Annotated in this window: 44 protein-coding genes, 3 tRNA genes and 2 pseudogenes (1 of these 49 running past the window's edge); 28 read left to right on the forward strand and 21 right to left on the reverse strand. The window is 72.4% G+C overall.

Annotated elements, in window-relative coordinates; all coding sequences use genetic code 11:
- Positions 1-133: 133 nt before the first annotated feature.
- Positions 134-1,183: a tryptophan--tRNA ligase gene (trpS, locus tag ACFV4P_RS25860; protein ID WP_380474961.1), complete on the reverse strand. Its 1,050-nt coding sequence runs from the start codon at positions 1,181-1,183 to the stop codon at positions 134-136.
- A gap of 787 nt (positions 1,184-1,970) precedes the next feature.
- Here trpS and ACFV4P_RS25865 point away from each other — a divergent pair.
- Complete coding sequence (locus ACFV4P_RS25865; protein ID WP_158071941.1) at positions 1,971-2,390, forward strand: hypothetical protein; 420 nt, start codon at positions 1,971-1,973, stop codon at positions 2,388-2,390.
- 136 nt (positions 2,391-2,526) lie between these two features.
- On the opposite strand, the gene ACFV4P_RS25870 is transcribed toward ACFV4P_RS25865, so the two are convergent.
- Complete coding sequence (locus ACFV4P_RS25870; protein ID WP_380474963.1) at positions 2,527-3,000, reverse strand: NUDIX hydrolase; 474 nt, start codon at positions 2,998-3,000, stop codon at positions 2,527-2,529.
- A 214-nt stretch (positions 3,001-3,214) separates the two neighbouring features.
- On the opposite strand from ACFV4P_RS25870, the gene ACFV4P_RS25875 reads away from it, so the two are divergent.
- On the forward strand, positions 3,215-4,159 hold the full coding sequence (locus tag ACFV4P_RS25875) for an ATP-grasp domain-containing protein (protein ID WP_380474965.1): 945 nt from the start codon (positions 3,215-3,217) through the stop codon (positions 4,157-4,159).
- Positions 4,160-4,219: 60 nt separating this feature from the next.
- On the opposite strand, the gene ACFV4P_RS25880 is transcribed toward ACFV4P_RS25875, so the two are convergent.
- Both ACFV4P_RS25880 and ACFV4P_RS25885 read right to left on the reverse strand, forming a co-directional pair.
- Positions 4,220-7,936, reverse strand: coding sequence for an ABC transporter ATP-binding protein (locus ACFV4P_RS25880; RefSeq protein WP_380474967.1), 3,717 nt, complete (start codon positions 7,934-7,936; stop codon positions 4,220-4,222).
- A gap of 223 nt (positions 7,937-8,159) precedes the next feature.
- On the reverse strand, positions 8,160-8,822 hold the full coding sequence (locus tag ACFV4P_RS25885; protein WP_380474969.1) for a TetR/AcrR family transcriptional regulator: 663 nt from the start codon (positions 8,820-8,822) through the stop codon (positions 8,160-8,162).
- A gap of 129 nt (positions 8,823-8,951) precedes the next feature.
- Here ACFV4P_RS25885 and ACFV4P_RS25890 point away from each other — a divergent pair, with 129 nt between their 5' ends.
- From ACFV4P_RS25890 to ACFV4P_RS25905, 4 genes are all read left to right on the forward strand, one after another.
- Entirely contained in the window at positions 8,952-10,664 is a 1,713-nt protein-coding gene (locus tag ACFV4P_RS25890) for a carboxyl transferase domain-containing protein (RefSeq protein ID WP_380474971.1), read from the forward strand.
- Between the two features lie 93 nt (positions 10,665-10,757).
- On the forward strand, positions 10,758-12,959 hold the full coding sequence (locus tag ACFV4P_RS25895; RefSeq protein ID WP_380474973.1) for an acetyl/propionyl/methylcrotonyl-CoA carboxylase subunit alpha: 2,202 nt from the start codon (positions 10,758-10,760) through the stop codon (positions 12,957-12,959).
- Positions 12,956-13,951, forward strand: a complete 996-nt coding sequence (locus ACFV4P_RS25900; RefSeq protein WP_380474975.1) for a hydroxymethylglutaryl-CoA lyase — start codon at positions 12,956-12,958, stop codon at positions 13,949-13,951. Before ACFV4P_RS25895 ends, ACFV4P_RS25900 begins: the two co-directional genes overlap by 4 nt.
- A 57-nt stretch (positions 13,952-14,008) precedes the next feature.
- On the forward strand, positions 14,009-15,199 hold the full coding sequence (locus ACFV4P_RS25905; RefSeq protein WP_380474977.1) for an acyl-CoA dehydrogenase family protein: 1,191 nt from the start codon (positions 14,009-14,011) through the stop codon (positions 15,197-15,199).
- A 96-nt stretch (positions 15,200-15,295) separates the two neighbouring features.
- On the opposite strand, the gene ACFV4P_RS25910 is transcribed toward ACFV4P_RS25905, so the two are convergent.
- The 3 genes and pseudogenes from ACFV4P_RS25910 to ACFV4P_RS25920 form a co-directional block, all read right to left on the reverse strand.
- On the reverse strand, positions 15,296-16,096 hold the full coding sequence (locus ACFV4P_RS25910; RefSeq protein WP_380474979.1) for a hypothetical protein: 801 nt from the start codon (positions 16,094-16,096) through the stop codon (positions 15,296-15,298).
- A gap of 208 nt (positions 16,097-16,304) precedes the next feature.
- On the reverse strand, positions 16,305-17,915 hold the full coding sequence (locus ACFV4P_RS25915; RefSeq protein ID WP_380474981.1) for a hypothetical protein: 1,611 nt from the start codon (positions 17,913-17,915) through the stop codon (positions 16,305-16,307).
- Between the two features lie 426 nt (positions 17,916-18,341).
- Positions 18,342-18,779 (reverse strand): annotated as a pseudogene (locus ACFV4P_RS25920) (universal stress protein); the annotation flags it as partial.
- Between the two features lie 1,028 nt (positions 18,780-19,807).
- Here ACFV4P_RS25920 and ACFV4P_RS25925 point away from each other — a divergent pair.
- From ACFV4P_RS25925 to ACFV4P_RS25945, 5 genes and pseudogenes are all read left to right on the forward strand, one after another.
- Positions 19,808-20,755 (forward strand): HAD family hydrolase, encoded by a 948-nt coding sequence (locus tag ACFV4P_RS25925; RefSeq protein ID WP_380474983.1) that lies wholly within the window; start codon positions 19,808-19,810, stop codon positions 20,753-20,755.
- Positions 20,756-21,849: 1,094 nt separating this feature from the next.
- Positions 21,850-23,094 (forward strand): annotated as a pseudogene (locus tag ACFV4P_RS25930) (helix-turn-helix domain-containing protein); the annotation flags it as partial.
- Between the two features lie 608 nt (positions 23,095-23,702).
- On the forward strand, positions 23,703-24,305 hold the full coding sequence (gene orn, locus ACFV4P_RS25935) for an oligoribonuclease (protein WP_380474984.1): 603 nt from the start codon (positions 23,703-23,705) through the stop codon (positions 24,303-24,305).
- Between the two features lie 114 nt (positions 24,306-24,419).
- Positions 24,420-24,495 (forward strand) — tRNA-His (locus ACFV4P_RS25940).
- Between the two features lie 249 nt (positions 24,496-24,744).
- On the forward strand, positions 24,745-25,191 hold the full coding sequence (locus ACFV4P_RS25945) for a DUF4442 domain-containing protein (RefSeq protein WP_380474986.1): 447 nt from the start codon (positions 24,745-24,747) through the stop codon (positions 25,189-25,191).
- Positions 25,192-25,409: 218 nt separating this feature from the next.
- Here the strand turns inward: ACFV4P_RS25945 and ACFV4P_RS25950 are convergent, their stop codons facing one another.
- Positions 25,410-26,474, reverse strand: a complete 1,065-nt coding sequence (locus ACFV4P_RS25950; protein WP_380474988.1) for a LacI family DNA-binding transcriptional regulator — start codon at positions 26,472-26,474, stop codon at positions 25,410-25,412.
- Between the two features lie 435 nt (positions 26,475-26,909).
- On the opposite strand from ACFV4P_RS25950, the gene ACFV4P_RS25955 reads away from it, so the two are divergent.
- The 5 genes from ACFV4P_RS25955 (at position 26,910) to ACFV4P_RS25975 (ending at position 32,478) form a co-directional block, all read left to right on the forward strand.
- Positions 26,910-28,232: an ABC transporter substrate-binding protein gene (locus tag ACFV4P_RS25955; protein ID WP_380474990.1), complete on the forward strand. Its 1,323-nt coding sequence runs from the start codon at positions 26,910-26,912 to the stop codon at positions 28,230-28,232.
- A 108-nt stretch (positions 28,233-28,340) separates the two neighbouring features.
- Positions 28,341-29,300, forward strand: coding sequence for a carbohydrate ABC transporter permease (locus tag ACFV4P_RS25960; RefSeq protein WP_380474992.1), 960 nt, complete (start codon positions 28,341-28,343; stop codon positions 29,298-29,300).
- A 1-nt stretch (position 29,301) separates the two neighbouring features.
- On the forward strand, positions 29,302-30,216 hold the full coding sequence (locus ACFV4P_RS25965; RefSeq protein WP_380474994.1) for a carbohydrate ABC transporter permease: 915 nt from the start codon (positions 29,302-29,304) through the stop codon (positions 30,214-30,216).
- A 62-nt stretch (positions 30,217-30,278) separates the two neighbouring features.
- Positions 30,279-31,724 carry a glycoside hydrolase family 1 protein gene (locus tag ACFV4P_RS25970; protein ID WP_380474996.1) on the forward strand — a complete coding sequence of 482 codons (1,446 nt, stop codon included), beginning with the start codon at positions 30,279-30,281 and terminating at the stop codon, positions 31,722-31,724.
- 76 nt (positions 31,725-31,800) lie between these two features.
- Complete coding sequence (locus tag ACFV4P_RS25975; protein ID WP_380474998.1) at positions 31,801-32,478, forward strand: hypothetical protein; 678 nt, start codon at positions 31,801-31,803, stop codon at positions 32,476-32,478.
- Between the two features lie 113 nt (positions 32,479-32,591).
- Here the strand turns inward: ACFV4P_RS25975 and ACFV4P_RS25980 are convergent, their stop codons facing one another.
- The 4 genes from ACFV4P_RS25980 to ACFV4P_RS25995 form a co-directional block, all read right to left on the reverse strand.
- Entirely contained in the window at positions 32,592-33,476 is an 885-nt protein-coding gene (locus ACFV4P_RS25980; RefSeq protein WP_380475000.1) for a spermidine synthase, read from the reverse strand.
- 115 nt (positions 33,477-33,591) lie between these two features.
- Positions 33,592-33,951, reverse strand: a complete 360-nt coding sequence (locus ACFV4P_RS25985; RefSeq protein ID WP_380475002.1) for a hypothetical protein — start codon at positions 33,949-33,951, stop codon at positions 33,592-33,594.
- Positions 33,948-34,517, reverse strand: coding sequence for a DUF6232 family protein (locus ACFV4P_RS25990; RefSeq protein ID WP_380475004.1), 570 nt, complete (start codon positions 34,515-34,517; stop codon positions 33,948-33,950). The genes ACFV4P_RS25985 and ACFV4P_RS25990 overlap by 4 nt, the downstream gene beginning before the upstream one ends.
- Positions 34,518-34,674: 157 nt before the next feature.
- Positions 34,675-35,205, reverse strand: a complete 531-nt coding sequence (locus ACFV4P_RS25995; protein ID WP_380475006.1) for a hypothetical protein — start codon at positions 35,203-35,205, stop codon at positions 34,675-34,677.
- A gap of 335 nt (positions 35,206-35,540) precedes the next feature.
- On the opposite strand from ACFV4P_RS25995, the gene ACFV4P_RS26000 reads away from it, so the two are divergent.
- Complete coding sequence (locus ACFV4P_RS26000) at positions 35,541-37,082, forward strand: tetratricopeptide repeat protein (protein ID WP_380475008.1); 1,542 nt, start codon at positions 35,541-35,543, stop codon at positions 37,080-37,082.
- Positions 37,083-37,105: 23 nt separating this feature from the next.
- Here the strand turns inward: ACFV4P_RS26000 and ACFV4P_RS26005 are convergent, their stop codons facing one another.
- Positions 37,106-37,750 (reverse strand): histidine phosphatase family protein, encoded by a 645-nt coding sequence (locus tag ACFV4P_RS26005; RefSeq protein WP_073815198.1) that lies wholly within the window; start codon positions 37,748-37,750, stop codon positions 37,106-37,108.
- A gap of 192 nt (positions 37,751-37,942) precedes the next feature.
- Here ACFV4P_RS26005 and ACFV4P_RS26010 point away from each other — a divergent pair, with 192 nt between their 5' ends.
- From ACFV4P_RS26010 to ACFV4P_RS26040, 7 genes are all read left to right on the forward strand, one after another.
- Positions 37,943-39,160, forward strand: coding sequence for a hypothetical protein (locus ACFV4P_RS26010; RefSeq protein ID WP_380475010.1), 1,218 nt, complete (start codon positions 37,943-37,945; stop codon positions 39,158-39,160).
- On the forward strand, positions 39,157-40,755 hold the full coding sequence (locus ACFV4P_RS26015) for a hypothetical protein (protein WP_380475012.1): 1,599 nt from the start codon (positions 39,157-39,159) through the stop codon (positions 40,753-40,755). Before ACFV4P_RS26010 ends, ACFV4P_RS26015 begins: the two co-directional genes overlap by 4 nt.
- Positions 40,756-40,762: 7 nt before the next feature.
- The gene (locus ACFV4P_RS26020; protein ID WP_380475014.1) at positions 40,763-42,154 is read left to right on the forward strand and encodes an AAA domain-containing protein; all 1,392 of its coding nucleotides are present in this window, start codon (positions 40,763-40,765) and stop codon (positions 42,152-42,154) included.
- A 140-nt stretch (positions 42,155-42,294) separates the two neighbouring features.
- Positions 42,295-42,702, forward strand: coding sequence for a hypothetical protein (locus tag ACFV4P_RS26025; RefSeq protein ID WP_241844552.1), 408 nt, complete (start codon positions 42,295-42,297; stop codon positions 42,700-42,702).
- Between the two features lie 126 nt (positions 42,703-42,828).
- Positions 42,829-43,374 carry a bifunctional DNA primase/polymerase gene (locus ACFV4P_RS26030; RefSeq protein ID WP_380475016.1) on the forward strand — a complete coding sequence of 182 codons (546 nt, stop codon included), beginning with the start codon at positions 42,829-42,831 and terminating at the stop codon, positions 43,372-43,374.
- 87 nt (positions 43,375-43,461) lie between these two features.
- A tRNA-Lys gene (locus ACFV4P_RS26035) sits at positions 43,462-43,535 on the forward strand.
- A 105-nt stretch (positions 43,536-43,640) separates the two neighbouring features.
- The gene (locus tag ACFV4P_RS26040) at positions 43,641-43,937 is read left to right on the forward strand and encodes a hypothetical protein (RefSeq protein WP_380475018.1); all 297 of its coding nucleotides are present in this window, start codon (positions 43,641-43,643) and stop codon (positions 43,935-43,937) included.
- On the opposite strand, the gene ACFV4P_RS26045 is transcribed toward ACFV4P_RS26040, so the two are convergent.
- The 3 genes from ACFV4P_RS26045 to ACFV4P_RS26055 are packed head-to-tail and all read right to left on the reverse strand — an operon-like array spanning position 43,938 to position 46,764.
- A complete protein-coding gene (locus ACFV4P_RS26045; protein WP_380475020.1) occupies positions 43,938-44,555 on the reverse strand; it encodes a lactate utilization protein C in 618 nt (205 codons plus the stop codon).
- Complete coding sequence (locus ACFV4P_RS26050) at positions 44,552-45,985, reverse strand: lactate utilization protein B (RefSeq protein WP_380475022.1); 1,434 nt, start codon at positions 45,983-45,985, stop codon at positions 44,552-44,554. The genes ACFV4P_RS26045 and ACFV4P_RS26050 overlap by 4 nt, the downstream gene beginning before the upstream one ends.
- Positions 45,982-46,764 carry a (Fe-S)-binding protein gene (locus tag ACFV4P_RS26055; protein ID WP_380475024.1) on the reverse strand — a complete coding sequence of 261 codons (783 nt, stop codon included), beginning with the start codon at positions 46,762-46,764 and terminating at the stop codon, positions 45,982-45,984. The genes ACFV4P_RS26050 and ACFV4P_RS26055 overlap by 4 nt, the downstream gene beginning before the upstream one ends.
- A 59-nt stretch (positions 46,765-46,823) precedes the next feature.
- On the opposite strand from ACFV4P_RS26055, the gene ACFV4P_RS26060 reads away from it, so the two are divergent.
- Entirely contained in the window at positions 46,824-47,492 is a 669-nt protein-coding gene (locus ACFV4P_RS26060) for a GntR family transcriptional regulator (protein ID WP_380475026.1), read from the forward strand.
- Between the two features lie 58 nt (positions 47,493-47,550).
- Here the strand turns inward: ACFV4P_RS26060 and pgi are convergent, their stop codons facing one another.
- Complete coding sequence (gene pgi, locus ACFV4P_RS26065; protein ID WP_380475028.1) at positions 47,551-49,215, reverse strand: glucose-6-phosphate isomerase; 1,665 nt, start codon at positions 49,213-49,215, stop codon at positions 47,551-47,553.
- A 172-nt stretch (positions 49,216-49,387) separates the two neighbouring features.
- A complete protein-coding gene (locus ACFV4P_RS26070) occupies positions 49,388-50,968 on the reverse strand; it encodes a Na+/H+ antiporter (protein WP_380475030.1) in 1,581 nt (526 codons plus the stop codon).
- Positions 50,969-51,079: 111 nt separating this feature from the next.
- Here ACFV4P_RS26070 and ACFV4P_RS26075 point away from each other — a divergent pair.
- A tRNA-Lys gene (locus ACFV4P_RS26075) sits at positions 51,080-51,153 on the forward strand.
- 65 nt (positions 51,154-51,218) lie between these two features.
- On the opposite strand, the gene ACFV4P_RS26080 is transcribed toward ACFV4P_RS26075, so the two are convergent.
- Entirely contained in the window at positions 51,219-51,599 is a 381-nt protein-coding gene (locus tag ACFV4P_RS26080; protein ID WP_380475032.1) for a VOC family protein, read from the reverse strand.
- Positions 51,600-51,725: 126 nt separating this feature from the next.
- Positions 51,726-53,393 (reverse strand): chitinase, encoded by a 1,668-nt coding sequence (locus tag ACFV4P_RS26085; RefSeq protein ID WP_380475034.1) that lies wholly within the window; start codon positions 53,391-53,393, stop codon positions 51,726-51,728.
- 245 nt (positions 53,394-53,638) lie between these two features.
- Between ACFV4P_RS26085 and ACFV4P_RS26090 the strand changes: the two genes are divergently transcribed.
- Positions 53,639-56,851 carry a S41 family peptidase gene (locus ACFV4P_RS26090; protein WP_380475036.1) on the forward strand — a complete coding sequence of 1,071 codons (3,213 nt, stop codon included), beginning with the start codon at positions 53,639-53,641 and terminating at the stop codon, positions 56,849-56,851.
- A 61-nt stretch (positions 56,852-56,912) separates the two neighbouring features.
- Here ACFV4P_RS26090 and ACFV4P_RS26095 read toward each other — a convergent pair whose 3' ends face one another.
- Positions 56,913-57,122, reverse strand: a complete 210-nt coding sequence (locus tag ACFV4P_RS26095; RefSeq protein ID WP_073815222.1) for a hypothetical protein — start codon at positions 57,120-57,122, stop codon at positions 56,913-56,915.
- 325 nt (positions 57,123-57,447) lie between these two features.
- Between ACFV4P_RS26095 and adhE the strand changes: the two genes are divergently transcribed.
- Positions 57,448-57,671, forward strand: partial view of a bifunctional acetaldehyde-CoA/alcohol dehydrogenase gene (gene adhE / locus ACFV4P_RS26100; RefSeq protein WP_380475038.1) — the beginning only. It continues 2,335 nt past the right edge of the window; the window shows 224 of its 2,559 coding nt (coding positions 1-224); its start codon is at positions 57,448-57,450; the stop codon falls past the right edge of the window.

A 57,671-nucleotide genomic window follows, 5' to 3' on the forward strand; every position in this document is an offset into this window, starting at 1 on the left:
GGGGGGTATCTCCCTCTCCGGGGGGGCTTGCGGGGGGGGGTGCGGCTTGGGGGCGGACGGGTTTTAGGGGGGGGGGGGGGCCCGGGGGGGGGGGGGGGGGGGGGGGGGGCCCCCCCCCCACACCACCCCGAGGTCAGAACGTGCCCATGGCGGTGCGGACTTCGGTGAGGGTGCGGTCGGCGATGGCGTTGGCGCGGGCGTTGCCGGTGTGCAGGACTTCACGCAGCAGCGCACGGTCGGCAGCCAGTTCGGCTCGACGGGTGCGCAGGGGGCGGAGGTGCTCGTTGACCGCCTCGGTGGCAGTGCGCTTGAGGTGGGCGGCTCCGCCGGAACCGATCTCCTCGGCAACGGCGTGCGGGTCGCGGTCCTGGCAGAGGGCGATCAGCAGCACCAGGTTGGAGACGCCCGGGCGGGTGTCGGGGTCGTAGCTGATGTGCCGGTCGTTGTCGGTGACCGCGCCGCGCAGCAGCCGCGCTGTCTCGTCCTCACCGGCGCCGAGGGTGATGGCGTTGCCCCGGCTCTTGCTCATCTTGCCGGCGTCGGTGCCGAGCAGCAGCGGTGCCTCGGACAGCAGGGCCTGGGGCTCGGGGAACAGAGGAGTGTAGCGGTCGTTGAAGCGGCGGGCGATGGTGCGGGTGGTCTCCAGGTGCGGCAGTTGGTCCTGGCCGACGGGGACCAGGTCCGCCTTGCAGAACAGCAGGTCGGCGGCCTGGTGGACGGGGTAGGTGAACATCAGTCCGCTGACGGCGGCCTGTCGGGAGTGGGCGATCTCGTCCTTGACGGTGGGGTTGCGGGAGAGTTCGGCGACGCTGATCAGGCTGAGGAAGGGCAGCATCAGCTGGTTGAGGGCGGGGACGGCACTGTGGGTGAAGATCGTGGCCTGTTCCGGGTCGACTCCGGCGGCCAGGTAGTCGAGGACCAGCCTCTCGGCGTGCTCGGCGACCCGGTCGGCCCGGTCCCGGTCGGTGATCACCTGGTAGTCGGCGATCACGATCAGCAACTCGATTCCCAGGGCTTGGAGTTGGACCCGGTTTCGGAGTGTGCCGAAGTAGTGGCCGAGGTGCAGCGGCCCGGTCGGGCGGTCGCCGGTCAGGATCCGGCGGTGGCCTTCGACGGTCGGGGCGATCAGCGGGGTGGCGGTGCCCGGCGTGGTGGTCGTCGTGGTGTCTGCGGTGGCGGTCATGGCGGGGTTCTCCTCGGTTGCGGTGGTGGCCGCCCGCCGGGGTGGGCCCGGGTCCGTCGGAGATGATCGCGCCGGGGCCGCCCGTACGGACGGCCCTGGAGTCATGTATGGGGATCGGCCGTCCTAGGACGGCCACCAGCGCAGGCATGACGTGAGAGACATGCGCTCACGATAACGCGGCCGCAGGATCGGCGGGCCGACTTCCGGCCGGACGGCACGGAACCGGCAGGCTGTGCACACACGTCCCTTGGCCCGGCACGCACTCGTGGTGCAGGATCGGGCGAGCCGAGAATCCGGAGGGTGTCCAGCCATGACCTCGCTCGACCAGAACGCGCCGACCCGGCCGGACGCGGACGCCAATTCCCCTGCGGCAAGCGCGAATTCGGCGGCACCCGGCTCGGCTCCCGACTTGGGGAGCGGTTCGGGGCCTGGTTCCGGGCACGGCTCGGCGCCGTCCGGGTCTGGCTCGGACGGAGGCTCGGATGCCGAGGCGGGCGGTCACAGAGTCCCGGACAGCCGTGACGAGGTCCCCGACTGGTCGTCGGCGGTGGCCGAGCCGTCGCTGCCTGGGGCGCCGGCGGTGCCCGGGGCTGCTCGGGAGGCCGATGGCCTCGGGGCTGCGGGTGCCGAGGGCTTGGTGAGGGGTGGGGCTACGGGCTCTCCTGGGTCGCTCGGTTGGTCGTCGGGGGTCTGGGGCACGGGCATGGTGACGGGACGGGTGCGGCCACCGCGGCGGCCGACTCCTTCGCGGCGGCTGAGCCAGGTGCGGGCCGTTCCGTCCGCTCCGGTGCCGCCCGGGGGCGCACTGGCGAACGGGCTGGTCGCCGCCGAGGTGGAGAGCGCCCCGGCCGCCCCGGTGGGTGTGCCGATGGGTGTGCTGATCGGTGGGTCCCCCGGGTTGGTCGACGCTGCCGGCCCCGGCGTGGCCCGGGTCACGGAGCGCCGGGTGTCCGCCCAACTGCTGCGGTTCGGCTCCGGGACCTGCCAGGTGGTGCTACCGGAGTGGCGGCCTGCCATCGCGGTATCGGTTCCCACCGAGCAACTGCAGCGCTCGACCGGGATGACTCCCGAGGAGCTGCGCTCCGCCCTGCTGTCGGTGGTGATCAACCCGGAGGCGGTGCACGACCGTGAGCTGGGGCTGCGCGACTGGCAGGCCGAGGTTCCGGTGGCTCGCGGACGCCGGAGGGGTCGGCGTCAGGTCCGCTGACCGTCGGGCCCGGTCGGCTGCGAGCGCGGTTGCGGTGGTGACTGTGGGGTCCGTGGGTGCTGGAACGGGCGGCTCCTCTCTTCGTGCTGCCGAGGTTCGGTCCGGGCCGGGGTGTTGCGGCTTGCCGTACCTGCTGTCAGCCGGGCTGGTTCGTGATGGTGTTGGGCACGTAGCCGAGGTGGACGGGGACGATCGAGCCGTCTTCCGCGGTGCGGAGTCCGGTGAGCAGGGCCGACAGGTCCGGCGGCCAGAGCGGATCGGCGTCCGGTGCCGCCAGTTCGGTGGATGTCCACCAACGCCAGCCGAGGATGCCGTCGGTGCGGTGGACCGCTGCCACGTCTCCGGGCTCACGCCGCGGACCGTGGCTCAGGAATATGTGCTCGTGTTGACGCACGGGCGTGCCGTGCCAGGTGAAGTCGTGCTCCCAGGTGCAGAGGAGTTCGCCGGGCTGGAGGTCGGTCCAGCCGGTTTCCTCGCGCAGTTCGCGGAGCGCCCCCTCGGCCGGGGTCTCACCTGGCTCCAGGCCGCCACCTGGAGCGTTCCAGTGCACCCCGACTTCGGAGTTGTCCGACCGGAACAGGAACACCTCGCCCTCCGGCGAGAGCACCACCGTTCGCGCCGCTCGGCGGGGTAGCCGTTCACGTTCGGGCTTCTGACGTCCTGTGATCCATCGCACACGGAGAGCCTGACAGTGCAGCTGCCGGACTGTCGATCGAGTTTTCGGCCACCATGGCGGGTCGGCGCGGGCCTGCGGAACAGAATGCCTGGTCAACGCCGGGTCAAGGACAGCTCCTCAACCGATCGGTGGACCTAATCTGAGCCTCATGGTCGACCCCACCGTCATCCTTCCCTCCGACCCGCTCCTGCCTCGCCGGGCGGACCCGCACTTCGCCTGGGAGGCCGGACTGATCCGGGCCGCCGGCGGTAGCCCCGCGCTGCTCGACCACGATGCGCTGCTGACCGGGGATGTCGAGGCCGCCGTCCGACGTGTCCCCACCGGGTCGGGGCCGCTCTGGTACCGCGGCTGGATGATCCCCGTCGCCCGGTACGCCGCGCTGGCCGGGGCTCTCGCCGACCGGGGCTGCACCTTGCTGACCGGGCCGGACGAGTACGCCACCGCCCATGAGCTGCCGGGCTGGTACCGGACGTTCGAGCCCGTGACACCCGCCAGCGCCTGGCTCCCCGGCCCCTCCTGGGACCGCACCGTCCTGGCCACGGCCGCTTCTGCCCTGGGCGGGCGCGGCCCTGCGGTCGTGAAGGACTACGTCAAGTCCCGCAAGCACGAGTGGCACGAGGCCTGCTACGTCCCCGAGTTGGCCGACCTCGATGCGCTGGAGCGCGTGGCGGCGCGTTTCACCGAGCTGCAGGGCGAGTTCCTGGCGGGCGGGTTGGTGCTTCGCCGCTTCGAGTCCTTCGCGCGGACGGCGGACGGCCGGGCGGAGGAGGCCAGGATCTGGTGGGTGGACGGCGAACCCGTGCTGATCGGGCCGCACCCCGACTGCCCGGCCAGCCGGGTCGAGCCCGATCTGTCGGCCGTCCGCCCGCTGGTGCGGAAGTTGGGGTGCCGCTTCGTCACCACGGACCTGGCGCGGCTGGCCGAGGGCAACGCTGACGGCCGCGACGCCGTCGGTCCGAACGACCGGGGTGCCGGGAGCGGTTGGCGGGTGGTGGAGGTCGGGGACGGCCAGGTCAGTGAGCTGCCGTCCGGGGTGGATGCCGAGGTGCTGTTCCGGGTGCTGCTGGATGCCGCACGACCCGGGCGAGCTTGAGCCTGCGAAAAAACGCCCCGGGCCCGGCAGTCTGCCGGGCCCGGGGCGTCGATGAACTGATCAGCCGAGCACCGGCGCGGGGTGCCCGTCCGCGATGAAGGCGTTCCACAGCTTGGCGTAGGTGCCGTCGCGGTCGAGCAGTTCGGTGTGGGTGCCGTCCTCCACTATGCGCCCGTGGTCGAGGACGACGATCCGGTCGGCGCGTTCCGCGGTGGTGAGCCGGTGGGCGATGACCAGGGTGGTGCGCCCGCCGCTGAGTCGGTCCGCCGCGTGGTTGACGGCGGCTTCGGTGGCGAGGTCGAGGGCGGCGGTGGCCTCGTCGAGAAGCAGGATGTCGGGGTCGACCAGCTCGGCCCGGGCGAGGGCGATGAGTTGACGCTGACCGGCAGAAAGGTTTCGGCCACGGGCGGCGACGGTGTGCTGGTAGCCGCCGGCGAGTCGGGTGATCATGTCGTGCGCACCGACCGCCTTGGCCGCGGCCTCGACCTCAGTGTCACTCGCCCCCGGGCGCCCGTACGCGATGGCGTCGCGGACCGTCCCGGCGAACAGGTAGGCCTCCTGCGGGACGACGCCGAGCCGATGCCGGTATCCCTCCAGGTCGTAGCTGGTCAGGTCGGTGCCGTCGACCCGGACGGTGCCACCGGTGGCGTCGTAGAACCGGGCGACCAGTTTGACCAGGGTGGACTTGCCCGCGCCGGTCTCGCCGACCAGCGCGACGGTCTGGCCTGCCGGTATGTGCAGGTCGATTCCGGAGAGGACCTCGGGCTTGCCCTCACCTCCGCCGTTGTAGGCGAAGCTGACGTTCTCGAAGGCGATCTCACCGCGCAGCGCCCCGACCGGAACGGGCTGTTCGGCCTGCGGCGTACTGGTCGGGGTACGCAGGAGTTCGCGGATGCGGCCGAGGCCGACGGCCGCCTGCTGGTAGCCGTCGAAGATCTGCGAGAGCTGGCTGACCGGTGCGAAGAACAGGTCGATGTACAGCAGGTAGGCGACCAGTGCACCGATGGTCAGCGTGCCGTGGTCGACGCGGGAGGCGCCGACGATCAGGACCATGGTGGAGGCGACGCTGGACAGGAACTGCACGAACGGGAAGTACACCGAGATGTACAGCTGGGCCTTGACCCGGGCGTGCCGGTAGGCGAGGCCCCGCTCGACGAACCGGTCGATGTTGGCGTCCTGGCGGCGGAAGGCCTGGACGATCCGCATGCCCGCGACGTTCTCCTGCAGATCGGCGTTGACGGTGCTGATCAGGTCGCGGGAGATCTGGTACTGCTGGGCGGACTTCTTGCGGAACACCAGGGTGCCGATGATCAGCGGCGGCAGCACCATGAGCACCACCAGCGCCAGGCCGGCGTCGATCACGACGAGGGCCACGAAGATGCCGAAGAAGGTGAACAGACTGACCACGGCGGTGACCACGCCGGTCTGCAGGAACGAGGATATGGAGTCCACATCCGTCGTCATGCGGGTCATGATCCGGCCGGTCAGCTCACGCTCGTAGTAGTCGAGGCCGAGTCGGTTGAGGTGGGCGAAGATCTTCAGCCGCAGCGTGTAGAGGACGCGTTCGCCGGTACGCCCGGAGACCTTGCTCTCGGTGGCCTGAACCAGCCAGTCGAGCATGACGACGACGAGTGCCAGCAGGGCGGCGACCGCGACGCCGCCGATGGCGGCCTTGCTGACACCGTCGTCGATGCCGTGCCGGATCAGCACCGGCAGGGCCAGGCCGGCGGCGGTGTCCAGCGCGACCAGCAGCAGCGCGAGCAGCAGGGGACGACGGAACGGGGCGAGCAGCCGGGCCAGGTTGAACCTGGGGTCCGCGATCTCGGCCTGCTCGACCGGGATGTCGGGGGTGTCGGTCGCGGGCGGCAGGGCGGCGACCTTGGCGAGCAGTTCGGCGTCGGCTGCGGACTTCTCGGCGGCCGGTGCGGCGTTCGTGCTCTCCGCGGCTTCGGTGCCCTGCTCGGGCTCGGTGGGTGCCGGGGCCGCCAGTGCGTCCGGGTCGGTGATCAGCGACCGGTAGCGCGGACATCGGGCGGTGAGTTCGTCGTGGGTGCCGATGTCGACCAGCCGACCGGCGTCCAGGACGGCGATGCGGTCGGCGAGTTGCAGGGTGGAGCGGCGGTGCGCGATCAGCAGGGTGGTGCGGCCGGCCATCACGCTGTCCAGCGCGTCATGGATCTCCGCCTCGACCTGCGGGTCGACGGCGGAGGTGGCGTCGTCGAGCAGCAGGATCCGGGGGTCGGTGAGGATGGCGCGGGCCAGAGCGATGCGCTGGCGCTGGCCACCGGAGAGGGTGAGGCCCTGCTCGCCGACCTTGGTGTCGTAGCCGTCCGAAAGCTCCCGGATGAAGCCGTCGGCCTGGGCGATCCGGGCGGCGGCGAGGATCTGCTCCTCGGTGGCCTCGGGGTGGCCGTAGGCGATGTTGGTGCGGACCGTGTCGGAGAACAGGAAGCTCTCCTCCGGCACGATGCCGATGGCAGCGCGCACCGAGTCGAGGGTGACTTCGCGGATGTCCTGTCCGAACAGGCGGACGCTGCCGGAGGTCGGATCGTAGAAGCGGGGCACCAGCTGGGCGACGGTCGACTTGCCGGAGCCGGATGCGCCGACCAGTGCCAGCGTCTCCCCCGGTGCGATCCGCAGGCTGAGGCCGTCCAGTACCGGAACGCCGTCGGGGGCGCTGCCCGGCTCGGGGTGTTCCTCGGCCCGGTAGTGGAAGTCGACCTGGTCGAGTTCGAGCGCGGGCGTGCCGGCCGGCGCCGCCGCGTCCGGGTCGAGGGGTCGGGCGTCCGGGGCCTCGGTGACCAGCGGGCGCTGGTCGATCAGCTGCATGACTCGTTCGACACCGGCGCGGGTCTGCTGGGCGACGGTGATCACCATGGCGAGGAACCGGACCGGGCCGGTCATCTGTGCCAGATAGGTGGAGAAGGCGACGAAGGTGCCGAGGGTGACATCGCCCCGGACGGCCAGCCAGCCGCCGACGGCAAGCACCGCGACCTGCCCGAGTGCGGGGACGGCCTGCATCGCCGGGGTGTAGCGGGCGTTCAACCGGATCGAGCGGAGCCGGGCCGCGAACAGTTCGCGCGAGACCCGCTCCAACTTGCCGCGTTCCTGGGCCTCCTGCCCGAAGCCCTTGACCACCCGGACGCCGCCGACGGCGGCATCCACCACGCCCGCGACCTCGGCCGCCTGCTGCTGGGCCGCCCAGGAGGCGGGGAAGAGGCGCTTGCGGCTGAGTGTGGACAGCCACCACAGGACCGGGGCCATCACCAGCGCGATCAGGGTGAGCGGCGGCGACAGCCAGAGCATGACCACCACAGACATGCCGAACATCAGGGCGTAGCCCGTCATCATCGGCATCATCGACAGCAGCCCGTTGACCAGTTGCAGGTCGGAGGTGGCGCGGCCGACCACCTGCCCGATGTCCAACCGGTCCTGGCGGTGACCGTCGAGTCTGGTCAGCGTGCGGAACAGGTCGGCACGCATGTCGTTCTGGACGTCCACCGCGAGCTGCCCGCCGTAGTAGCGGCGCATCTGCGTGCACAGGAACACCGCAGCAGCCGCGACCAGCAGCAGCACCGCCCACGGGGTGAGCGAGCGACGGTGCGTGGTGATCACGTCGTCGATGATCAGCTTGGTGATGAGCGGGATGATCGCGGTGATCGCCATGCCGACGAGCGAAGACCCGAAGGACAGCAACAGGTTGCGACGGTAGCGCCAGCAGTAGCCGCCGAGCCGGCGGAGCCAGCCTTGCTCTGGGAAACCATGAGTCTCGGGCATATTTAGTGATGCTAACCATTCGGCCGATTGAGCGTCCACCGGATTGGACGGGCGCACAGGAGGCTGAACGGCCGGGGGCCGAGCTTCCTTCCCGTCTTCAGCCTGCCCACGGCACGCGGTGGTGCGCCTCCTACGGTCGGCTACATCCGGATCGTCCGATCGTCCTAGGCGGGGGTGTAGCCAGCTACAGCCCGGGCCCTGGCTCCACCTGGAAACCCGCAGGTCAGACGGTCGGGTTCGACTCCACGGCGGCTGCGGCAGCGGCTACGAACGCGCCCTGGGCCAGCGCGCGCAGCAGTGTGGCCATCGCATCCCGGGTCAAGCCGGCCCGCTCGACGGCGAGGTCCGCCGGGGCAGCCTGTGGTGCGGCACTGTGCGGGGTGGAGTTCAGCAGGCCGAAGACCGCGTGCACGGCAGCACGGGCGACCGGCTCCGCTTCGGCGGCGGCCAGCGGGGCGAAGGCCTCGCGCACCATGGTGACCCACAGCTCGACATAGCCACGCTGCAGTCGGCGGACCCGACGGCGGTCCTCCTCCTTGAGATGGAGCAGTTCGCGGTCGTGCAGGATGATCAGGTCCCGGTCGTCCAAGGCGAAGTCGATGTGCCCGTCGATCAGGGAGTCCAGCGCGGCCGGCGGCCCCGCGGCCGCGCCGACCCGACGGCGCCCCTCGTCCAGCAGGCGCTCGCTGATGCCGACCAGGAGGTCGGCGAGCATCGCGTCCTTGCCCGCGAAGTGCCGGTAGAGGCCCGGACCGCTGATGCCTACCGCCTTGCCGATCTCGTCCACCCCGACTCCGAGGAAACCGCGGGCGGCGAACAGCCTGGCGGCCTCCTTCCGGATCTGGTCACGGCGTGGGAGCACAGGGGCGACGGGGCGGTTGGGCATGCTGCCCATCGTAGACAGTCGGGTTATCGCTGGTTAACCTGGCCACAGAGTTAACGCTCATTAACACGGGCTGGCCGGCTCGCCCTTCGGCCTGCCCCGATCCGATCCGAGGGCAAGGGAGCTCTTGGGATGGTCCCCTCTTCGGCACCGACCTCGTCGCTGTCTCCGGCTTCGCCGCGAGACGCCGCCACGCATGCACAGGTACCGCTGTTCGGCGCGGCTGCGGCACCCGCACCTCGTCTGGAGAGCGCGGTCGACCCGGCGTCGCCCACCGGTCTCGCCAACGCACAGGCCCACCGGGCGCTGGTCGCCGAACTGCGCGAGAAGCTCGCGACGGCGGCCCTCGGCGGCGGTGAGAAGGCACGCGCCAAGCACACCGCCCGCGGCAAGCTCCTGCCCCGGGAACGGGTGGACACCCTGCTCGACCCCGGCTCGCCCTTCCTGGAGCTCGCCCCCCTGGCGGCCGACGGCCTGTACGACGGGGCCGCCCCCGCTGCCGGTGTGATCGCCGGCATCGGACGGGTAGCCGGGCGCGAGGTCCTGGTGGTGGCGAACGACGCCACGGTCAAGGGCGGCACCTACTACCCGATGACGGTCAAGAAGCACCTGCGCGCGCAGGAGGTGGCCCTGGAGAACCGGCTGCCCTGCATCTACCTGGTGGACTCGGGCGGCGCATTCCTGCCGATGCAGGACGAGGTGTTCCCCGACCGCGACCACTTCGGCCGGATCTTCTACAACCAGGCGCGCCTGTCCGCCGCCGGGATCCCGCAGATCGCGGCGGTGCTCGGCTCGTGCACCGCGGGTGGCGCCTACGTTCCGGCGATGAGCGACGAGGCGGTGATCGTCCGCAACCAGGGCACCATCTTCCTCGGCGGCCCGCCGCTGGTGAAGGCCGCCACCGGCGAGGTGGTGACCGCCGAGGAACTCGGCGGCGGCGACCTGCACTCGCGCACGTCCGGCGTGACGGACCACCTGGCGGAGGACGACGCGCACGCGCTCTCCATCGTCCGCACCATCGTGGCCGGGCTCGGCCCGCGCGCCGCCAAGCCCTGGCCGCTCGCCCCGGTCGAGCCGCCCGCCGTCGACCCGGCCGGACTGTACGGCGCGGTGCCGGTGGACCCGCGCACTCCTTATGACGTGCGCGAGGTGATCGCCCGGCTGGTCGACGGCAGCCGCTTCGCCGAGTTCAAGGCGGAGTACGGCACCACCCTGGTGACCGGGTTCGCCCGCATTCACGGCCACCCGGTCGGCATCGTCGCCAACAACGGCGTCCTGTTCGCCGAGTCCGCGCTCAAGGGCGCGCACTTCATCGAGTTGTGCGACCAGCGGGGCATCCCCCTCCTCTTCCTGCAGAACATCACGGGCTTCATGGTGGGTCGCCAGTACGAGGCCGGCGGCATCGCCAAGCACGGCGCCAAGATGGTCACCGCGGTGGCCTGTACCCGGGTGCCGAAGCTGACGGTGGTGATCGGCGGTTCCTACGGCGCGGGCAACTACTCGATGTGCGGCCGGGCCTACTCGCCTCGCTTCCTGTGGATGTGGCCGAACGCGAAGATCTCCGTCATGGGCGGGGAGCAGGCTGCCTCGGTGCTGGCCACCGTCCGCCGCGACCAGTTCGAGGCCCGCGGCGAGGACTGGCCGATCGAGGCCGAGGACGAGTTCAAGCGCCCGGTCCGCGAGCAGTACGAGCGGCAGGGCAACGCGTACTACGCCACCGCACGACTGTGGGACGACGGCGTGATCGACCCCATGCAGACCCGTACCGTGCTCGGCCTGGCGCTCACCGCCTGCGCCAACGCCCCGCTCGCCGAACCCCGCCCGTACGGGGTCTTCCGAATGTGACGCCCCACCGGAGGGCCGAGCCACGGACCGGTCACCGCTTCTGAAGCATCGTCATCTCGCTCCCTCGTCCTCTCGCAACGGAGGTACACCTCCATGTTCGACACCGTGCTCGTCGCCAACCGCGGCGAGATCGCGCTACGGGTGACCCGCACCCTGCGGCAGCTGGGCGTGCGCTCGGTCGCCGTGCACAGCGACGCGGACGCGGACGCCCCGCATGTCCGGGCCGCTGATCTGGCAGTCCGGCTCGGGCCCGCCGACCGAAGCGACAGCTCGGCCGCCGAGACGTACCTGCGCACCGACCTGATCCTCGACGCCGCCCGCCGGACCGGAGCGCAGGCCGTCCACCCCGGCTACGGGTTCCTCGCCGAGAACCCCGCCTTCGCCGAGGCCTGCACGCAGGCCGGGCTGGTCTTCATCGGCCCACCGCCGGCTGCGGTGGAGCTGATGGGCGACAAGATCAACGCCAAGGAGGCCGTCCGGGCCGCCGGGGTGCCCGTCGTCCCCGGCAGCGAGGACGGCTCGCCCAGCGACGACCAGTTGATCGCGGCGGCTACCCGAATCGGCTATCCGGTGCTGCTCAAGCCCTCGGCCGGCGGCGGCGGCAAGGGCATGCGCCTGGTCCGGGACCCGGCCGAACTGCCCGCCGAGCTCGCCGCCGCCCGCCGGGTGGCCCGCACCGCGTTCGGCGACGACACCCTGCTGCTGGAGCGCTGGGTGGACCAACCGCGCCACATCGAGGTGCAGGTCCTGGCCGACACCCACGGCCGGACCGTTCACCTCGGCGAGCGGGAGTGCAGTCTCCAGCGCCGCCATCAGAAACTCATCGAAGAGGCTCCTTCCGTCCTGTTGAACGCCCGGACCCGGGCCGCGATGGGCGCGGCCGCGGTGCGTGCCGCCGAGGCCTGTGGCTACACCGGCGCCGGCACGGTCGAGTTCATCGTTCCCGGAGGGGACCCCGCGGGGCCGGACGGGGGCGACGTCCTCGACTTCTTCTTCATGGAGATGAACACCCGCCTCCAGGTGGAACACCCCGTCACGGAACTGGCCGTCTCCGTCGACGGCCCCGAGGGACCGCAGCGGCTCGACCTGGTCGAGTGGCAGCTGCGCGTCGCCGCGGGCGAGAAACTGTCGTTCACACAGTCGGACATCTCCTTCCTGGGCCACGCGATCGAGGCCCGTATCTGCGCCGAGGATCCGGAACGGGACTTCCTCCCCACCGGCGGCGAGGTACTGCTGCTGGACGAACCCTCGGGCGAGGGCATCCGGGTGGACTCCGGAATCGCACCCGGCGACCGGATCGGCAGCCTGTACGACCCGATGCTCGCCAAGGTGATCGCGTACGGGCCCGACCGTCCGACCGCGATCCGTCGGCTGCGGGCCGCACTCGCCGAGACCCGCATCCTGGGCGTCACCACCAACACCGGCTACCTGCGCCGGCTGCTGGCTCAGCCCGAGGTGATGGCAGGTCGGCTCGACACCGGCCTGGTGGAGCGCAGCGCCCAGCAGAACCCCTCCCTGCTGAGCTCTCCGTACACCCGGCCCGAAACGATCGACCTGCTCTACTTCGCCGCCGCGCTGGTGCGACAGCTCGGACTCGGCCACGCCGACGCCTCCGACGGCTGGACCGATCCCTTCTCCCTCCCTTCGGGGTGGCGACTCGGCGGCGAGGCGGCCTGGACCACGCACCGGCTGCGACTCCCCGGACGGGAGCCCGTCGCCGTGCGTTGCCGAATGACTACCAGCGGTGAATTCGAGAGCGCTATCGGTTTTTCCGCCACGGCAACCCCCGGGTGGCAGATCCGCCTCGACGACGGCCCGGTCCGGAAGGCCCGAGCGACCCTGGACGGAAACCTGCTCCGCCTTGCGGTTGACGGCCTGCAGGCCACTTTCACGGTCTCCGAGGAGCGCACCGCGGAGGGCGTCACGCACTGGCTCGGCGTCGACGGAGACGCCTGGCCCGTTCACCCGTTCGACGCAATCGCCGAGCGGGCCGCCGCCGGCACCGCCCACCACGGCACCCTCACGGCACCGATGCCCGGCACCGTCACCGTGGTGAAGGTCGAGGCCGGCGAGCGGGTCCGCCGCGGACAGGCGCTGCTCGTCCTGGAGGCCATGAAGATGGAGCACGTCATCTCCGCACCGCACGACGGCACCGTCGAGGACCTGCGGGTCACCACCGGCGCCACTGTCGCGATGGACGCGCCCCTGGTGACGGTCGCCTCCGACGAGGAGGAAACCGCCGGTTCCGAGGCGGAAGCCGACACCAGCGCGAAACTGCCGGAGGCTGCACGATGACCACCGCTCCCGACCGGGCCGCGCCCGAGCCGACCGTGCTGGCGCTCGGTCTGCCGGACGCCGTGCGCGACCCCGACCTGCCCGCGCGAGTACGAATCCACGAGGTCGGCGCCCGCGACGGGCTGCAGAACGAGAGCAGCTTCGTCCCCGTCGAGGTCAAGACGGAGTTCATCGCCCGACTCGCCGCCGCCGGGCTGCGCACCGTGGAGGCCACCAGCTTCGTCCACCCCAAGTGGGTGCCGCAGCTGGCCGACGCCGAGGAGCTGATGCCTCGGTTGGCCGAGCTGCCTGCACGGTATCCGGGCCTGCGCCTGCCCGTCCTGGTGCCCAACGAGCGCGGCCTGGACCGGGCGCTGACTCACCACGCCGGTGAGATCGCGGTGTTCGCCAGCGCCACCGAGACGTTCGCCCAGCGCAACCTCAACCGCTCGGCGGACGAGGCGATGGCCATGTTCCGGCCGGTGGTCGAACGTGCCACGGCGGCGGGCGTCCCGGTGCGCGGATACCTGTCGATGTGCTTCGGCGACCCGTGGGAGGGCCCCGTCCCGATCGCCCAGGTGGTCCGGCACGGCCTGACTCTGCTGGAGATGGGTTGCACCGAGCTGAGCCTCGGCGACACCATCGGCGTAGCGACGCCCGGCCAGGTCAAGGCGCTGATCGACGAGTTCACTCGATCCGGCGTACCGGTCGACCGAATTGCGGTGCACTTCCACGACACCTACGGGCAGGCACTGGCGAACACCCTGGCCGCGCTCCGCTCCGGCGTGACCATCGTGGACTCCTCCGCCGGCGGACTCGGCGGCTGCCCGTACGCCAAGAGCGCGACCGGCAACCTGGCGACCGAGGACCTGGTCTGGATGCTGCACGGCCTGGGCATCGAGACCGGCATCGATCTGGCGGCGCTCGCCGACACCAGCGGCTGGATGGCGCGCCACCTCGGCCGCCCCAGCCCCTCGCGGACCGTCCGCGCCCTGCTCGGGCCCACGGCCTGACCTCTGACTCCACCACCCCCACCCGGCCCACCAGGCCTCGATCCAGGAGGATCACCCGTGCTCGACCACCGGCTGAGCAGTGACTACGAGGATCTCCGCCGCACCGTCGCGGAGTTTGCCAACGACGTGGTTGCGCCGAAGATCGGCGAATACTACGAGCAGAATGAATTCCCGTACGAAATTATTCGGGAAATGGGGCGGATGGGCCTGTTCGGGCTACCCTTCCCCGAGGAGTACGGTGGCATGGGCGGCGACTATTTCGCGCTCTGCCTGGTCCTGGAGGAACTGGCCCGGGTCGATTCCTCGGTCGCGATCACCCTGGAGGCTGCGGTCTCGCTCGGTGCCATGCCGATCCACCTCTTCGGCACCGAGGAGCAGAAGCGCGAGTGGCTGCCGAAGTTGACGTCCGGGCAGATGCTCGGCGCGTTCGGCCTCACCGAGCCCGAGGGTGGCACGGACGCCGGCGGAACCCGCACCACCGCCCGCTACGACGAGGCCACCGACGAGTGGGTGATCAACGGCAGCAAATGCTTCATCACCAATTCCGGAACCGATATCACCGGGCTGGTGACCGTCACCGCGCTGACCGAACCGATCGCACATTCGAGTGACGAAGGTGTAAACAACTCGCCCACGAGGGAGATCTCCTCCATTATCGTCCCCACTGGAACTCCCGGGTTCCAGGTTTCGAAGAAGTACTCGAAGGTCGGGTGGAACGCCTCCGACACCCGCGAACTGTCCTTCACCGATTGCCGAGTTCCCGCGGCCAACCTGCTCGGCCGCCGGGGCCGCGGCTACGCCCAGTTCCTTCGCATCCTCGACGAGGGCCGCATCGCCATCGCGGCTCTGGCCACCGGCCTGGCCCAGGGGTGCGTCGACCAGTCGCTGTCCTACGCCGCCACTCGCCGCGCCTTCGGCCGGCCGATCGGCGCCAACCAGGTCATCCAGTTCAAGCTCGCCGACATGGAGATGCGCGCACACACCTCCCGCCTGGCCTGGCGGGACGCCGCCTCCCGGCTGCTGCACTCCGAGCCCTTCAAGAAGGAGGCAGCCATTGCCAAGCTCTACGCCTCCGAGGCCGCGGTCGACAACGCGCGCGAGGCGACCCAGATCCACGGTGGCTACGGCTTCATGAACGAGTACCCGGTCGCCAGGTTCTGGCGCGACTGCAAGATCCTGGAGATCGGCGAGGGCACCTCGGAGGTCCAGCGGATGCTGATCGCGCGCGAGCTCGGCGTGAACTCCTGAACTCCACCCGCTGACCGGTCCTCCTGACGGCCCGGCACCTGCAGGCCGGCCCGGACCGCCGCGTCCGGGATCCACCCCGCAGGCCGGTTCGCCGGGTCAGGGCTGGAACAGCAACGGCGGCAGAGCCGACGTCCTGGCGTCGGTGTCGATCTGGTCGAAGCGCTCCAACGCCAGTTGGAACGCGGTCGGCTGGATCCGCACCGCGCCGGAGAACGGCCCGCTCATCACCGCCACCATGCTCACCCCGAACGCCACGGAGGCACCCACGAAGCACATCAGCATCAGATTCCGCGTGGTCGCCATCAGCCCGATCACCGACGGTGTGGCCAGGACGAACACTGCGCCCACCAGCAGCCCACCGATCGCCACCACCGGCACGGAGGCACGAATATCGCCGAGCCGTGCGTTCCGCATGGAGTTGACGTCGGACAGACTGTGCAACACGTCGGTCCGCGCGGTCGTCTCCGCAGCGGTCTGCACCGCGGCGTGATCGACTGCGGCATGCACCTGGTCGACCGCCTGCCAGGCGACCTGACTGCCGGTGTTGTGCTGCATTGCCGCCCACTCGTCGCCGATCACCACCCTGGTGTAGCTCCGCAGCAGGTCCCGCACCTGCGCCCGGTCGGCGGCCGGGAGACCGCCGGCGTTCCAGTACGCCTCCGCGAGAGCCCGTGACTCCTCATAGGTGTGCTGGCGGGCCGAGTTCAGCTGCTGCCAGGTGCCGGCGATGCTGAAACCCAGGAAAAGCGCGAAGAAGCCGAGGATCGCCGCCCCGGCGAAGGACAGCGCCTGCGGTGTCGTGGACCCCTCCCGCGCCCGCTGGGTCCGCCCCAACAGCAGGCCGATCACCAGCGCGAGCACCGCACCCGACACGGCGGCAATGGCAACGATCAGCATCGCCGCCACCGGTCCCCGCTGCCCGGAACACCCGACGCGGCATCGGGCCTGCCGTGGGTCGTCACGGCCGCCGGTCGAACAGCGAACGCGCCCTGGCGTTCTTCCTCGCTCCTTGACTCGACAACAGTTGCGCCATCGACAGCCCAGAGCACGGCCGGATGGACAGTGGGCCCGCCTCGGACCAGTCGGATCACCTCACCGCGCGCGCTCACCGTCGCCACCGGCCCCGAACCGAGAACGCCGCTGCCAGCACACACAACACAGGAAGGAGGATCACCAGCAGCAGCACCATCACCCCGGTGATGTCCCAGGGGTTTTCCTCGCCCTCCTGCGGCGCCCAGTCCTCGTCCCCGTTCGCAAGCGCTTGCCCGCCGGGTGACTGCCCGCCGGCGGACGCGCCCGCTCCAGGGCTCGCCACTGTATTCGTCCCCTCGCTCCGCCCGGAAGTCGCGCCCGGAATCGGACCGGACACCGCTCCGCCTCCCGGCTGTCCCCCGCCCGGGTTCACCGGCCCGACCCCAACGAGGGTGCCGCCGAGCCCAGTTGAGGACCCAAGGGTTCCCGGTGCGGCAAAGGGCGAGGCCGGCAACGCGAACGCCGCGCCACCGGGGATCAGCGCCGGTGCCGCCCCTGGCAGGAACGGCGTCAGCACCTGGGCTGCGGGGGCCACTGCTGCGGGCTGCCCGGGTGCGGCGGCAGCAGCCCCGCCAACCGGGATGGGTACGGGAAGCAGTCCGGCCGGTGCCGCCGCTCCGGCCACTGCGACGGCACCTCCTGCCCCCGGGACGACAGCAGCAGGGGCCCCGACGGCACCCGCACCCGCACCCGCCGCACCAGCGCCCGTGCCGGTGACAGTGCCGGTGCCAGTGCCGCCAACAGCCCCTGGAGCCGCGCCTGCGCCCGCGGCCGCACCGGTGCCCGCACCCGCACCCGCACCCGCACCCGTGCCTGCGCCTGCGCCTGCGCCTGCGCCTGCGCCTGGGACGGTTCCTCCGCCGGGCGCGGTGGGTGCTCCTGTGGGTGCCGTGGCGGGAGGCGCGGGACTGAGCCCGTCATAGGATCCGGGGGCATCGGCGGAGACCCGGCGAGGCCCCTGGAGGGCGCCGTCCGGTCCGACGGTCGCGTCGTCCGCCAGGCCGTCGGCGTGCGCTGTGCCGGTCTGGTGGCCTGGATCGGCGGTACCGCCGGCTTGGCACTCGACGCCCTGTCCGGGGGTGAGGGTGTGGCCGCCGTCGGGGCCCGCGCAGCTCACGGCTCCGACGCCGGGCAGCCCCTCGACCACAGAGACGTCGGTGATCGGGACATCACCGAACGCCTCCAGGAGGTAGCGGAGTTCAACGGTTCCCCCGACCTCGGTCAGTGCTCTCGGCGCGGCACGACGGGTGCCGGCGGCCTGCTCCGGTACCGCCTCCGGCACGGACCTGAGGCTGCGGGCCAGACCTGTGCCAGTCGGCGCTCCCAGTCGGATGAGGCTGAGGCCCGCAGTGATGCCCAGGTAGCCGGCGGGTGCGTCGGCGTGGGCCTGGGGCAACTGATTGGGGGCCTCGGCGGTGGCAGTGACCGGAGCGGCCTGGGCGCCGCCGACGACGGTGAAGGAGGCGGTGCAGTCGAGGCTGCCGCCCGGCGGGATGCTTCGACCGGATTCGCAGGGGGCTTGTCCGCCCGGCAGTTGAGGGTCGTTCAGCACGATGCCGGTCAGCTGGTACTCGGCGTGGTTGGTGAGGTGGTAGGTCCGACTGGCCACCTCGTCGGCGCGGAGCCGCACGTTGAGGTCGGTACTGGTGTTGGTGCTGACGCTGAGGGTCAGGGCGTCGTGCACCTCCCCGCCTCGGGTGGCGCCAGGTTCCGATGTCCAAGCACCGAGGGCGGCCGGCACCAAGAGGGCTGCTCCGAGTAAGGGCGACATGGGACAGCGGGCAGCGCTCGCTGCCGCACGCCATCTGGCGGCCCGTAGACCGATATGACGATGGGTCACCTGCGAATGGTTCACCACGCGCCGGTTCGGCAGCTGATATGACGCACACCGTAGCGCCGGAACGACTCGTTCGGCCGTATCCGAGCGCTGACCGAGCCGATGCTGCGGGCCGCAACGCACGGTGGGTGGCCGGTTCCCTCTACCCGCATCCGGCCATGACCCGACGACTCCGCACGGCATGTATGGGGCCAAAGGGGTCGCGGCCAAAGGGGTCGCAGCCAAAGGGGTCGCAGCCCAAGGGGTCGCAGCCCAAGGGGTCGGCCGGCGCGGTCAGGGAATGACGATGACCGGGCGGTTCGCACGGCGGGCGAGGCGGCCGGAGACCGAGCCGAAGAGCTTCCCGAGCAGACCGTGGGTGCTGCCGACCACGATGGCGTCCGCGGCGTACTCGCGGCCGACCTCTTCGATCTCGTGGCAGATGTCCCCGCCCCGTTCGACCAGGATCCAGGGGACCCCGGAGAGGAAGTCGGCGCAGGCGAGTTCGAGACCGAGGATCTCGGTGCGCTGGTCGGGAAGGTCCACGAACACGGGCGGCTCGCAGCCGGCCCAGACCGTGGCGGGGAGGCGGTTGGCGACGTGGACGATCACCAGTCCGCACTGCGAGCGGCGGGCCATGCCGACGGCGTAGGCGAGGGCGCGCTCGCTGGAGAGCGAGCCGTCGAAGCCGACCACCACCCCGTGCTGGAACTGCGGGTCACAGGCGCGTGAGCCATGTTCCTGGATTTGCGGTTCGCCTTCGCCGCCACGACGCCCGACGGCCGGACGGGAACTGTCGGTCATCGCGTCCTCCGCGGTACCGGGGTGTGCGGCGACGGCAGGATCGGCCGCCGCGCCGGGAGTGACAGGAGTGAAGTGCCCGGGGTTGTCGGACCCTGATCGGTCCGGACGCCGGCGGCGGGCGGGACGTCCGAACACGCCCGCATGCCCGATCCGAGCCGCCCAACTCGCCCAGCCGGAACGGTCGGAGCGGTCGGGCCGGCCGGGCGCGCCCTCGGTGCCACCGCGTCCGCCCGCGCCGTCACTGCCGCCGTCAATGCCGCTGGCTTCGCGAACGGCTTCGACGGGGTCTCCGCCCCCTGGAACATCGGCACCAGGGACAGCGGCGCCGGGGCGGTGTGCCGGGTCAGTCCCGGGCGGGGTGCCGAGACGCTCGGCAGTGGACCTGTCGTCCCTCGAACTGCCGTGGGCAGAACCGGAAAGCTCTCGACCAGCCATGGCTCAAAACTCTTCAACCGGGATGGGCCTGCACAAGGGGACACGATGGCGGACCGCCATGGTCCGGGGGGAGGCACGACCGAGGCGGCGGACCGTTCGGAAACGACTACCACCGTTGGCGACCTGTGCCTTTCAGAGTACGGCGCGGAATGGGCCGCACCGAGCGGCGAAGCCCTCAGTACGACCAGGTTCCCGCTTGTGGGGGAATCACACGCCGGCGCGTGCGCCCCTCCTGCGGCGGGTTCCATGGGAGCTTGACCGACGACCCGCGGTACGCGCAACAGGGCAGGCACACAACGTGATCCGACTGTCATCGCCTGAGATCGTCCCTGCCCGTGGACGGTGCCGGTAAACGATCGTCCGGGCCGCAAAGGGCAGTTGGTGGGGCGCGAAAATGGCATTCGGCCGATCATGGTGCGAGTTGGGTGCGTACCAGCCGGATTCGGCCAATTCAGGGGAATTCGATTCGCCTTTGGCAATTGCCACGTGCATACGAGGCGCCCGCTGGCAGCATGCTCGACATGCCGCTGCTCCTGCTCGACCTCGACAACACCTTGCTGCCCAGGGATGCCGCATTCCGGGCCTGGGCGGAGGACTTCCTCGCCGAGAACGGTCTGCCCGCCGCCGACCTCGACTGGTTGGTCATGCTCGACGGCAGTGGTTACGTGCCGCGAAGCACCGTACTGGGCGCGACAAAGCGTCGCTACGGCATCGATCACTCGGTCGAGTCGATGCTCGGGCACTACCGTCACAGCATCAACTCCCACATTGCCTGCCCGGATTCGCATGCGAGCGCGTTACGCGCGGCCCGGGAGGCGGGCTGGACGCTGGGGATCGTCAGCAACGGAGGAACGCTGCCCCAACTGGAGAAGATCCGGCTCACCGGGCTCGCCGCCATGGTGGACGGCTGGGTCATCTCGGAGGAGGCCCGGTGCGTGAAGCCGGACCCGTTGATCTTCGAAATTGCGGCCCGCCGCTGCGGGTTCCGGCCGACGGGCGACTGGACCGCACGGACCTGGATGGTCGGCGATTACGGCCCGTCCGACATCGCGGGGGCGGAGGCCACCGGGCTCCGCAGTGTCTGGCTGCACCACGGTCGCCCCTGGGCCGAACGCGGTTACCGTCCGACGGTCAGCGCACCGGACCTTCCGGAGGCGGTGCGCCTGGTCCTCGGCGCGGCCGAACAACCCACCGGTGCCCGCACCTTCGCCGCCGGGGTGCCCGGACGCAAGCGCCCGCCCCGCACTCGCATCGCCGTCCCGGCGTCCAGGTTGGCTCCTTCCTCCAACCCGAGCAGGCCGAAGGCGCCCTTCGTTCAGCCTGCACCGTTCACCCGGGCAGTGCCGCTGACGCCCCTCAAACCGGTCGCCAAGCCGGTCGCTTCCCCCACCGCGCCGCCGGTCCGGCCGTCCGTCCTGCCACCGGTCGCCCACGTTCGCTGCAGCGACACCTCGGCAGCCGCCGGCTGATCCCGTCCGGCGCGCGAACTCATGGCAGCCCAGGCCGAGTTGCCCCTCCCGGCTCGACCATGTCCGTGAAGGGCACCTCGCCCGATCCGGCCGCGCCTCCGCTCGCCCGCGCGCCCGCATGCTCGCGCAAACGCTCAACATGCCGACCGGTCAGTGAAGTTGGGCGCGCCGCCCTCTCTCGCCCCCGACCGCCCGGGCGGCGCGACCCCGCGGTCGGGACGCCGAGGGTACGTGAAGCTCCCGTTGCGGGGGGTTGGATTCGGACGAATGTTCAGCCGAAGGCTCGGTGTCGCACGGCCCTCGTGGGGGCTGTTGGTCGATGGGGCCGGTGGGGCAGGTGGGGTTACAGGGGCTGGTGGGGCGGAAGGGAAATGGAGGGTACGAAGTGACGGAGTGTGAGGTGGGAGGCGGTCGGAGGTGGCCAGTTCGGGTTGGGCCAGGGGGCTGACGGGGCGCGGGGATCTTGGCTCAGGTGTGCGCTGCGGCGCTAAGGACGTAGGCTCACGCCCCCGATTTGAACCGTATATTTTCGGCCAACTTACGGTCCCGGGCCGCCGTTCCGGCAAAGCCGCAGCACACAGCGGCCGGCGGGTGCGCCGCTGGTGCGTGAATCACGAACGGGTCGTGCGACAACCAGCCACGGTTGTCCGCGCCCCCTTCACAGCGGGGTCGACGGGTGCCACGCTTCGTGATCGAATGCTTCACGCCAAATTGCCATGTCGACATAGCGTCGGATGGTGAACTTGTCACAACAGCAACGGTCCACCAAGTAGATTCGATCTTGGCTCGCAGAGCGGCAGCCGAGACCACCACACCACCGAGGGGGCTGGAGCGCCTTGAGCAGGGTGAGCAGGAGCGACGCGGGTCCTGAAGGCGGCCGCCAGCCGTCGGGCCTTCCTGGTGGCGGAGCGAGACTCGGCAAGTTCGGTGGTGCGTCGGCCGGTTCGCTCGGCGTCGGACCGAGCACCCATCAACCCTTCGGCGGCAGCGGTGGATTGACTGTCAGTCAGCACACCCAGGCCACAGCCCACCAGGGCTCCTCCACGCTCGCCGGGCACGGCGGTCTCGCCACCGGTCCGGCCAACCCCTCCGCCATGAACGCGGGCCCCGGTTCCGAGGGGCTCGCCGCCACCGGCCCGGGGGTGCTGGGCGCGCCGCGCAAGTTGGCGGGGCGGCGGCGGCGCGAGACGGTCGCGGTGCTGCTGTTCAGTGGGGCGCCGATCTTCGAGAGTTCGATCCCGCTGTCGGTGTTCGGGGTGGACCGCCAGGACGCCGGAGTCCCCCGCTACCGCCTGCTGGTGTGCGCCGGCGAGGAGGGACCGCTGACCACCACCGGCGGACTGACCCTCACCGCGCCGTACGGGCTGGAAGCGTTGTCGCGGGCCGGCACCATCGTGGTGCCCGCCTGGCGTTCGATCTCGCAGCCGCCGCCCGTCGAGGCCATCGCCGCCCTGCGCAAGGCGCACCACGAGGGGGCCCGGATCATCGGCCTCTGCACCGGCGCCTTCGTCCTGGCCGCGGCCGGGCTGCTCGACGGGCGTCCGGCGACCACCCACTGGATGTACGCGCCGACGCTGGCCAAGCGCTACCCGCGGGTCCACGTCGATCCGCGCGAGCTGTTCGTGGACGACGGCGACGTACTGACCTCGGCCGGTACCGCGGCCGGCATCGACCTCTGCCTGCACGTGGTCCGCAGCGACCACGGTACGGAGGCCGCCAACGCGCTCGCCCGCAGGCTGGTGGTGCCCAACCGGCGCGGTGGCGGAGGTCAGGCCCAGTACATCGATCAGTCTTTACCTGAAGAGATCGGCAACGACCCGCTGGCCGAGGTGGTCACCTGGGCGTTGGAGAACCTCAACCAGCAGTTCGACGTCGAGGTCCTGGCCGCCCGCGCCTACATGTCGCGGCGCACCTTCGACCGCCGGTTCCGGACGCTCACCGGCAGCGCCCCGCTGCAGTGGCTGATCACCCAGCGGGTGCTGCAGGCGCAGCGGTTGTTGGAGACCTCGGACCTGTCGGTGGACGATGTCGCGCGCCGCTGCGGCTTCCGTTCTCCGGTGGCGCTGCGTGGTCACTTCCGCCGTCAGCTCGGTGTCTCGCCGGCCGCGTACCGGACCACCTTCCGGGCCCGCCGTCCGGCGGCGGGCAACTCGGCGATGCCCGCTCCGGGTGTCCCGGGCGAGCGGATGGTCGGTGCGTCGGGTGTTCCGGGGATGGGCCAGGGCGGGCACGGTCAGCCGGGTCAGGGTCTGTCGGGGAACGTCGGAATGACGCTCGGTCAGGCGGTCGGCGCGCCGAACGGTTCGGGCCTGGGCGGGCCGGGGCTGGGCGGGCCGGGTGTGGGTGGTCCTGCCGGTGCGGCGGGGCGGCATCGGCAGCGTCCGATGGTGCCGCCGCAGTCGGGTCCGCCGGCGGGGGTGTTCGGTCCGCGGACGTCGGAGCGTCCGGGCGACCCGCGGTACGCGGGCCGTCCGACCGTCGGCGGCGGTGCGGGCGCAGCGCAGTCCGGCCACCCGGGCAGCGGTCCGAACGCGCAGCCCGGCGGTCCGTACCCGAGTGGCCACCAGGGTCCGCCGCCCGCGCATGCGCACGCGCAGCCGTCGGCCGGCCAGCCGGTGCGGCCGAGTGCGGCGTACCCGGGCGGCCACGGTGCGGCTCCGGTCGACCGGACCGACCGTTCCGACCGGAGCGGCGTTCCGAACCGCACGGACCGGACGGACCGCGGCGACCGCGGCGACCGGCCGGACCGGGCGGACCGGGCGGACCGGCCGGTGGAGCATGCGATCGCGGAGGAGCCGGACGGTCAGCAGCCGAGCGCTCGGGGCCAGCGGGTGGCGCACCGCCCGGAGGCCGAGCCGGAGCGCGGGGCGCGCGGGACGGCGGACTTCGGTCCGGACGGGGCGCGTGCAGTGTCGGGGGCGCGCGACCGCGCCGTAGGGTGAGGGGCGTGAATGACCGTTTGGTATGGATCGACTGTGAGATGACCGGCCTCGACCTCGATCGGGACGCCCTGATCGAGGTTGCCGCCCTGGTGACCGACTCCGAGCTGAATGTGCTCGGCGAGGGTGTGGATGTGATCATCCGCCCGCCCGCCGAGGCGCTGGAGACCATGCCCGAGGTGGTGCGCGAGATGCACACCGCCTCGGGTCTGCTCGACGAGCTCGCGGACGGCCTCACCATGGCCGAGGCGCAGGAGCAGGTGCTGGCGTACATCCGCCGGCACGTGCCCGAGGCCGGCAAGACGCCGCTGTGCGGCAACTCGGTGGCCACCGACCGCGGCTTCCTGTCCCGGGACATGCCGGAGCTGGAAGGCCACCTGCACTACCGGATAGTGGACGTCTCCTCGATCAAGGAGCTGGCCCGCCGCTGGTACCCCCGCGCCTACTACAACAGCCCGCAGAAGGGCGGCAGCCACCGCGCGCTGGCCGACATCCGGGAGTCGATCGCCGAGCTCCGGTACTACCGCGAGGCGGTGTTCGTCCCGCAGCCCGGCCCGGACAGCGACGTCGCTCGGGAGATCGCTGCCCGCCACCAGGTGCCGACCGCCTGACCAGGGCTCGGGTCCGAGCGGTCCGGAAAACCCTGGCGCAAGCACCCCTCGGCATCCTGTAGAGTTCTTCCTGTCGGAGCGGGAACGCGAAAGCGGGAAAGCACCGGACAGATGGTGGGCGTAGCTCAGTTGGTAGAGCACCTGGTTGTGGTCCAGGTGGCCGCGGGTTCGAGTCCCGTCGCTCACCCCATCGAAGAAGGGCCCTGGCCAAGGGAATTGGCCAGGGCCCTTCTTGCGTTCCCGATGTTCTCGATGTCGCTCAGCACCCATCAACGCCGATCCACACCGGCCAAGGCCGCTCAACACCGGTCGGCGGCCGCCGGATCCGACACCTCGTCGCCTGATGCGCAGTGGGCCCGCCCGGGCGACAGCCCCAACCCGCGGACCCGCACCGGAGAGACCGTGGACGGAGAAGCTACCTGTCAGTAACATCGGCGGCATGACCACTACTGCGATCGGCCAGCTGCTCACCGACACCGTCCCGATGGTGAAGACCCTGCAGCTGGAGTACCTGGAGACCACCCCGGAGCGGGCCGTGCTGCGGCTGCCCGACCTGCCGGAGTACCGCAACCACGTCGGCGGGCCGCACGCGGGCGCGATGTTCACGCTGGCCGAGTCGGCGAGCGGCGCGATCGTGCTGGCCGCGTTCGGCGACCAGCTGGGGCGTGCGGTGCCGCTGCCCACGGTCGGCGAGATCTCGTTCAAGAAGCTCGCCCGCGGTGTGGTGACGGCCACGGCCACGCTGGGCCGCCCGGTCGCCGACGTGCTCGCCGAGCTGGACGAGGGCAAGCGCCCCGAGTTCCCGATCACCGTGGAGATCACCCGCGAGGACGGCGACGTCACCGGCGTGCTGGAGATCGTCTGGACGCTGCGCCCCAACTCCTGACCCACACCGGGGCCACGGGCCCGCGCCGGGGCCCGAACCGGGCCACGAGCCGCGGGCCCGACCACCCACCTCGGCCACCCACCCCGACCAACAACCCCGGCCGCGCACCCACCCCGCACCCAAGCCCCGAAGCCACCCCGTGCCCTGGCCCGCGCCCTGGCCCGCGCCCAGGCCCGAAGCCACCCCCCGCCCCGGCCCCCCGCCCCGGCCCGCCGCCGTCAGGCCGAGTCGCGGATGATCAGCTCGGTCGCCAGCACCACCTGCCGCCGGGCCCGGGGGCGTTCGGCGATCTCGTCGAGCAGCAGCCGGGCCATCGTGCGCCCCATCTCCTCGATCGGCTGGCGCACGCTGGTCATCGGCGGGTCGGTGTGCCGGGCGATGATCGAGTCGTCGAAGCCGATCACCGCGACGTCGTCAGGGATCCGTCGCCCGGCGGCCCGCAGCACCTGCATCGCGCCGGCCGCCATCACGTCGGAGGCGCAGAACACGCCGTCCAGTTCGGGCCGCCGCTCCAGGAGTTCGCGCATCGCGACCCGGCCGCCCTCCTCGGTGAAGTCGGCGAGGCCGACCAGTTCCTCGTCGTAGCTGCGCCCGGCCTCCTCCAGGGCCCGGCGGTAGCCGTCGAGGCGGGCCTGGGCGACCTCCATGTCCAGCGGGCCGGTGAGGGTGGCGACCTGGCGGCAGCCGCGGCGCAGCAGGTGCCGGACGGCCATCCTGGCGCCGCCGGCGTTGTCGGCGTGGACGTAGCTGAGCGGTTCGAGGTCGCCGCGTCGGCCGGCCAGTACGGAGGGGATCTCCAGGCGCTCCAGCAGGGCCGGCAGCGGGTCGTCGCGGTGCACCGCCACGACCAGCGCGCCGTCGACGCGTTGGGCGCTCAGGTAGGCCGAGAGGCGTTCGCGTTCGCGCTGGTTGCGGACCAGGATCAGCAGCAACTGCATGTCGGTCTCGGCGAGTTCGGCGGAGACGCCGCTGATGATGTCGGAGAAGTACGGCTCGGAGAACAGCCGGGTCTCGGCCTCGGGGACGACCAGCGCGATGGAGTCGGTGCGTGAGGTGACCAGGGTGCGTGCTGCCCGGTTGGGGACGTAGCCGAGCTCGGCGATGGCGTTCTGGACGGCCTCGCGGGCCTTGGCGCTGACCCGGGGCGAGCCGTTGACGACCCGGGAGACGGTGCCGCGGCCGACGCCGGCCAGCGCGGCCACCTCCTCCAGGGTGGGTCGCGCGCCGGCTCTGCCGTCGGCGCCCGGGCGGGGTGCTTCGGGGCGCTGTGCGGTCGGGCTCATCGCGGCACCTCTTGGTCTCGATGGATGGAACGGCTGGAACGGCTGGAGCGGGCGGCACCGGGGCCGGCCCACCCCGCGCGGCCGCACCGGAGTACGGACGCGCGGACTGCTCATTGTGGCCGGTCCGGTGCGGTGGACGACCGTCCGGGCGGCCCCCGTTCCACCCCGGGGCGGCCCGAAGCCCGGCGGTGGCCCCGGAAACACTCCGGCAACGTTTGTGGCTCCATGTCTTGACACTCACCCCCGCGACCGAGCAACCTTCCGGCATGCCAAGTGTGGGAGCGCTCCCACACTGTAGCCGGAAATCGGCGCACAGAGAACATCCCGAAACCTCTCCGAACCACCCACGGATCCCCTCCGATCCACCCCGGAAGACCCGGATCCCGCCCCCGGGCAGAGCGCCCGGACAAGCACCCGGACAAAGGAGTTCACCCCATGCGCACCACCTCCCGCCCGCACAGAGCCGCTGTCCTCGCCACCGTGGCCGTGGCCACCTCCGCCCTGCTGCTCTCGGCCTGCTCGTCCGGCTCGGACAGCGCCGGCAGCGGTTCGGGCGACGCCAACGCGAAGGTCACCCTGACCGTCGGCGACTTCGGCACCTTCGGCTACAAGGAGGCCGGCCTGTACGACGAGTACATGGCCGCGCACCCGAACATCACCATCAAGTACCAGACCACCCAGGACGGCCAGAAGTACTGGGACGCGCTGACCACCCACCTGGGCTCGGGCAGCGGCCTGTCCGACATCCAGGCGGTCGAGGTCGGCTACATCGCGCAGGCCACCAACACCCTGGGCGACAAGTTCGTCGACCTCGGCAAGGCCGAGGGCGTCAACGCCTCCAACTGGCTGCCCTGGAAGTCGCAGCAGGCCACCACCCCGTCCGGGGCGCTGATCGGCCTGGGCACCGACATCGGCCCGATGGCGATCTGCTACCGCACCGACCTGTTCCAGCAGGCCGGCCTGCCGACCGACCGCGAGCAGGTCGGCAAGCTGTGGGCGGGCGACTGGTCGAAGTTCGTCTCGGCCGGCCAGCAGTACCAGCAGAACGCCCCGGCCGGCACCTTCTTCACCGACTCGGCCTCCGGCCTGTTCAACGCCGTGCTGTCGGCCCAGCCGGAGCAGTACTCGGACTCCTCCGGCAAGCTCGTCTACAAGACCAGCGCCGGTGTGAAGACCGCCTGGGACCTCGCGATCTCCGCCTCGAAGGCGAAGATCAGCGCCGGCCTGCGCCAGTTCCAGGACCCGTGGAACGCGGCCGTCGCGAACGCCAAGTTCGCCGCCGTGGTCTGCCCGTCCTGGATGACCTCCTCCCTCAGCAAGTACGGCGGCGAGGCCGGCAAGGGCAAGTGGGACGTCGCCGCCGCGCCGGTCGCCTCCAACTGGGGTGGCGCCTTCCTGACCGTCCCGAAGGCCGGCAAGCACATCAAGGAGGCCACCGAGCTGGCCGCCTGGCTGACCGCGCCGGAGCAGCAGGCCAAGGTCTTCACCAAGGTCGGCAACCTGCCCTCCACCGTGGGCGGCCTGCAGCAGCCCGCCGTCCAGGGCGCCAAGCTGGAGTACTTCAGCAACGCCCCGACCGGCCAGATCTTCGCCGCGTCCGCCACCTCCATCAAGCCGGCTCCGATCGGTGAGCAGGACGGCAACGTGAAGACGATCATCACCGACAACGGCATCCTCGACATCGAGGAGCACGGCACCGACCCGGTCAAGGCCTGGGAGAACGTGACCAAGCTGATCGCCGACAAGACCGGCCACTGATCCGGGCCGGCACGCGCCGGTAGCCGATCCCTACTGCCCGGCCGGGTCCGCCCACCCGGCCGGGCGCCGTTCCGCCGCCCCTCGCCACCTCCGGGAAGGAAACCCCAAGTGGCCACCCACGTCCGCGCCGAGGCACCGCCCGCCGCGCGATCCTCCTGGCGCTCCCGCCTGTACCGGTTCGACCTGAAGGCCTCCCCGTACGCCTTCATCGCGCCGTTCTTCCTCTGCTTCGCCGCCTTCGGCCTCTTCCCGCTGGTCTGGACGGGCTGGCTGTCGCTGCACTACGTCGACCTGCTCAAGCCGGACGTGATGGAGTGGAAGGGCTTCGGCAACTACACCCGTCTGTGGTCCAACGACCAGTTCTGGACCGCGCTGCGCAACACCTTCACCATCGGGGTGATCTCGACCGTCCCACAGCTGCTGATGGCACTGGGGCTGGCGCACCTGCTGAACTACCGGATGCGCGCCCGCGGTTTCCTCCGGGTCGCGATCCTCGCCCCGTACGCCACCTCGATCGCCGCGGCGACCCTGGTGTTCGTCCAGCTGTTCAACCCGGACTACGGGTTCATCAACTGGATGCTGGACCTGGTCGGGTTCCACCCGAACTGGTACTCCGACACCTGGCCCTCGCAGATCGCCATCTCCACCATCGTGACCTGGCGCTGGACCGGCTACAACGCGCTGATCTACCTGGCCGCGATGCAGGCGGTGCCGAAGGACCTGTACGAGGCGGCCGGCCTGGACGGGGCCAACCGGTGGCAGCAGTTCACCCGGATCACCATCCCGTCGATCCGGCCGACCATCATGTTCACCATCATCGTCTCCACCATCGGCGCCACCCAGCTGTTCGGTGAGCCGATGCTGTTCGGAGGCGGCGTCGGCGTGTCCGGCGGCTCGGCCCACCAGTTCCAGACGCTCAGCCTCTACATGTACGAACTGGGCTGGCCGTCACGCCAGTTGGGCCGCGCCTCGGCGGTGGCCTGGACGATGCTGCTGATCCTGCTGCTGATCGGCCTGGTGCAGTTCCTGATCACCCGTTACCGCAAGCGCAACGAGTTGGGAGGCTGACATGGCCGCCACCCTGTCCACGCCCTCCCCCCGCGAGGCGGAGCAGGCCGAACCGGCCCGCCCGCGCGGCCTGTTCCGGCGCAAGGCGGGCGAGCACGACAAGGCCGGCCCGGTCACCTACGTGCTGCTCGGCGTCGCCGCGCTGGTCTCGCTGTTCCCGCTGTACTGGACCTTCGTCGCGGCCTCCAACACCGGTGAGCGGGTGGCCCTGTCGCCGCCGCCGATGGTGCCCGGCGGCGAGCTGTGGAACAACATCTCCACCGCCTGGGACCAGGCCGACATGGGCACCGCGCTGCTGAACTCCACCATCGTGGCGGGCTGCGTGTCGCTGTCCACAGTGCTGTTCTCCACGCTGGCCGGCTTCGCCTTCGCCAAGCTGCGCTTCCGCGGCCGCAACGCGCTGCTGACCCTGGTGGTCGCCACCATGACCATCCCGCCGCAGCTCAGCGTGATCCCGCTGTACCGGATCGTCACCGGCCTGGAGTGGAGCGGTCACCTTCAGTCGGTGATCCTGCCCTCGCTGGTGGCGGCGTTCGGCGTGTTCTTCATGCGCCAGTTCCTGTCCGAGGCGCTGCCGTTCGAGCTGATCGAGGCGGCCCGGGTGGACGGCGCGCACAGCCTGCGGATCATCTGGCACGTGGTGTTCCCGATCGCCCGGCCCGCCATGGCGGTGCTCGGCATGCTGGTGTTCGTCCAGTCCTGGAACGACTTCTTCTGGCCCTTCGTGGTCCTCACCCAGCAGAACCCGACCGTGCAGGTCGCCCTCTCGGCGATCGGCGGCGGTTCCGGCCACGACATCAACCAGGCCGTGATCATGACCGGCGCACTGGTCGGCACCCTGCCGTTGCTGTTGATCTTCGCCGTTCTGGGGAAGCACATTGTCGGCGGGATCACCTCCGGCGCCGTCAAGAGCTGACCGTCCGGAACACCCTGGCACGCCCGCCCTGTCCAACCCCTCAGCCATGGGAGCGCTCCCGTATGACCACGACCGATCCGACCATCGTCTCCCACTCCTCGGCCCCCCGGGTCGCCTTCCCGCCCGCGTTCCACTGGGGGACGGCCACCGCGGCCTACCAGATCGAGGGCGCCGCCGACGACGGCCGCACCCCCTCCATCTGGGACGTCTTCAGCCACACTCCCGGCAAGGTGGTGAACGGCGACACCGGCGACATCGCGGTGGACCACTACCACCGCTTCCGCGAGGACGTCCGGATGATGGCCGACCTCGGCCTCACCTCGTACCGGTTCTCGCTCTCCTGGTCGCGGATCCAGCCGACCGGCCGCGGACCCGCCGTCGAACGCGGGCTCGACTTCTACCGGGCTCTGGTCGACGCCCTGCTGGAGCACGGCATCTCCCCCGTCGCCACCCTCTACCACTGGGACCTCCCGCAGGAGTTGGAGCAGGCCGGCGGCTGGCCGGTCCGCGAGACCGCCTACCGCTTCGCCGAGTACGCGGCGCACGCCGCCCGCGCGCTCGGCGACCGGGTGCCGGTCTGGACCACCCTCAACGAGCCCTGGTGCAGCGCCTTCCTGGGCTACGGCTCCGGCGTCCACGCCCCCGGCCGCACCGACCCGGCCGACGCGCTCAAGGCCGCCCACCACCTCAACCTCGGCCACGGCCTGGCCGTCGGCGCGCTGCGCGAGATCCTGCCCGCGTCCGCGCAGCTCGCCGTCTCGCTCAACCTGCACATGGTCCGCCCGCTCACCGACAGCGCCGAGGACCTGGAGGCGGCCCGCCGGATCGAGGCGGTCGGCAACCGGATCTGGACCGGCCCGATGTTCAACGGCGGCTACCCGGCGGACCTGAAGGCCGACACCGCCTCGTTCGTCGACTGGGACGAGCTGGTCCGCCCCGGCGACGAGGCCGAGATCGGCCGGCCGATCGACCTGCTCGGCCTCAACTACTACAACCCGACGATCGTTTCGGCCCCGCAGAAGGACTCCGAGGCCCCCGAGCCCGCCCGCAACGACGGCCACGGCAACAGCCCGTACAGCCCCTGGCCCGGCTCCGAGGACGTGGTGTTCCACCTCGCCAACGAGGACGTCACCGCGATGAACTGGTCGATCGACGCCAGCGGCCTCTCCGACTCGCTGATCGGCATGCACCACGACTTCGGCCTGCCGCTGATGGTCACCGAGAACGGCGCCGCGTTCGAGGACGTGGTCGGCCCGGACGGCACGGTCGACGACCCCGAGCGGATCCGCTACGTCCGCCTGCACCTGGCCGCGGTGGCCGACGCGATCGCCGCCGGGGCGGACGTCCGCGGCTACTACCTCTGGTCGCTGATGGACAACTTCGAGTGGGCGTACGGCTACAGCAAGCGCTTCGGCATCGTCCACGTCGACTTCGAGACCCAGCGCCGCACCCCCAAGTCCAGCGCCCACTGGTACACGGAGGTGATCCGGCGCGGGGGGCTCGACTGACACCCCGCGCCCCACGATGTGACGGAGTGTGAGTGACGGGCGTGACCGCCGGGGGTCCCGCTCGTTCTCCCCGGGTGTGCGAACCAACCACGCGAAGCGGCCGCGACGTTCGGACACCCCCCGGCACCGGTGGGGCCGGCCCCGGGCGCTGGCGGCGAGCGGGATGCTCGCCGTCCAGCTGCTGGGCCTGGCCATAGGCACCGCCGACGCCCACGCGACCGGCCTCGGCCCCACCACCCGCGCCCTCGTCGCCCCCGTGGACGGGAACGACCTGCTGGACGGCGCGGTCGGCGAACTCGGCACCGTCCTTCAGCAGCACCTCGGCAGCGGCGAACTCCCGCTCCCCGGCCAGCACTCCGGCGGCCCCGACGCCTTCGCCATCGCCGCCCGCCTGCTCTCCACCGTCCCCGGGCAGGACCGCCCCGACGACGCCGGCCGCGCCTCCCGCTCCAACCCCGCCGAGGGCCGCCCCGGCGACCGGGTGGCCCCGATCCCCGCACCCGACGAGCCGGCACCCGATCCGGCCACCCCGCTCCCATCCCGCCGGCACGTCGACAACCTCACCACCACCCCCGAACGGCCCGCCCCACCGCCCGCCGCCCCCGACCACGGCGCGCCCCTCGCCCTCACCGCCGCCGCCCCCGCCACCCCCGACGACGACTCCACCGCCGCCGTCCTCCTCCCCATCGCCGCCGGCCTCCTCCTCACCGCCGCCGCCGCCTACAAACACCGCGGCCTCCCGGGCGGCCACTGACCATGGACAGTCGGGGCCCTCGACTCTCCGAATCGAACCGGTCTGCGGATCACCGTTGTTGAACCCGTACTGCTGCGCTGAGCGGTGGGCCGGTGGGCCGGTGGGCCGGTGGGTCAGGCGAAGGCCTTCGGGGGTGGGGGTGGGGACTGGACGGCCTGGGTGTCGGGGACGGGGGTGGCGCCGGCGAGGAAGTCGGTGAGGTCGCGGGCGTGCAGGAGGCGGGCCTGGGCGGGGTCGGCGGCGAGGCGGCGGGTGAGGTCGGTGAGCGGGAGGGGGGTGTGGGCGGCGGCCAGGACGAGGTTGCCGAAGCGCTTGCCGCGCAGCACCGCGGGGTCGGCGATCAGGCAGACCTCGGGGAAGACGGCCAGCAGGGTCGCGGCCTGGGCGCGGGCGAAGGCGAGTTGGCCGCCGTCGGTGATGTTGGCGACGTAGCGGCCGGTGCCGGTGAGGGCCCGCGCGGCGAGCCGGGCGAATTCGACCGTGGCGCAGTGGGCGGGGACCCGGGCGCCGGCGAAGACGTCGGCGATCACCAGGTCGGTGGAGTCCTCCGGGGTGCGTTCCAGGACGGCACGGGCGTCGCCGCCGCGGACCCGGATCTGCCAGCCTCGGTCGAGCGGCAGTTCGGTGCGGACGAGTTCGGTGAGCGCGGTGTCGATCTCGGCGACCTGCTGCCGGGAGCGCGGCCGGGTGACGGCCGTGTAGCGGGCCAGGGTGAGGGCGCCGCCGCCGAGGTGGAGCACCGAGACGGGCTGCCGGGCGGGGGCGGCGAGGTCGATCAGGTGGCCGATCCGCCGCTGGTACTCGAAGCCGAGGTGGGTCGGGTCGGCGAGGTCGACGAGTGACTGCGGGGCGCCGTCGAGGACGAGCTGCCAGGCGTGCGGCCGGTCGCGGTCGGGGCGCAGTTCGGCGGTGCCGGAGGCGACCTTCGCGGTCAGCGGGCCGTCGATGTGCGCGCGGCCGGGGACGGCGGGGGCGGGGGTGGTACGTGAGCGGCCCATGCGCCCATTATCCGATGATCGCCCGAACCCTCCAGCGCACCGGACTCCCCCGGCCCGCCACCCCCGACTCCCCGGCCCTCAGGCCCCCGACTACCCGGCCCCGACTCCCCGGCCCTCAGGCCCCCGACGCCATCCCGATGATCCGATTGGCCAGCTCGACCACCCCGGGCCCCAGGCTCCGCGCCGTCTCGGCCACCCGCCGCGCCGTCTCCAGCGCCCGGTTCAGCCGCGCCCCGCGCTGGTCCGCGGTCTCCCCGGCCGGCGCGTTCGCCGGGTCGAGGTCGGTGAGCGTATCGTCCAGCCGCTGCGCCTCCGGCTCCGGAACGTGCCGGCGCAGGTCGGCGACCAGCGCCCGGAGCAGGGCGAGCTGCTCGGGGCCGGGCTGCGCGGAGCCGCCGAAGTTGACCGAGCCGATGTTCCCGCTGCCGCTGACGTTGGTGACGTTGCCGAGGTAGAAGTGCTGCTCGCCGCTCACAGGGTGATCCTTCCGACGTTGCCGGTGCCGTGGACGTTGACGGTGTCGCCGAAGTAGTAGTGCGCCGGGTTGATCGACAGGGTGTCCACGTGGACGGTGAGGCCGGCCGCCGGGTCGTCGATGGCGGCGGCGATGTGCTGGGTCAGGGCCAGTCGGCGCTGCGCGTCGGGCGCGGTGATCAGGGCGACCGAGGTGCCGTTGGTCTCGATGGCGACCGCGTGCTGGGGCTTCTGCAGCACCACCTGGAGCAGGTTGACGACGTGGATGACCAGGGCGATCACTCCGAACGTCACCACCGTCCGGGTGAACGAGGACGCGTTGTCCGACCGCGCCGACGACCGCTGCGTCATCTCGATCGAGAGGTTCCCGATCGCGGCCACCACGAACGCCACCGACACCGTGATCGCGAGCCGCCGGCCGAAGCGTTCGAAGGCCTCCGCGTACCGCGGGGTGAGGACCACCGGAAACACCCGGGCGATGTTGTGCAGCGGATAGGCGGCCTGGCCGATCCACAGCGTCCGCCGGTCGATCCGGAGTTCGATCTGCCCCGGGCGGAAGGGCGGCATCGGCGGTGGTGCGGGCGGCAACCGCGGTGGCACCGGCGGTGTCGGCGGCACCTGGCCAGGAACGTTCTGTGACACTCGAACCCTCCCCCAATTCTGGTGTGGCGGACACTATATGAGTGCATGTCAGCCACGGCCAGGCATTTCGCGCCGGGACGGCTCAGAGCGGGCCCAGGCCGCCCGCGGTGAGGGTGGTGGCGGCTTCACAGAGGGCCGAACGGAGCACCCAGGCGTCGGTGGGGCGGGCGCAGGGCTGGGCGCCGGCGGGCGGGATGATCCAACGCGGGTCGGTGGGCGGGAGCAGATCGGCCCCCGGGGTACAGGACGAACCGGGCAGGTGCCAGCGCAACGCGGTGCCGGCCGGGACGAGGAAGGCGATCGCGGATCCGCCGGTGGTCTGCTGAACGGCCCCGCAGGCGCGCCGCAGCCGCAGGATGTCGACCGCCTCCAGCCCGTGCCGGACCTGCACCGTCACCGTGTCGTACTGGGCGACCCGCCCGGCGACCCCGCTGCCACCACCGCCCGGACCGCCGCCGCCGGGGCCGCCGCCCGCACCACTGCCGCCCGCACCACTACCGCCCGGACCGCTGCCCGGGCAGGCGGAGAAGGCCGACGGGACGGGCAGCACGGCGGAGGCGGGCAGCGCGGCCGGGGCGGTCGGGCGGCGGTACTGGGGAACTCCGGTGGCCATGGGGGACCTCCTGTCGCCTGGGGTCGCGCGGACACCGGATGACGCCCCGTCGCCCGGCGGGGCGTCGGGGCTCCGGCGCGGGAGGGGGCCCGCACCGCCGACGTCCATGTATCAGGACAACGCGCGACCACCCGTCCAGGCCACGGCCTCCGACACGGCAAGCCATGGCATTTCATGGCGGAACGCGGCAACTGCGTCCGTATTGTCCAGAATTGACCCACCCTCGCCCGACAACTCGCCGTGTACGCCGAGTAACTGCGGGTACTGTCGTGGCGACGCGGCGGCCCTCCCCCCGAGGCCGTCGCGACCGCGCCGGTACGACCTCGGAGTTCAGCATGGCAGCCACGCGGATCGGCGAGCCCCGTCCGGCGTACGTCCCCAACCAGGCGATGCGGGAACTGCGCGGCGACCTCTCACCGAGGGAGTTCGCCACGCTGGTCCGCCGCGCCGCCCGGGAGATCGGCGAGCACGTGTCGTGCGACGCGCGCTACATCGGCCGGGTGGAGTCCGGCGAGATCCGCTGCCCCAACTACGCCTACCAGCGGGTGTTCCGGCACATGTGGCCGACCAAGTCGATGACGGACCTCGGGTTCGCCCGCCGCAAGGCGGTCCCCCGCGCGCCGAAGGCCGCGCCGAACACCGCCCCGACCGCACCGACGCACGCAGAACCGGCAAGGGCAGAGACCGCAGAAACGGCCGTCGAGCAGTCGGCCGCCCGCCCCACCACGAGCACATCCACGCACCAACCCATCCATCCGGCCGCCCGGCCCGCCACCCCGGCGGGCCCGCCGGACCGGTCGCATCGGTCTGACGAGGAGAGCGACGTGCTTCGCCGTACGTTCCTGAACGGTGCCCCCGCCGCGGTGGCGGCCGCGCTCGGCGTGGATCGCCTGCCCGCCGCTGCACCCCCGTCCGCGGCCCCGCCACTGCCCGCCGACCCACTGCCCGCCGACCCGCTGGTCCCGGAGCGCCACCGGGTCGGCACCGCCGAGGTGCGCGGCGTCGAGGAGGCGGTCCGGAACATCCGGCTGCTGGACGACGTGCACGGCGCGGACAACCTGTTCGAGCTGGCCGGCCAGTCGCTGCGCAGCGCCTACGTGCTGCTCAACGACGGCCAGTACAACGCCGCCACCGAGCGCCGCCTGCAGTGCGGCGCGGGCGAACTCGCCATCTCGGTCGGCTGGTTGGCGCACGACTCGAACCGGATGCTGGACGCCAGGTCGTTCTACTCGGAGGCGCTGGCGACGGCCCGGATGGCGCAGGACGCGGGCCTGGAGGCGCACGTGTTCAGCAACAGCTCCTTCCTGGCGCGGGAGGCCGGCCACCCCCGGGAGGCGCTGCGGGCCGCCCAGGCCGGGCAGGCCGCCGCGGTGGGGCTGGGCTCGGACCGGCTGAAGTCGCTGCTGGCGCTGCGCGAGGCCAACGGCTGGGCCCTGCTCGGCGACCGGGGGGCCTGCCGGCAGGCGTTGAAGCGGGCGTACACGCTGTTCGACCGGGGGCCGGGGGACGCCGATCCGGAGTGGATGTCCTTCTTCGGGGAGGCGGAGCTGGCCGGTCAGGAGGCGCAGTGCTGGTCGGCGCTCGGCGACTGGAAGCTGGCGAGCACCCGGGCCGAGCAGGCGGTGGAGCTCCAGCTGCCGCACTTCGTCCGCAACCGGGCGCTGTACCTTGCCGAGTTGGCGCACGACCGGCTGGGCCGGGGCGATCTGGCGGGCGCGGCACTGCAGGGCTCGGAGGCGGTGGCGATGTTCGGCCAGGTCCGTTCGGCGCGGATCCGCGGCATGCTGGCGCACACCGCGGACCGTCTGCGCGGGCACTCCTCCGTGGCGGAGGTGCGGGAGTTCCTGGAGGGCTACGACGGCACGGTCGCAGCCTGACCCTCCGCCACCACGGGCAGGGCCTACGCCTGTTCGAGGTGGCTGTGGTCGTTCCAGATCTCGACAGCGGGCAGTCCGTACTCCCAGGACAGCACGGAGAGCGCGGCGGTGCCGAGCTTGAAGCGCTGCGCGTACTCGGGGGCGAGGCCCAGCCAGCGGGCGGTGAGGATGCGCAGCAGGTGGCCGTGGGCGAACAGCACGATGTCGCAGTCGGCGCAGTGCATGGTGGTGGTGTCGGCGTCGGGGACGCCGTGCCGTTCGTTGAGTTCGGCGAGGAAGGCGTCGACCCGGGCGGCCACCTCGGAGAGCTTCTCGCCGCCGGGCACGCCGTCGCGCCAGATCAGCCAGCCGGGCCGGTCGGTGGCGCGGATGTCGGCGCCGGTGCGGCCTTCGTACTGGCCGTAGTCCCACTCCAGCAGTTCGGGGCGCTCGACGGCGCGGTCGCCGAAGCCGGCGAGTTCGGCGGTCTCGCGGGCGCGGGAGAGCGGGCTGGTGTAGACGGTCGCGTCGGGCAGGCCGTTCCAGGGGGCGCGGCCGAGGCGTTCGCCGAGGGCGCGGGCCATGGCGCGGCCTTCGTCGGTGAGCGGGATGTCGGTGCGGCCGGTGTGCCGGCCGGTGGCCGACCAGTCGGTCTCGCCGTGGCGGACCAGCACGATACGGGCGGGCATGGGGGGCTACCTCGTTCGAAGGGTTTCGAAGGGGCTCGAAGGGTGTCCCGGAAGGTGTCCCGAGAGTCTTCGAGGACTGCGGTGCACGGGCCGCTCCGTCGCGGACCACCGGCCCATGATCCCCCACCGTGGTCGCCGGATCGAGCGGCGGGCTCCGCTTTGTCGGCGTCGGATGCGAGACTGGGCCGCACCATGAACGTCTCGCACTTGGGGCAGGCTTCCCCTTCGCTGCGGCGGCTCTCCGAGCTGCGCGGTGCCGCGCCGCAGCGCAGTCTCGACGCCCGGGCCCTTGCCGCTCTCGCCGCCAATCCCGGATGCCGCCGCCGCGCGCTGCTGGACGCCGCGGGGGTGGACAAGACCGCGTTGGCCGACCGTCTGGGCCGACCTGCGCCGTTCGGCCAGTCGCCGTTCGCGATCCGCCGCGGCCTGCAGTTCGAGTCCCGGTTGAAGCGGGACGGCTACGCGGTGCTGATGGAGCCGCTGCGCCGGCTGCTGGGGGTGCCGGAGGACGAGGTGGCCTCGTTGGCGGTGCCGGATCTGCTGCCGTCGCTGTCGCCGGCGATGCGCACGGAGCGGACGTCGGCGGCGCTGGCCGAGGCGGCCGCCGATCCGTCGGCGTGGACGCTGCTGGACCGTCCGATGCTGCGCCTGGAGGTGGCGGGCAGCCCGGCGTACCTGGAGCCGGACGCGCTGGTGGTGCACGGCGGCCGGTGCACCGTGGTGGAGATCAAGTCCTTTCCGGTGCTGGACGGTTCGGCCGATCCGGCGAAGGTCGGCGCGGCGGCCTGGCAGGCCGCGGTGTACGTGCTGGCGTTGCAGCAGGCGGCGGCCCGGGCGGCGGGGCGCGAGCCGTCCGCCGATCCGTACGCGGAGCAGGACCTGCCGGGCGCGCCGGAGTTGACGGTGCTGCTGGTCTGCCCGAAGGACTTCTCGAACCGCCCGGTCGCGATGCCGGTCGATGTGCGGCGCGAACTGTCCACCACTCGGCGGCAGTTGTCCCGGATGACCAAGGTGGAGCAGTTGCTCGCGGCGCTGCCGGAGGGCGTGACGTTCGACCTGGCGCGGGACGACTCGGGCGCGCCGACCCGTCCGGTCGAGGAGTTGACGCGGGCGGTGGAGGCGGTGCCGGCGGCGTACGGTCCGGAGTGCATCTCGACCTGCGAGCTGGGGTTCCACTGCCGGGCGCAGGCCCGGTGTGCGGGCGCGGTGGAGCAGTTGGGTCGCGGGGTGCGCGGGGAGCTGGGTTCGCTGCGCACGGTGGAGGCGGCGTTGGCGGCGGCCGGGCGCGGCGCCGAGCCGGGGGTGGAGCCGGCGCTGCTGGCGGAGTTGGGCCTGGACGAGGCGTCCGAGCGGTTGGCGTACGCGGCGCGGCTGCGGGCGGAGGCGTTGGCGGCCGGGGGCGTGCGGTGAGTCTGCTGTCCACGTTGGCGCGGCTGGAGGCGGTGCGCGGTCAGCGGGCGGAGCCGTTGGCGACGGTGCGGCACCGTCATCTGTCGGACCGCCCGATGGTGCTGGTGCCGTTGGCGGCGGCGGGTGAAGCAGGTGCGCCGCTGGCGGTGCTGCTGGGCACGGACCGGGACGCGCCGCGGCTGCATCTGGTGCCGCAGCCGCTGAACCGTACGCAGCGTTCGGAGTTCCTGGCGGCGATGGCGGCGGACGTGGTGCCGTACCTGGAGTCGTTCGGCGAGCAGGTGGAGCTGCTGGAGGGTTCGGAGAAGGACCCGGTGAGCGGCGAGAAGCTGCCGGTGGTGCGGGAGTTGTGCGCGGACGCGCCGCAGCTGGTGGTGCCGAACGCGGCGGGGGTGGCGCATCTGGCGCTGCTGGGCCGTTCCACCCGGTTCCGTCGTACGGCGGAGGATCCGGATCCGGGCGAGTACCCGGCGCCGACGCAGGTGCCGTTGCTGGGGCGGTGGTTGACGCATCTGACGGACCGGGCGCAGGTGCCGGGTTCGTCGATGCTGCTGTCGATGACGGGTCTGTTGGCGCGGCACTGGGCGACCGGGCAGTCGAACCTGGAGGACCAGCATCTGGCGGCCCGGCTGGCCTGGCACCTGTCGCCGTCGGGTCTGGAGCCGCCGGCGACGGGGGCGGTGGCGGCGGAGTGGGTGGAGTCGGCGCGCGACGCGGAGGGCCTGCTGGTGCATCCGCCGGCCGGTCCGTCGACGGATCCGAAGTTCGACGAGCGGGTGCTGGCGCCGGCGATCCTGCGGTACGACGCGGCGGTCGCGGTGCGGGTGCGGGCCGAGGGCTCGCGGGACACGGCGGAGGCGGAGCGGGCGGCGGGGCTGGTCGAGCGGGCGCGGGCGGAGTTGGCCCGGGTGCTGCTGGCGGCGGCGCTGCCGACCTGGCACGACGTGTGGCACGGCCTGGATCTGCTGCGCGAGCTGCCGCCGGCGGATCATCTGCCGGACCGCTGGGAGGGCGACCGCTGGTCGTTCACCATGCACCGGGACCGGGTGGCGGCGGGCGAGCCGCCGCAGCCGCGCCGGGACGACGCGGTGACGGCGGCCCGCAAGCTGGCGCAGCGCGAGCGGGAGCAGGCGAAGCTGGAGATCCAGGAGGCGCTGGACGACCCGTTGGCGATGGCGGAGCGCCGTCTGGCGGGCGAGGCGTTCGCCGGCGAGGTGGTGGACGTGGTGCCGGAGTGGTCGGCGGGCCGTTCGCCGAAGCCGCGTCCGCTGCTGGTGGTGCGGACGGGCGACCGTCCGCACGCGGATCCTGGCCGGGAGGTGTACCGGGCGCACGCGGAGCCGGCCCAGCGGGCGGAGATCGTGTCGGCGGAGTCGGGCGAGGTGGTGGTGCGGCTGCTGTCGGGGATGGGTCGGCGGAAGGATCCGGAGCCGGGCAGTGTGCCGGAGGTGGGCAGCCGGGTGGTGTTCACGCTGTTCGAGTTGGCGCCGCGCCAGTCGGCGCCGTTGCCGGAGCCGGCGGACACTCCGTGGACGCACGGCGGTCCGCCGGTGGTCGGCGAGGATTCACCGGCCGGTGCGGACGAGTGGGAATGACGTGCGGATGAGTTTCTCTGGAGAGCTGGTGACCAACCCCCTGGACGCTGCGGGCGCGTTGCCGCCGGGCGAGGCGGCGGACCGGGCCGTGGCGGGGATCCTGGACGCGGTGGTGCGGCCGCGTCCGGGTGCGCCGCGCGGGGTGGTGGTGGATTCGCCGCCGGGCGCGGGCAAGTCGACGCTGGTGGTGCGGGCGGCCCGGGAGCTGGTGGATGCGGGCGAGCGGCTGATGATCGTCGCGCAGACCAACAGCCAGGTGGACGACCTGGTGGACCGGTTGGCGTCGAAGGCCCCGGAGATGTCGATCGGCCGGCTGCACGCGAGCGATGCGAAGCCGGCGCCGGAGGCGTTGCGGCATGCGAACGTCACGGCGAAGGACAAGGTCGCGGACCTGCTGGAGCAGGACGTGGTGATCTCCACGGCGGCGAAGTGGCAATGGGTGAAGGCCGAGCAGCCGTGGCGGCAGGCGATCGTCGACGAGGCGTACCAGATGCGGTCGGACGCGCTGCTGGCGGTGGCCCGGCTGTTCGAGCGGGCGCTGTTCGTCGGTGATCCGGGGCAGTTGGACCCGTTCACGGTGGTGGGCACGGACCAGTGGGCGGGTCTGTCGTACGACCCGTCGAGTTCGGCGGTGGTGACGCTGCTGGCGCACAATCCGGCGATCCGGCCGCACCGGTTGCCGGTGTCGTGGCGGCTGCCGGCGTCGGCGGCGCCGTTGATCTCCTCGGCGTTCTACCCGTACACGCCGTTCCGTTCGGGCACCGGCCCGGGTGAGCGGACGCTGCGTCCGGGGGTGCGGGCGGACGGTTCGGCGGTGGACGCGGCGATCGACGAGGCCGCGGAGAGCGGTTGGGCGTTGCTGGAGCTGCCGGCCCGGCACACGGTGCGGACGGACGCGCAGGCGGTGGCGGCGGTGGCGCAGACGGTGCGGCGGCTGCTGGACCGGGAGTTGACGGCGGTCTCGGAGCAGGGTTCGGCGCCGTTGACGGCGGGCCGGGTGGCGGTGGGGACGGCGCACCGGGACCAGGCGGCGGCGGTGCGGGCGGAGCTGGCGCGGCTGGGGGTGCCGGTGGATCCGGCGCTGGGCGAGGCGGTGACGGTGGACACCGCGAACCGCTTGCAGGGCCGGGAGTACGACGTGACGGTGGTGCTGCATCCGTTGTCGGGGCGTCCGGATGCGACGGCGTTCCATCTGGAGACGGGCCGGCTGTGCGTGCTGGCGTCGCGGCACCGGCATGCGTGCATCGTGGTGGCGCGGGCGGGCATCGCGGAGCTGTTGGACGAGCATCCGTCGACGGAGCCGGTGCAGCTGGGGGTGGCGGTGAAGTTCCCGGACGGCTGGGAGGCGAACCACGCGGTGCTGGCGCACCTGTCGGAGCACCGGGTGCGCCTGTCCTGATGCGCCCCCGCGCGCGTAGGGCGGCGTGCGCCGGTGGTGGGGAATAGCAGCCGGGGGCGCACCGTTCCGCTACCTGCGGTCGGCGCGCGACAATGGACGGCGGCCGTCTTCCCCTTCACCACCCCCGGAGGTGCCCCGCCATGCCCGACTCGCACCCGCAGGCGTCCGACCAGAGCGGTGCGCCGTCTCCGGCTGCCGTACCGGCCGTGCCGGGGCCTGGCGATCGGGGGCGTCGGATCCGCCCGGCCCAGTTGATCTTCGAACCGGAGGGCACGGAGCCCGAGCCGGAGCGTTTCTTCGACCTGGAGTCGATCGCCGACCCGTCTCGACTGCTGTCGCGTTCCACCGAGTTGGCGTTGGCGTTCCGCGCCGCGGCGGAGCGGGCCACGGACTTCCAGGCGATCGCGGCGGCCCAGCTCGCCGATCCGCGCCGCTTCGACGCGCTGTCGGCCGAGCAGATCGCCGAGCGCGCCGAATGGACGCCCGACTACGCGCTGAAGATGGTCGAGTACGGCCGTACGCTGCAGCGTCGCCTTCCCGAGGAGTAGGCGGCACCCGGAGGCCACCAGGCCGCTGGCATATGCGGCGGGCGATGGTACGCCCTGACCGCCGCCGGTGTCCGGTGAACGCGGGTTTCGCCGCGGGCCCGCGCGCGGCCGGTCCACGCTGGGCGGGTGGACATCTGGACCTATCAGGCCGTCGAGTACGTCAGCGTCGCCGGAGAGGCGTGGCTGGCCTCCGCCAGCGAGTACCCGAGCAGCATGCGCGCACTGTGGGAGGCCCGTCCGTGGGCGCCCGCCGTCCTCCCGTGCGGCCGGGTCTTCGACGTGATCAGCATGCCCGCGGTGTTCGGCCGCCGGGTGCTCGACGAGCTGTGGGCGTCCGGCCCGGGCTGCGGCCCGGTGGCGGCCTTCCGCGGCCGCACCCTGCTGTTCGTGCAGCCCGGCACGGCGGCCCGGCTGCGCACCCTGCTGGCCTGGGAGGAGTGGGCGCGGGACGTCCCGCCACTGCTCTGCCACGGCATCGGCGACGCGGTGACCGTCCCCCCGGTCCAGCGGGCCATGGACTCCGCCGACACCGCCGGCGGCCGTTGGATCGTCGCGCCCGACACCCGCGAGCCCTGGCTGCCGGGCGCCTCCGTGATCCTCTGGGCCGCCGTCCGCGCCGCCCGCGCCCGGGCCCCGCACGAGTCCGGCGACCTGCTGCCGAACCCCTGCTGAACCCCGGGTGCCCGGCATGCGGCGCTCCGGCCGGAAACGGATTTGGGCTCCGGCCCCGGCCGCTGCTAAAGTCTTCCACGTCAGCAAGCGCCGCTAGCTCAGTTGGTTAGAGCAGCTGACTCTTAATCAGCGGGTCCGGGGTTCGAGTCCCTGGCGGCGCACAGACAGTCGAAGGCCCTCCGCGCGAGCGGGGGGCCTTCGTCGTTCCCGCCGCAGGTTGCCGAGGCCGGGCCGGGTGCGCGTAAAGGGCTGCTAATGTCCCGGTCATGGCGTCCGACGACCTGCATTCCGACTGGGCCGCCTGGCTCGACGCCGAGCTCGCCGAGGCCGAGGCGGCCGCGTTGCGCGCCCATCGGCGCGAGGGGATCCAGCGGCGGCTGCGGCGGGTGTTCACGTGGACGGGGGCGGTGACACTGGTGGCCGGCCTGGGGTTCGGGCTGGTGTACACGGCGCAGCACGGCCCGGAGCCGCGTCCGGCGCCGCCGTCCGCTTCGATGGCACCACCGTCCGCTTCGATGCCACCGCCGTCCGCTTCGACGGTGCCGCCCCCGGCGGAGGGCTGATCAGGGCAGCAGGACCACCACGAGTCGGCGTGGTCCGTGGACGCCCTTGACCCGGATCATCTCGATGTCGGCGGTGGCGGACGGCCCGCTGACGAAGGTGAGCGGGCGGGCGGGGTCGAGCACGGCGAGCGCGCCGGGCAGCGCGGAGTGCACCTGTTCGGCGCGGACCACGCACACGTGCAGGTCGGGCAGCAGGGTGGCGGCGCGTCGGCCCTGGCCGGGTCCGCCGTCGAGGACGAGGGTGCCCGATTCGGCAACGGCGGCGGCGCAGGTGGTCAGGACGGCGTCGGTGGCGTCGAGCCGGTCGTTCGTCAGGGGCGGTGCGTCGAACCGCACTTCGCCGTCCCAGCCCGAGGTCCAGCCGTCGGGGAGCCCGGCGGGCGCGACCACGCTGCGGGCGCCGGCGAGTGCCTCCGCCACGGCCGGGCCGGCGTGCTCGGCGTGCAGCACGGTGGCGCCGTACTCCTCCAGCCGTTCGGTGAACAGCGCGAGGACGGCGGGCCGGTCGTGCTCGTCGAGGCCGGGGGCGTGCCGCAGGTGGCGCCGGGGCGGTTCGGGGGCGGGCGGAACGGCGGCGGCGCGGATCCGGCGGAGGATCTCGGTGCGGGCGTCGGTCATTCGGTGGCTCCTTCGGTCCGCTTCCACCAGCTGCGGAAGGACTCGCGGGGGATGTCGGGCAGGGCGCGGCTGTCGGTCCAGCCGCCGAGCGGTCCGGGCAGTCGGATCTTGCGGGGCAGCAGCAGCGGGCCGACGACTCCGATGCCCTTCACCGCGGCCTTCCAGGCGGCCTGGTGGGCCATCACGCTGCCGACGGCGCCCAGCGCGGCGCGTTCGACGGGGTGCTGTCCGCCGTCGGCGACCTGGGCGCGCAGGTCGAGCAGGACGTCGGTGAAGCGGATCCGCACCGGGCAGACGTCGTTGCAGGCGCCGCACAGCGTGGAGGCGTACGGCAGGGACGCGGTCTGCGGGTCGTCGAGGCCCTTGAGCAGCGGGTTGAGGATGGCGCCGATCGGCCCGGGGTAGACGGAGCCGTAGGCGTGGCCGCCGGTGCGCTCGTACACGGGGCAGATGTTCATGCAGGCGCCGCAGCGGATGCAGCGCAGGGCCTGCCGGCCGACGGGGTCGGCGAGGGCGCGGGTGCGGCCGTTGTCGACGAGGACGAGGTGGAAGGCCGCCGGGCCGTCGCCGTCCGTGGTGCCGGTCCAGGTGGAGGTGTAGGGGGCCATCCGTTCGCCGGTGGCGTTGCGGGCGAGCAGTTGCAGGAAGACTTCCAGGTCCTGCCAGCGGGGGACGGTCTTCTCGATGCCGACGACGGAGATCAGGGTGTCGGCGAGGGTCAGGCACATCCGGCCGTTGCCCTCGGATTCGACGACGACCAGGGTGCCGGTCTCGGCGACCAGGAAGTTGGCCCCGGAGACGGCGACCTTCGCGCCGAGGAACTTCTCCCGCAGGTGCAGCCGGGCGGCTTCGGCGAGTTCGGCGGGGTCGTCGGTGAGGCCTTCGGGCGCGGGCCGGCCGTGCCGGCCCATCTCGCGGACGAAGATGTCGCGGATCTCGCTGCGGTTGCGGTGCAGCGCGGGCACCACGACGTGCGAGGGCAGGTCGTCGCCGAGTTGGACGATGGTGGCGGCGAGGTCGGTCTCGCGGGCGTTGATGCCGGCGGCTTCGAGGGCGGCGTCGAGGCCGATCTCCTCGGTGAGCATCGACTTGACCTTGACGATCTCGGTCTCGCCGGTGGCGCGGACCAGGTCGGTGACGATCCGGTTGGCCTCGGCGGCGTCGCGGGCCCAGTGGACGGTGCCGCCGGCGGCGGTGACCTTCTCCTCGACCTGGAGCAGGTACTCCTCCAGGCGGGACAGCACCTGGTCCTTGATCGCGGCGGCGGTGTCCCGCAGCGCCTCCCAGTCGGGGCGCTCGGCGGCCAGCACCGCCCGCTTGCCCCGGATGGTGTGCGTGGCGCGGCGCACGTTCTCCCTCAACTGCCGGTTGCCGACCTCGCGTTCGGCGGCCTCGGGGAACGCGGGCCAGCCCAGGAACGACCTCGTCATCGCACACGCTCCACCACGGGGACGCCGGGCAGCGGCCCGTCCTGTTCGGTCCGGGCCAGGATCTCCGCCAGGTGCAGGGTGCGCACCGGGTCGCCGTCCCTGGTGAGCCGGCCGCCGATGTTCATCAGGCAGGAGTTGTCGACGGCGGCCAGCACGGTCGCCCCGGTCTCCCGTACGTGCCGGGCCTTGTCGCCGTTCATCGCGCCGGAGACCGCGGGGTTCTTCACCGAGAAGGTGCCGCCGAAGCCGCAGCACTCGTCCTGGGCGGGCAGTTCGACGAAGTCGATGCCCTGCACGGCGCGCAGCAGCCGGTAGGGCCGCTCCCCCAGCCCGGTGGCGCGCAGGCTGTGGCAGGTCGGGTGGTAGGTGACCCGGTGCGGGAAGTACGCGCCGACCTCGGTGACGCCCAGCCGGTCGGTCAGGTACTCGGTCAACTCGACGACGCGGGGCGAGATGTCGGCGACGGCGCGGGCCAGGCCGGGGTCGTCGGCGGCGACCAGGGGGTAGGCCTCGGCGGGCATTCCGGCGCAGGACGCCGAGGGCACCACGATCTCCTCGTAGTCGCCGAAGGTGTCCACGAAGTGCCGGGCGAGCTTGGCGGTCTCCTTGCGGTAGCCGGTGTTGAAGTGCATCTGCCCGCAGCAGCTCTGGCCGGGCGGGAAGTCGACCTCGACGCCGAGGCGGCGCAGCAGGGTGACGGCGGCGCGGCCGGTGCCGGGGAACAGGGTGTCGCCCAGGCAGGTCACGAACAGGGCGGTTCGGGGGGCGTTCGGAGGCATGCCCGCCATCATAGATGCAAGCATGGATGCAAGACGGGACGCCGTGGCAGAATGGCGTGGTGACCGACGACCAGCCCACCCCCGCCGCCGCGCACACCGAGCCTGCCCCCGCCGCCGCGCACGCCGAGTCGACCGCCGAACGGGCCTACCACCACGTCCGCACCCGGCTGCTCGACGGCTCCTGGCCGGGCGGCACGCTGCTCTCCGAGGGCGTGGTCGCGATCGAGTTGGGCCTGTCCCGCACCCCCGTCCGGGAGGCGTTCCTGCGCCTGCAGTCGGAGGGTTTCCTGCGGCTGTACCCCAAGCGCGGCGCGCAGGTCGTCCCGATCGCGCCGGGCGAGGCCCGCAACGTGCTGGCCGCCCGGGTGCTGTTCGAGCGTGCCGCCGTGGACGCCCTCGCCGAACGCGGCCCGGACGCCCTGACGGCAGTCGCCGCCGAGCTGCACGCGGCCTGCGAGCACCGCGACCCGCACCCGGTGGAGGCCGGCCGGCACTTCCACCTGACGCTGCTGCGGGCGGCCGGCAACCCCGTCCTGACCTCGCTGTACGAGACCCTGTGGGACCGTCAGACACGCATCTCCGCCGCCGCCACCGCGACGCGCGCGCACGCCGACGAGGACCACGCCGAGCACCGGGCGCTCGCCGACGCCCTCGCCGTCCCGGACCCGGAGCTGGCCCGCGCACTCATCGGCGCGCACGCGGACTCCCTGCTGGCGCGCATCGCTTGAACACGACGAGGGCCCCGGGGGAACGCGGCGTTCCCCCGGGGCCCTCGGCCGTCCGTGCCTACTTGCGGCCGCGCAGCTCGCGGTAGCGGCCGACCAGGGCGGCGGTGGAGGCGTCCAGCGCCTCGCCGCCCTCGCCGGTCAGCAGCACCGGCTCGATCTTCTTGGCGAGGACCTTGCCGAGTTCGACGCCCCACTGGTCGAAGGAGTCGATGTTCCAGATCGCGCCCTGGACGAACACCTTGTGCTCGTAGAGGGCGATCAGCTGGCCGAGCACGTGCGGGGTGAGCTCGTCGGCCAGGATGGTGGTGGTCGGGTGGTTGCCGCGGAAGGTCTTGTGCGGGACCAGCTCGGCGGGCACGCCCTCGGCCGCGACCTCCTCGGCGGTCTTGCCGAACGCCAGCGCCTGGGTCTGCGCGAAGAAGTTGGCCATCAACAGGTCGTGCTGGGCGACCAGGCCGGCCGGCAGGTCGTCGACGGGGCGGGCGAAGCCGAGGAAGTCGGCGGGGATCATCTTGGTGCCCTGGTGCAGCAGCTGGTAGTACGCGTGCTGCCCGTTGGTGCCGGGGGTGCCCCACACCACGGGGCCGGTCTGCCAGCCGACGGGGCGGCCGTCGCGGTCCACCGACTTGCCGTTCGACTCCATGTCGAGCTGCTGGAGGTACGCGGTGAACTTCGACAGGTAGTGCGAGTACGGCAGCACGGCGTGCGCCTGGGCGTCGAAGAACGCGCCGTACCAGACCCCGAGCAGGCCCAGCAGCAGCGGGACGTTCTGCTCGGCGGGCGCGGTCCGGAAGTGCTCGTCGACCAGGCGGAAACCGGCCAGCATCTCCTGGAAGCGCTCGGAGCCGATCGCGATCATCAGCGACAGGCCGATCGCCGAGTCGTACGAGTAGCGGCCGCCCACCCAGTCCCAGAACTCGAACATGTTGGCGGTGTCGATGCCGAAGTCGGCGACGCCCTGCGCATTGGTGGACAGCGCCACGAAGTGCTTGGCGACGGCCTCCTCGCCCGCGCCGAGCTGCTCCAGCAGCCAACTGCGGGCGACGACGGCGTTGGTGATGGTCTCGATGGTGGTGAAGGTCTTCGAGGCGACGATGAACAGCGTCTCGGCGGCGTCCAGGTCGCGCACCGCCTCGTGCAGGTCGGCGCCGTCCACGTTGGAGACGAAACGGACCGTCAGGCCGCGGTCGGTGTAGGAGCGCAGCACCTCGTAGGCCATCGCGGGGCCGAGGTCGGAGCCGCCGATGCCGATGTTGACGACGTTGCGGATCCGCTTGCCGGTGTGGCCGGTCCAGACGCCGGAGCGCACCCGCTCGGAGAAGTCGGCCATCTTGTCGAGGACGGCGTGCACGGCGGGGACGACGTTCTCCCCGTCGACCTCGACGACCGCCTCGCGCGGGGCGCGCAGCGCGGTGTGCAGGACGGCGCGGCCCTCGGTGGTGTTGATCTTCTCGCCGCGGAACATGGCGTCGCGCAACTCGGCGACGCCGGTGGCGGCGGCGAGTTCACGCAGCAGGTCGAGGGTGCGGTCGGTGATCAGGTGCTTCGAGTAGTCGACGAACAGGTCGCCGACCTGGAGGGTGTAGCGGGTGCCCCGGTCGGGGTCGGCGGCGAACAGCTCGCGCAGGTGCTGGTCGCCGAGCTCGGCCCGGTGCTTCCCCAGCGCGGCCCACTGCGGAGTGCGGTCCAGCGGGGTCCGGCCGTTGGCGGTGTTGTCCGACATCGGTTGCTCCTTGCGTCATGCGGGTGCAGATACCGGCTGGTTCCGGCGGGAGGGTGGCGCTGGGGCCGGCGGGTACGGTGCGCGAGCCGGCACCGTCGCCGGCCTTGCCCGGCCCAACCCTATTCCCTGCCGGCCACCCGGCCGGGACATTCGCCCCGCGGTCGACGGACCGTCACTTCCTGGCCGACTGGAGGTCGAGCGCCCGCAGCACGCGGTCCGCGATCTCGGGGTCGGCGCCGGCCTCGCCGCGCGCGATCAGCACCTCGCGGCGGGACGCGGCGATCATCTCCTGCTCGACCGCGAACGCCTGCCGCCACTTCTTGCCGCGGCGCTTCGCCTCCATCGCCTCTTCCTCCTCGTACCGGTCCGGGCAGAGCCGGGCCAGCCGGTCGTGCTGGCGCTCGCGCAGGCGCTCGGTGATCTCCGGCGGCAGCTGGTCCTCCTCCTCCAGCTCGGACAGCCGGTGCAGCCCGGCCTTCGCGGCCCGCCACCACAGGTCGCGGACGGCCTGCTCGTGGGCGTCGTGGTCGCTGTCCAGGCCGAGCAGCTTCACCACGTACGGCAGCGTCAGGCCCTGCACCACCAGGGTGAACAGCACGACGCTGAAGGCGATAAAGATGATCTCGCTGCGGGCCGGGAAGTCCACGCCGCTGTGCAGGGTGAGCGGGATGCCGAGGGCCAGCGCGACGGTGGCGACACCGCGCATCCCGGACCACCACAGCACCACGGTCTCCCGCCAGCTGATCGGGGTGTCCTCCTCGCCGTTGCTGACCCGCTTCGACAGCCAGGCGGCGGGCAGCAGCCACAGCAACCGGACCAGCACCACCACGGCGATCACGATCGCGGTGTCGCCGAGCATGGTGTGCCAGGTGTCCTTGACGTCCCGCAGGACGGTGGACAGCTCCAGGCCGATCAGGCCGAACGCGACGCCGGTGATCAGCGTCTCGACGATCTCCCAGAACGCGTTGCCGACCAGCCGGAACGAGACCTCGTCGGCGTCCGAGGCCCGGTCGGCGAGGTACAGCGCGCAGACCACCACGGCCAGGACGCCCGAACCGTGCAGCTCCTCGGCCAGCGTGTACGCCGCGAACGGCACCAGCAGGTTCAGCGCCACCTGCTGGGTCGGGTCCTCCAGCCGCCCGGCCAGCTTGGCGTTGGCCCAGCCCAGACCGATGCCGACCGCCACCGCGACCACCGCCGACAGCAGGAACCGCAGCAGCGCGTGCCCCACCGAGAGGTCGCCGTCGACCACCGCCTCGATCGCCAGCGAGTACACGACGATCGCGGTGACGTCGTTGAACAGGCCCTCGCTCTCCAGCACCGCGACCAGCCGTCGCGGCAGCCCGACCTCGCCCGCCACCGCGACGGCCGCCACCGGGTCGGGCGGCGAGACCAGCGCGCCGAGCGCGACCGCCGCCGCGAGGGGCGCCGCCGGCACCAGCCACGAGAAGACGCCCGCGACGGCGGTGGTCGTGACGATCACCAGCGCGACGGCGAGCAGCAGGATCGACCGGATGTTGGCCTTGAAGTACCGCACCGAGGAGCGCCGGGCGACCGCGAAGATCAGCGGCGGCAGCACCAGCGGCAGGATGAACTCCGGGTCGATCTCCACGTTCGGAATCTGCGGCACCAGCGCGAACACCAGGCCGACCATCGTCATCAGCACCGGTTGCGGGATCCGGGTCTTCCGGGCCAGCGGCATCGTCACCACTGAGGCGAGCAGCACCAGGAAGAGCAGTGACAGCTGGCCCACGAGGGATCCTCTCGGCTGAAGCGGACGGGCCGCTTCAGCATACGTTCCCACCCCAACCGGACCGATTGTGTGTTTCCGGCGCTGACCAGGTAATGTTCTCTCCGTCAGCACGCGCCGCTAGCTCAGTTGGTTAGAGCAGCTGACTCTTAATCAGCGGGTCCGGGGTTCGAGTCCCTGGCGGCGCACAGACAACCGAAGGCCCCTCGCACTCGCGAGGGGCCTTCGGCGTTCTTCTCCTCTATGACTTCTCTTACTTCGCACGCCGCTCGTTCACGCACAGCACGTTGCCGTCCAGGTCCTTGAACCACGCGGCCCGCATGCCGTCGTTCTCGGCGACACCGTCCAGGGTCTTCAGCCCCGGCAGGTCGTACTCCTCGAACACCACGCCACGACCGCGCAGTTCGGTCATCTCGGCATCCAGGTCGGCGACCTTCCAGCTGGCCAACGTGTGCCCGGCCTGCCCGCCGTACGGCGTCCGGTACATCGAGAACTCACCGCCCCCACACCGGAACACCGCCTCCTCCGCCGTCTCCTGCACCAGCTCCAGCCCCAGCGTGTCCCGGTAGTAGGTCTTCGCCTGCCCGAGGTCGGTCACCGGAATCACCGCACACAACGGCGCATCTCCCAGCATCACCACCACCTCCTCCCCCCAGGCTATTCACCCACCCCGCCCCCGGCGACCGGGTACGAAACCGGTCCGAGTGCCACCGGGGGCGGGGAACTGCGAGGGGGGGCGAACCCAGGGGTGCCTCGGCTGCTACCCGAAGTAGTTGTGGAAGTTCTTCGAGAACTCGTTCCCGTTGTAGTTGTCCCAGTTGATCGACCAGGTCATCAGCCCGCGCAGGTTCGGCTGCTTGCCGGCGCGCGGGGTGTAGGAGCCGCAGCCGGTGCCCTTGGTGAGGCAGTCGAGGGCCTGGTTGACGACGGCCGGGGCGACGTAGCCGTTGCCCGCGTAGGTGTTGGCGGGCATGCCGATGGCGACCTGGGAGGGCTTGAGGGGCGGGAACATGTTGGCGGTGTTGCCGGCCACCGGGAAGCCCGCGAGGAGCATGTCGGTCATGGCGATGTGGAAGTCCGCGCCGCCCATGTTGTGGTACTGGTTGTCGAGGCCCATGATCGAGCCCGAGTTGTAGTCCTGGACGTGAAGCAGCGTCAGGTCGTCGCGCAGGCCGTGGATGACCGGCAGGAAGGCCCCGGCGCGCGGGTCCTGGCCGCCCCAGGGGCCCGATCCGTAGTACTGGTAGCCGAGTTGGACGAAGAAGGTCTCCGGCGCCATGGTCAGCTGGAAGTTCGCCCCGTACTTGGCCTTCAGGCTCTTCACGGCCGAGATCAGGTTGGTGATCACTGGCGTGGTCGGGTTCTTGAAGTCGTTGTCGCCGGTGTTGAGCGACAGCGAGTGACCCTCGAAGTCGATGTCGAGGCCGTCCAGGCCCCACTTGTCGATGATCGCGGAGACCGAGGAGACGAAGGCGTCCCGGGCGGCGGTGGTGGTGAGCTGCACCTCGCCGTTCTGGCCGCCGATCGACAGCAGGACCTTCTTGCCCTTGGCCTGCTTGGCGGCGATGGCCGCCTTGAAGTCGGCGTCGGACTCCACGCCGGGGCACTGCGCGACGGGGCACCGGTTGAAGTGGATGTTGCCGGAGGTGATGGAGTCCGGCTCACCGAAGGCGAGGTCGATGATGTCCCAGCTGTCGGGCACGTCGGACATCTTCAGGTACCCGGCCCCGTTGGCGAAGCTCGCGTGCAGGTACCCGACCAGCGCGTGGCTCCCGGCCGGCGGCGGCGTGCTCGGCGAGCCGGACGGACTGGCCGAAGCGGAAGGAGAAGCCGAAGCCGAGGCAGAAGGCGAGGCGGACGCGGAGGCCGACGCCGAGACCGACGGGCTCGGCGAGTTCGGCACCGAGGGAGAGGAGCTCGGCGCGCCCGGCCCGTCCAGGGAGACGTCGTCCGCGTAGTAGGTGCCCTGCCCGTACCAGCCGTGGGTGAAGACGGTGGCGCTGGTCTGGGTGGCGGTGGTGGTGAAGCTGACGGAGAGCTTCTGGTAGGCGCCGCCGGTGCCGGGCGTCCAGGTGGAGGCGCCGCCGTTGACGCCGAGGTAGGTGTACGAGCCGTTGACCCAGGCGCTGAGCGTGTACGTGGTGTTGGGGGCCACGGCGACGGTCTGGGTGCACTGGGCGGTGTCGGTGGCGGAGGCGGCGCCGGCCAGTGCGTAGGTGCCGCTGTGGGCGTGGCCGGTGACGACGCTGCCGGTGCTGCCGGAACAGGTCCAGGGGTTGAGCGTGCCGGTCTCCAGGCCGCCGTTGACGAGGAATTCGCCGGCCGAGGCCGACCCGGCCAGTCCGAAGCTGATCGCTACGGCGCCCGCGGCGGCCACGGCCCAGGCCGTTCCGGCGGCGAGCAGCCGCTTCCTTCGGGGAGTGCGCATGTGGGGATGCTCCTGCCTCTGTGTGGGGGAACGTCCGCCTCCCGCCCGCCGGACTGTGGGGTTTCCGGCCCGGGGCATGCCGCCGCACCGGCACGCACCCTGGGAGTTGGACTAGACCACTGAACCGGCTCGGCCCGCCCCTGTCAATGCACCGGCTACCCTCGCTCCTTGACGACCGATCAGTCGACGGAGACGCACCCGGACCCGCCCGCGTTGCGGCCCCCGGCGCGGGGTCGAACCATGGAGTGGTGCCCGGATATCTGCGTTTCCCCCATGTACGCGACGGTCTGCTCGCCTTCACCGCCGAGGACGACGTCTGGGTCGCGCCGCTCGCCGCGGACGGCGCGGTCGGGCGGGCGTGGCGGGTCAGTGCGGACCGGACCAGGGTGAGCCACCCCCGGCTGTCGCCGGACGGCACGGTGCTGGCGTGGACCAGCTGGTTCGCGCTGACGCCGGAGGTGTTCACCGCGCCGGTGGCGGGCGGCGCGGCCACCCGGCTGACGTTCTGGGGCAGCCAGGACACCCGGGTGCGGGGGTGGCTGCCGAACGGGGAGGTGCTGGCCGTCACCTCGTACCACGAGCCGTTCGCGCACTACACGTGGGCGTGGGAGCTGCCGCCGGACGGCGCGCCGGGGCGGCGGATGCCGTGGGGGCCGGTGGCGGACGCGCAGATGGGGGCGGGGCACACGGTGCTGCTGACGGACGCGGCGCCGCACGAGCCGGCGTTCTGGAAGCGCTACCGGGGCGGCGCGACCGGTCGGCTCTGGGTGGACCACGACCTGCTGCTGCCGGACCTGCCGGGCCACCTGGCCGCGCCGATGCCGGTGGAGACCCCGGCGGGCACCCGGGTGGCGTTCCTGTCCGACCACGAGGGCGTGGGCAACGTGTACTCGGTGCGTCCGGACGGCACCGATCTGCGACGGCACACCGACCATGCGACGTACTACGCGCGGGAGGCCGCCACCGACGGCGCCCGGATCGTCTACCAGCACGCGGGCGACCTGTGGCTGCTGGATTCGCTGGACGCGCCGGCCCCGCGCCGCCTGGAGGTGCCGCTCGGCGGCGCCCGGGCGGGCCGTCGCCCGTACCAGGTGGGCGCGGCGAACAACGTCAAGGATCTGGCCTGCGACGCCACCGGCCGGGCCGGGGTGATCAACGTGCGCGGTTCGCTGTACTGGCTGACCCACCGGGACGGCCCGGCCCGGGTGCTGGCCGACACCCCGGGGGTGCGCTGCCGGCTGCCGCTGGTGCTCGGCTGGGGCGGCCGGGCCGCCTGGGTGACCGACGCGGAGGGCGAGGACGCGATCGAGTTGGCGCACCTGCCGGGCAAGAGCGACCCGGCCCCGCACCGCCGGATCGCGGCGGGCCTGATCGGCCGGGTGCAGGAGCTGTCCGCCGCCCCGGACGGCAGCCGGCTGGCGGTGGCCTGCTCGGACGGCCGGCTGCTGCTGGTGGACACCGCCGAGGGCGGCGTCACGGAGGTCGTCGCGTCCCGGTACGGGCCGGTCTCCAGCCCGTCGTTCTCCCCGGACTCGCAGTGGCTGACCTGGTCGCAGCCGGTCGCGGGCCGGTCGCTGCGCGCCGTGCGGCTGGCCCGGGTGGACCGGCCGGAGCGGGCGATCGACGTCACCGGCGGCCGGTTCGAGGACGAGCATCCGGTGTTCACCCGGGACGGCCGGTTCCTGGTGTTCCTGTCCTGGCGGGGCTTCGACCCGGTGCACGACGTGCACACCGGCGACCTGTCGTTCCCGCTGGGCTGCCGCCCGTACCTGGTGCCGCTGGCCGCCGACACCCCGTCGCCGTTCGCCTCCCCGGCGGAGGGCCGTCCGCCGGTCGGTCTGGACCCGGAGGAGGCCACCGGCGACGGCACGGTGCAGGTGGACGAGGAGGGGCTGAGCAAGCGGCTGGTGCCGTTCCCGGTGATCGCGTCCAAGTATTCGGCGACGGCGGCGGTGCGCGGCGGCGTGGTGTGGCTGCGCTGGCCGATCTCGGGCGCGCTCGGCCAGACCTTCGCCAATCCGGAGGACACCTCGGGCCGCCCGGCGCTGGAGTTCTTCGACCTGGCCCGGGGCCGCCGCAGCACGCTGGTCGAGCAGTTGGACGGTTTCGCGGTGTCGGCGGACGGCTCGGCGGTGTCGGTGTTCTCGGGCGGGGCGCTCAAGCTGTACCTGCTGTCCGCGCCGACCGCGCCGCTCGCCGTGGACCTGCGCCGGATCACCCACACCGTGCATCCGGCCGCCGAGTGGCGGCAGTCCTACTTCGAGGCCGCCCGGATCGTCGCCGACCAGTTCTGGGACCCGGGCATGTGCGGCCTCGACTGGCCCGAACTCACCGACCAGTACGCCCCGTTGCTGGAACGGGTGGCCTCCCCGGACGACTTCGCGGACCTGCTGCGCGAGCTGCTCGGCGAGCTCGGCACCTCGCACGCCTACGTCACCCCGGCGCGGCGCGGCGAGGGCCCGGCGATCGCCCAGCAGCCGCTGGGCCTGCTCGGCGCCAACGCGCACCGCGACCCGGACGGCCGCTGGCTGGTCGACCGGATCCTGCCCGGCGAGTCCTCCGACCCCAAGGCCCGTGCGCCGCTTGCCGGTTACGGCCTGCACGACGGCGACGAGCTGCTCGCCGTGGACGGCCGCCCGCCGGACCCGGTGCGCGGTCCCACGCCGCTGCTCGCCGGGACGGGCGGCACCACGGTGGAGCTGACGGTCCGCCACGGCGAGCGGGTGCGCCGGATCGCCGTCACCCCGCTGACCGACGAGCGGCCCATCCGCTACCAGGACTGGGTGGCCAAACGCCGGCACCTGGTACGGGAGTTCAGCAACGGCGTGTGCGGCTACCTGCACATCCCGGACCTCGGCGGCTCCGGCTGGGCGCAGTTCAACCGCGACCTGCGCTCCGAACTCGCCCGCCCGGCCCTGGTGCTGGACGTCCGCGGCAACGCCGGCGGCAACGTCTCCGAACTGGTCCTGGAGAAGCTCCGCCGCCGGGTCCTGGCCTGGGACTTCACCCGCGGCCGGCAGCCCGTCCGCTGGCCCCGGGACGCGCCGCGCGGCCCGGTGGTCGCGCTCGCCGACCACGCCACCAGCTCCGACGGCGACGTCATCATCAGCGCGATCAAGGCCCTCGACATCGGCCCGGTGGTCGGCACCCGCACCTGGGGCGGCGTGGTCGGCATGACCGGCCGGCACGCGCTCGGCGACGGCAGCCAGATCTCCGTCCCGAAGAACGCGTCCTGGTTCACCGGCGGCGTCGGCTTCTCGGTCGAGAACCGCGGCGTCTCCCCCGACATCGAGGTCGTCCGCACCCCCCGCGACTGGGCGCGCGGCGAGCACACCGACCTCGCCGCGGCCGTCACCCTCGCCCTCGACCTGCTGACCCACACCCCCGCCGCCGCGCCTCCGCCCCCCACCATCGGCCGCCCGAACCTCCGCCGCCCGCCGCTGCCGCCGCGGGCCTGAGGACCGAAAGGCCCAGGGCGAACGCCGGCACCCGGGCGGGCGCCGGCGTTCGCTGTCGCGGTCAGCCCCAGGGGTCTCCCTCGGCCGTCATGTTCTCGGCTGCCTGTCGGTCCTCGCGTTCCTGCCGGACGCGGCGCTCCGCTTCGTCGCGGGCGCGTTCCGCGCGGTCGCCGAAGGCGTCGGCGGCCTCGTCGTGGGCGAGGGCGGCCCGCTCGGCGGGGTCGGCCGCGGGCTCGGCGGGGTGGTTGCGGAACCTGTCGAAGATGCCCATGTCTCCTCCTCGGGTGGGCGTCCCCCCTGCTGTCGCTGCCCCACTTCTCACGGTACGCCGCCCGGTGTGCCGGGAGGGCGTGGACAGTGGGCTCCGACCACCCTCGCACCGGCCCTGCGGGGTCGCACCCGGACGGCCCCGGCTCACCCGCCCGGCGCAGGCCGCCGCCGCGTCGGGGTCGGGGCCGAACTGCCGTGCGCGGCAAGGGAGAAGGCGTCCGCCCGGGGGCCGATCGCGGTGGGCGGGCGTGGCCGCCGCCCGGCCTGCCGCCCGAGGCTGAGGGGGTCAGCCGCCCCGCGGCCGCAGCTTGAGAGGTGAGCGCGCCATGTCCGGTCAGCCGTCCCCCGACGGGAGCACCGACGCCGTCGACGCCCTGGTCCGCAACGGGCACAAGGCCCTGCGGGAGTACGCGGGTCTCACCCAGGAGCGGGTGGACCGGATCGTGAAGAAGGCCGCGCTGGCCGCGCTGGCCGCGCACACCCGGCTGGCGGCGCTGGCCGTCGAGGAGACCGGGCGCGGAGTGTTCGAGGACAAGGCGGTGAAGAACGT

The sequence above is a fragment of the Kitasatospora sp. NPDC059795 genome, from assembly GCF_042732175.1.
In the GTDB taxonomy this organism is placed as follows: Bacteria; Actinomycetota; Actinomycetes; order Streptomycetales; family Streptomycetaceae; genus Kitasatospora.

What these genes read in the sequence shown, in the direction of transcription:
- ACFV4P_RS25955 (WP_380474990.1), top strand. Translation starts at nt 26,910, where the DNA reads ATGCGCACCACCTCCCGCCCGCACAGAGCCGCTGTCCTCGCCACCGTG.
- ACFV4P_RS26020 (WP_380475014.1), top strand. Translation starts at nt 40,763, where the DNA reads ATGAGTTTCTCTGGAGAGCTGGTGACCAACCCCCTGGACGCTGCGGGC.
- ACFV4P_RS25945 (WP_380474986.1), top strand. Translation starts at nt 24,745, where the DNA reads ATGACCACTACTGCGATCGGCCAGCTGCTCACCGACACCGTCCCGATG.
- ACFV4P_RS25990 (WP_380475004.1), bottom strand. Translation starts at nt 34,517, where the DNA reads ATGCCGCCCTTCCGCCCGGGGCAGATCGAACTCCGGATCGACCGGCGG.
- ACFV4P_RS25965 (WP_380474994.1), top strand. Translation starts at nt 29,302, where the DNA reads ATGGCCGCCACCCTGTCCACGCCCTCCCCCCGCGAGGCGGAGCAGGCC.
- ACFV4P_RS26040 (WP_380475018.1), top strand. Translation starts at nt 43,641, where the DNA reads ATGGCGTCCGACGACCTGCATTCCGACTGGGCCGCCTGGCTCGACGCC.
- ACFV4P_RS26005 (WP_073815198.1), bottom strand. Translation starts at nt 37,750, where the DNA reads ATGCCCGCCCGTATCGTGCTGGTCCGCCACGGCGAGACCGACTGGTCG.
- ACFV4P_RS25875 (WP_380474965.1), top strand. Translation starts at nt 3,215, where the DNA reads ATGGTCGACCCCACCGTCATCCTTCCCTCCGACCCGCTCCTGCCTCGC.
- ACFV4P_RS25980 (WP_380475000.1), bottom strand. Translation starts at nt 33,476, where the DNA reads ATGGGCCGCTCACGTACCACCCCCGCCCCCGCCGTCCCCGGCCGCGCG.
- pgi (WP_380475028.1), bottom strand. Translation starts at nt 49,215, where the DNA reads ATGTCGGACAACACCGCCAACGGCCGGACCCCGCTGGACCGCACTCCG.
- ACFV4P_RS25895 (WP_380474973.1), top strand. Translation starts at nt 10,758, where the DNA reads ATGTTCGACACCGTGCTCGTCGCCAACCGCGGCGAGATCGCGCTACGG.
- ACFV4P_RS26055 (WP_380475024.1), bottom strand. Translation starts at nt 46,764, where the DNA reads ATGCCTCCGAACGCCCCCCGAACCGCCCTGTTCGTGACCTGCCTGGGC.
- ACFV4P_RS26085 (WP_380475034.1), bottom strand. Translation starts at nt 53,393, where the DNA reads ATGCGCACTCCCCGAAGGAAGCGGCTGCTCGCCGCCGGAACGGCCTGG.
- ACFV4P_RS25890 (WP_380474971.1), top strand. Translation starts at nt 8,952, where the DNA reads ATGGTCCCCTCTTCGGCACCGACCTCGTCGCTGTCTCCGGCTTCGCCG.
- ACFV4P_RS26080 (WP_380475032.1), bottom strand. Translation starts at nt 51,599, where the DNA reads ATGCTGGGAGATGCGCCGTTGTGTGCGGTGATTCCGGTGACCGACCTC.
- ACFV4P_RS25910 (WP_380474979.1), bottom strand. Translation starts at nt 16,096, where the DNA reads ATGCTGATCGTTGCCATTGCCGCCGTGTCGGGTGCGGTGCTCGCGCTG.
- ACFV4P_RS25885 (WP_380474969.1), bottom strand. Translation starts at nt 8,822, where the DNA reads ATGCCCAACCGCCCCGTCGCCCCTGTGCTCCCACGCCGTGACCAGATC.
- ACFV4P_RS25950 (WP_380474988.1), bottom strand. Translation starts at nt 26,474, where the DNA reads ATGAGCCCGACCGCACAGCGCCCCGAAGCACCCCGCCCGGGCGCCGAC.
- trpS (WP_380474961.1), bottom strand. Translation starts at nt 1,183, where the DNA reads ATGACCGCCACCGCAGACACCACGACGACCACCACGCCGGGCACCGCC.
- ACFV4P_RS25925 (WP_380474983.1), top strand. Translation starts at nt 19,808, where the DNA reads ATGCCGCTGCTCCTGCTCGACCTCGACAACACCTTGCTGCCCAGGGAT.
- ACFV4P_RS25995 (WP_380475006.1), bottom strand. Translation starts at nt 35,205, where the DNA reads ATGGCCACCGGAGTTCCCCAGTACCGCCGCCCGACCGCCCCGGCCGCG.
- ACFV4P_RS25900 (WP_380474975.1), top strand. Translation starts at nt 12,956, where the DNA reads ATGACCACCGCTCCCGACCGGGCCGCGCCCGAGCCGACCGTGCTGGCG.
- ACFV4P_RS26010 (WP_380475010.1), top strand. Translation starts at nt 37,943, where the DNA reads ATGAACGTCTCGCACTTGGGGCAGGCTTCCCCTTCGCTGCGGCGGCTC.
- ACFV4P_RS25880 (WP_380474967.1), bottom strand. Translation starts at nt 7,936, where the DNA reads ATGCCCGAGACTCATGGTTTCCCAGAGCAAGGCTGGCTCCGCCGGCTC.
- ACFV4P_RS26095 (WP_073815222.1), bottom strand. Translation starts at nt 57,122, where the DNA reads ATGGGCATCTTCGACAGGTTCCGCAACCACCCCGCCGAGCCCGCGGCC.
- ACFV4P_RS26045 (WP_380475020.1), bottom strand. Translation starts at nt 44,555, where the DNA reads ATGACCGACGCCCGCACCGAGATCCTCCGCCGGATCCGCGCCGCCGCC.
- ACFV4P_RS26050 (WP_380475022.1), bottom strand. Translation starts at nt 45,985, where the DNA reads ATGACGAGGTCGTTCCTGGGCTGGCCCGCGTTCCCCGAGGCCGCCGAA.
- ACFV4P_RS26000 (WP_380475008.1), top strand. Translation starts at nt 35,541, where the DNA reads ATGGCAGCCACGCGGATCGGCGAGCCCCGTCCGGCGTACGTCCCCAAC.
- ACFV4P_RS25970 (WP_380474996.1), top strand. Translation starts at nt 30,279, where the DNA reads ATGACCACGACCGATCCGACCATCGTCTCCCACTCCTCGGCCCCCCGG.
- ACFV4P_RS26025 (WP_241844552.1), top strand. Translation starts at nt 42,295, where the DNA reads ATGCCCGACTCGCACCCGCAGGCGTCCGACCAGAGCGGTGCGCCGTCT.